Here is a 57,671-nt window from a genome sequence, read left to right on the forward strand (position 1 = left end):
CAACCGACTAGTTCAGTGTTGTGTTTTGTCCGGAACAATCACCTATCCTGAGTTAGTTGGATAATCAAATTATTTTATTTTGCATGAGCATGATATTTTGAATACAGCCCGATCATATCAGTTATCCCAATCCCTAATCCGACATTAACGACATAAAGATCAACCCGTGGGCCCTGTTGCACCAATAACTGGAGGCTCACTAATTGAATAGGATTAAAGCAATGATAATCAGGAGCAAAACGATGACTGCGTATCCAACTATTTTTATCCAGCGCGGTGTTGTATAAGGCTCAGTGCTGCTTTTGGTTTCCTGCTTGCGCCATCCATACCTTAACCTCGTATTTTCTTACGGATGAGTGATTATTCCAACGATCTTCCGCTGCTTCAATCAGCGCTATATCGATTATTTAAGAGCAAACTTCAATAAGATAGGAAATATTCACTGACGAAAATTTGAAGGTCTAACAGCTGAATTTTTTGAAAGACAAGGCTATTTCGTAGAAATTGGTCCTGGAAGAGCAGATGGCGGTGTCGATGTTAGAGTTTGGACACACGACACTAATCTTACAGGGCCACCAACAATTCTTATTCAGTGTAAAAGACAAAAAGATTTAGCCGGGATGGATAAAGAGGTTGCCAAAAGCACACTCATGACTCTATTTCTAACAACATTTTCTTATCAAAAAAAGTCACTACTCTGCTATGACTTTTTTTTGATACCTTAGAGAAAAGGAGGGAGGAATCCTGTGTCCGCCAAGTCCCAGAGCTCTTGTGATTGTGTCCGTAACAAGGTGGCAGCTGCCGTACCGTACAGGCATTGGTTTGATTATGTGATCATTGGCACTCGGACCTTATGGTTCCTGCTGGGGGTTCATTACCTCCTAAGCCGCTCTGGCGGCGAATTAAGCGGTAGCTCGGGGTTTGCAGCCACGGGTGATCGGTGGTTCATTTTGCTGTTTTACACCTTGGCTTATGTTACTCCGATGGTACTTTTTTTGCGCCGCGGCATTCCGCGGATGTTCCCGGTTCTGGCCGAATTATTGCTTAACGGAACCTTTTTCTGTTTGATGGCAGCAAGCCCGACGGTCGAATTCGCATTCTATAATTTCCCTTCCATCATGTTGGGGTATATGAGTGTCGGCCGAATCGCCGTCTTCTCGGCTGCAACATCCGTTATTGTCATTCCATTACTGGTCGGATGGTTTCGGGGGAGCGGGATAGAAACGACAATCAGCGTGGCCATCGAATTCGGGGTTCTGTACGGCAGCGGCTTCTGCTTTCAAAAGTTGATTGCCTCCTACGGATTGATCACCAAACAAAACCAGACTTTGGAGCTTTATGCCAAACAAATCGAAGCACTGACGCTGACGGAGGAACGGAACCGACTTTCACGTGAACTTCATGATACGGTCGGCCATACGTTTGCCACGACAATTACGGGGATGGATGCGGTGCATTACCTCATCGACGTGGACCCGCAAGAAGCGAAAAACAGTCTACAGGAGCTGCTTGAAGTGACGAGAAACGGACTTGACGAGGTTCGAAGGCATATCCATCAGATTGCTCCGGAACAGGAGGAGCGGACGCTTACGGAAGCTCTTTCGCAAATCGCCGATGAGTTTGCGCTCCATACGGGGACCGAAATTGCGGTGCATGTCGAAGGAACGGAGTATACGGTCTCGGAAAACGTTCGATTGACGATGATCCGCTGTCTGCAGGAATCCTTGACTAACGCCAACAAGCATGGAAAGGCTTCTTCGATCCGCATTGAGCTTGCCTACTCGGAGGAATGCGTCGAAATCAAAATTGCCGATGACGGGAAGGGCGCAAGTGAACTGGTCGAAGGCTTCGGGTTAAAGGCTATGTACGAACGGGCGGCAAATCTGAACGGCACCTTGGCTGTAACTTCACATTCTGACCATGGGACGGTAATTGCATGTACGATTCCGACGAAAAAAATACACCGGAAATGAAAGACATCCGAGTGCTGATCGCAGATGATCAAGAGATCATTCGTAAAAGTCTGAAGATTGTCCTTGGTTCGGCAGCGGATATTAAAGTCGTTGCAACGGCGGCCGACGGGAAGGAAGCCGTCGATCAAGTGAATCGGTTGCAGCCCGATTTGGTGTTGATGGATATCCATATGCCCATCATGGACGGAGTAGAGGCAACCGCTATTATCAAAGCAAGGTGGTCTGAGGTCAAGGTCCTTGTGTTGACTACATTTCAAGACGTATGCTACGTCGTCGGTGCTTTAAATGCAGGTGCTGAAGGGTACATCCTGAAGGCAATCCATCCCTTGGATCTCGCAGCAGCGATAAGGTTGGTGTACCGCGGGGAAACGATGATTACGCAGGAGGTGGCCAAATCGTTGTTTGCCCGCTCTCTGAGTACGGCTAATCCGAAGGAATCCCCGTACGGATTAACCGAGAGGGAGCTGCAAGTGCTTAAGTATATTTCGGACGGGATCGCAAACAGAGCCATTTCCGATCGCATGGGTTTATCGGAAGGTACGGTCAAAAATTATATTTCCAATATTTATTCCAAGCTAAATGTTCACAACCGGAAATCGGCGATGAAGAAAGCTTCTGATGAACGGCTGGTTTAAATACAAAATCAAACGACTTATACCCTTAAGGGAGGAACGAGTAAGATTCCATGACCATGAAGACTTTATTGCAACCCGAATCCCCGACATTTACCTTACGTACTCAAACGAAACGTGTTACTCATCCGATAGCAGCGGTGCTGCTCTCCTTCGCTTTCGTTCTTGTCAGTATCCTGCTCGCGGAAACGCTGTCCGGTTCCTTGAACATGGCTCTTTCAGGACTTGAGCAGTCTCTTGTTCATCAGCCTGCCGTCTTTTCTGCTATCGCGAAGATTCTCATCCTATGGCTTTTGAATGTGCCCATCTATCTGATGCTCTGGGGGTGGCTGAAATGGTTCGAGCGCCGCCCTTTCGGTACACTTGGTTTTTCACGCCAAGGGCTCGTTTCTGGATACCTCCGAGGCCTATGTATCGGCTTCCTGATGATAAGCTTTGCGACAGGTATCGCGGTTCTCTTGAACATCGGAAGCTTCATTCCCTTAAGCGGTCCGCTGGAAGGAGTGCCAGCGCTTGGAGGAATTATTCTCGTCTTCCTCGGGTGGGCAGTTCAAGCCTCGGCAGAGGAGGTGTTGTATCGCGGTTGGCTGCTTCAGACGATCAGCATCCGCACGAACCCTTGGATCGGGGTTTTGCTTTCTTCCCTTTGTTTTGCCTGTGTTCACGGTCTGAACAACGGCTTCTCTCCTTTGGTTCTCTGCAATCTATTTCTGTTCGGGTTATTTCTTGCGCTCTATCGCATCGCGAAAGGATCGCTTTGGGGAGTGTGTGCCTGGCACACGGTATGGAACTGGGCTTTAGGCAACATCTACGGGGCAGAAGTCGGTGGCAGCGCGGCAGAGGGTGGGCATCTGTTCCATCTCCAACTCACCGGATCGGATTGGCTGACGGGCGGGGCATTCGGCTTGGAAGGCAGCATCGTCACCACAACGGTATTTTTGATCGGAATTGGATATGTGTCCGTAATGCTCAGACGGAGGCAATGGAAGGAAAGAAGATCCGTTGAACAGGCAAACGGCTGACATTTTCTGATCGTGCTTATGAGATTGTACGTTAATCATATTGTTATATTCGTTTCCGCAATACAGCCTATACAGTTTTCACTTTAGGTTCAATACGATCCGAACGATTGAAGCAATGTAATTTATCGAGGCAACTCTGGAAGAGACGTTCCGGAGTTGCCTCACCCGCTTTTATTAGGTCAACAGCCGATACCGCACTTACGCGGCCTGCTCCCTCATGAAAAGCGCCTGCGTAGCCAGACTCTCTCCGTTTCCGCTAAGGATGCCGGTTTCGACAAACCGCTTCATGGCGGTTCGGGCATAATCGGCTACGCCATCCGCATCCGGAAAGTTTTTCAGGGTGCGCCATCTTGAACCCTTCGGCAGCTCGTTAAATGATTCCAACACCTGATAGAGGATCACCATCATGTCTTTGTAGCGAATATCGTTGCTCCGCCTTGGCGGTGTCCCAATGGTTGCTGCCCGGAATGACTCATAGGCACGACTTCTCGTCTAACCCAAACGATGTCTCAGATATGGAAAGATACCTAAAAAGAATGGCCTTGGTTAATTAGCTTAGTTACCCGGTGGCCCTTTAATAGTTAATTTATACTTCGTAGTGTACTCCAGTTAACTTTTCGGATAATAGCCAAAGCTTCTCCGCAAGCTGCGCGTTCAATGCCTTTTTGGGGAAATCCACAAACTTCGGTTTCTTAGCCCTTAGCGGATTCATTCCTAGCCCTACGTAGTTATCTCCGGTGACTGTCGCATCCGTCGCCGCAATAAGTGATGGCCAAGCTGACTGATCAGGAGAAGCCCCAATTGTATGTCTTCCTCCAGCAACACCCGCCTCCGTGATACGGTTCACCGCGCTGTCTGTAACGGCAAGTTTTAAGGGCCATCCTTCGTTGGGACGGCCCTTTCTTTGTTCTCGCTTTGTTCAAAAATTCGCTCTTGAAGGGAAACCAGTAAGCCGTTACCGTCCAACAACTGATCTAGCTCCGCTGCAAACCGTTAGCTTGCACAATACCGTTCAAGATCACTTCAATCCCCCAATAGAACCGTTCCTTCGAAACGGTGTCTCCGGAAAACAACTCCTCTTTCAGACTGTGAATGAGCGGGAAACGAACCGGATCTGAAGCTTGGTAAGAATGTTGGATGGCATCCATCTGTTCCTCTCCATGCCTGGACCTAGCGGCCTTCTCGAAAGCGACTGAGGAAACATACAGCAGTAATAGATCCATTCCCCAAGCAGCGGAAGTGGACGTAATACCACCCTTGTGCAGGACCGTAAGTAGGTATTCATTCAACCGGAATGCATGGGTCCCTACCGGAATTGCCTGAAGTGACAGCTCCGCAAGTCCAGGCTGCTCGATTAGCAACATCACATACGCATCCAAAGCCCGGAAAAGCTGTTCCTTCCAATTGCCTTCCGTTAGCTCTGGCAGCACGAGCTCCCCAAGTCCATAATCCAGCACATAGGAGCTCAACTCCTGCAAGTTCTTTACGTAAACATAGAGCGAGGAAGGTCCGGTGTCCAGTGCTTTGGCCACCTTCCGCATGCTCATGCCTGGGGTGCCTTCTTCTTTCAGCAACTCATAGGCGGTCTTTACAATCAACTCATGACTGAGCGGTTCTTTGGCCGGACGAGCCCGGCGACTTACAATTTTACGTTTAGGTTTCATCATACTTCTCTTATATCATGCCGGAAGCGAATAGTAAATCCGCTTTTCAGGCTCGATTTCGCTTCGTTATACTGCTCATGGTACGAATTCATAAGCTCGTTAAGCTTCCGGGCTGCATCATCCGAGAAGCACAGGACGAGATTATCGTTTGACTCACGAGCCATCTCCGAAGAATAGGCGTACATCTTCTCCTCATAATCCTCGATCGCTTTTGCTTGATCTTCATTCCGTACGATCGCAAGTGCAAGCTCCATTGCGTCCTGCATCGCCATATTAACGCCTTCGCCAGCGAACGGAGACATGACGTGGGCCGCATCACCGATCAGCGTAACACCGGAGTTCCTTTTCCACTTGAATCCAACCGGTAACATGTAAATCCGTCTTGGAAGAACAGCATCAGCCGCGTAGCGGATATAATTTTTGAGCGACTCATCCCAATCTTGGAAGATCTCCAGTAGTTTTGCTTTCGCTTCCTGAGGATTTTCAGACCTAATACCGCTTGTTTCGAGCCACTCCCGATCCACCCACAGGCTCGCATAGACCTTAATGCGCCCATCACCATTCAACTGCCCCAAAATGCCTTTGTGATCGTCCAATGCAAACACTTTGCCACGACGGTTGAATGCAGCCAAATCAGGATAGCGTTTAGCAGCGTCCTCAACATTAAGCTCTAACATGGTTAGTCCCGAATAACTGACATCCGTATCCGAAAGCAGCCGACGAATACGGGAGAAGGCACCGTCCGCTCCAACTACAAGATGCGCGGTATCGACGAACCCGTTCTCGAAATGAAGCTCTGTCATGCCATTGGATAGTGAAACGGCCTTGTCTAGCTTATACCCATAGCGGATGATCGCTGGGTCCAACTTGCTTAAGAGCAAATCGCAAAGTACGCCACGGTCGATCTCTGGCCGCCCTCCTGGAGCATTCTCATCAGCTACTTCATCCAAAAAACATTTTCCAGTCTTATCGAATAGGCGAAAGTCCTCCCCTTCATAACGAGCTACTTTTTGAAAAGCCTCATAAAGTCCGGCTTCCTTCAGCGCCTGTTGACCGGATTCCTCATGAATGTCAAGGGAACCTCCGCGTTCATGACTCTTGTCTTCCAGCTCCCGCTCATAAATGACGGACGGAATGCCATGATGTTGAAGAATGAGCGCAAGCGTTAGTCCGCCGGGGCCTCCTCCGATAATAGCGATACGTTTTTGATCTTTAGTAGTTGTTGTCATTGTAAACATCTCCTCAGCATATTTGTCGTTTATCAAAGTGAAATATCTTTATTGCGAACTCCGTTCTTTTCGTCCAAGGCCGCAGAATACAAATTCTCTCTGCTGATAAGCTAACGCTATTTCGATTGAGGTGAGGCAGACTTATTTTCTATACGTTTTGCAAAAAATAAACTGAGTACTAATGCCGCAATCGCAAACCCCAGAGTGATCCAGAACGTGGAACCGAAAGCATACCCCAACTGATTGAGAGTATGCTGGGAAGGTAGTTCTCTAATCTTTTCAGCTAGAAAAGCCATCGTAATCGTCACTCCGAAGGATGACATGATTTGCTGGGCTGAAGTTGTTATCGGTGTCACGCGACTGACTAATTCCTTCGGAGCCGATTTGAGCACATGAGTATTGATCTGCATCATCGTCAATCCTTGGCCTAGTCCTGCAAAGGCAAAGCTACACATAATGTACAACGGACTGGTATTAGCAGTAACTTGTGTCAATGCGAGCAATGAGCCAGATAGAGACAGAATGCCCATAATGGCAACCGGCCGAACTCCGTAACGGTCAAACAATTTGCCACCGAGGTTGATTCCCACCGTTGACAAGATTGCCTGTGGAATGACATACAGTCCAGCCTCAAGCGGCGAAAGGCCCTTAACCTGCTGCAAATAAAGAGGGAACAACAGAATGCTGCCGAACAACGCAATCTGATTTAGCCACGCGACGAGAATTCCATGTACGAATGCCGGAGAGCGGAACACCCTAAGCTCCAGCAGAGGATATTTCTGCTGCAATTCATGCCAGATAAAAATTGTAAGCATGACGATACCGAATATGAGTGAACCAAGCGTCCATGCATTCGACCAGCCCTTCTCACCAGCTTGGTGAACCGCGAAGACCAGTGAGGCGAAGGATATCGGAGCTAAGATTGCGCCGACTACATCGAGCTTGCTGTTGTGCTTCGGCTTCGCTGTAGGGAGGTATCTCCATGCCATTAGTAACGCGATAAACCCAACCGGCACATTGATGAAAAAGATCCAGTGCCAATTTATAAACTCAATAAGCCAACCAGACAGAACAGGACCGAGAATCGGTGCGAGTAGCATCGGAATCCCGAGAATCCCCATGACTGAACCACGTTTGTCGGGAGGCGAAACGGAGAACACCGTTGCAATCCCAATCGGGGCAACCATGCCCCCTCCGAGTCCTTGAAGGATACGAAAGATGATCAGTTGCTCAGGCGTTTGCGCCAGGGCACACAAGACAGAAGCAAGCACAAATAACACGATGCTCGTCATAAACATCCGTTTTGCCGAGAAACGGTCCGAGAACCAACCTGCGAGCGGAATAATAGCTGATAATGACAAAGTATAGGCCGTAATGACCCATTGAATGGTGCTGAGATTGGTATCAAAGGCGCTTACCAATTTCGGTACTGCCACGTTCATAATCGTACTGTCCAAGATTACGAGGAACATTCCCGAAGTCACTGCAAGCAGCACCGGTAATATTTTTTTCAATGAAAATTCTGACTGCATACTTGCTGTTTTATTTGCTGGCCCCATATCGATTATTCTCACTTCTTTCTGTATAAATTTCAGAGCATGCTTATTGAGCTCTAATAAGCACATTTCAGTTATACCATTACGAACACCGTTCGTCAAGAACAGTGTTCGTAATGGTATACATATATCATAACCATGACCCCTTTTTCGAGGGGTTATTTTCATTTTTAGGAGGGACAGATGAATGAGAATCATCAAGACACAGCAAGACCTTGTCGTCTTACGACTTGCTGTGACACTTCCAGTGGAACTTCTCCTTCAGGTTGAGGAGTATTTACTACAACTTAGAGATGAGCAGAAGGAAAAAGAGGCAACCGAGTTTCGTTTGGTCGGAAGGGGTAATCATAGTTCTTGAAGCAGGTGACAACATTCGAGATCTTGGGAACGTGGGGTTAGACCATGAAAACGAAGGACTGCTTGGAAGTCACCCCGAGTACGTAGAAATTCTCGATGTAGGTGATGGACTCCAAACGTACAAAGTCGCCATACTGTACGATAACGACTACCCTGATGACGTTCTTCACGCAGGTCGGAGCGCACGACGAGGAGGTGGAGAAATATATTCCACTTGCGCCTGGGCAAGTAAACCCACCTTTTCATCTACTGCCGATACACATTTTGACATTGTTCTTCATCCTCCTAGGTAGTTTTCTGCATACAAAAAAGCTCACTCCATTTTCAACAAGTGGAATAAGCCTTCTAAGTGTGGTCAAGTTTGTAAAGTGTGTGTTACGAGTTACAGTTTGCGACACTTCCCCAAAAAAGTAAACTCTCTATGCAATCACTATTACCTTAATCTGCTAAGCCGTTCTTGTCATGAGTGTTTGAGAAGCATAGGGGTCCATTTCAATATGTGCAATTGGTTCGAATCCTTGGCGAATGAAACCTTCCGATAGCCCCCCGGCCCCAGCAAATAAGTCAATAAACTTCATTTATATTGCTCCCGCTATCAAAGTCTTATTCAGATTATACCAGGTCTATTGTAAATATGAAATAGTCGATAAGGTACCATGGTGTGATAGAATATAAGAACAGAAGAAGTTTCCCGGTCAATTTTTTTATTTAGCAATGAAGACGTTCAAATCAACAACAACCTCTATAAAAAAGACCGAGCAAGCAAAGCTTGTCCGGTCACTAGGTTTTAGTAAGCAACAACTTTGTGTATCATTATATTTGTTCTCTAGATAATAAGTCGTGAAGAATTTCATTCATATCCTGGGGTATTATATTTAATTCCCTGATTTTATTAGCAACTAAAGGAATAAAATACTCATTACTTATTTCGATATTTAAAATCTTTTTAGCCTCTTTAATCAGATTTTTCCCATGGAAGAACCTTATAAATGTCCCATCAGATAATTGAGAATCAATCTGACGTTCTATTTCAGCCAAAGTTGAGGGAAGATCGGTCTTAGCTTTCTCAATCATTGTCTTAAGTCGATCTAGTTTATTTTCAGTAGTATATCCTTTTGAGTTCCGGAAATCCTTCATGACTATGGATGCACGTAACTTCTCATCAAGACGTAAATCTATTTCTTCAGCTTTAATGTTATTTGCAGCAGTTATAAAAGCCTCCCTAATAACACCTACATCGAGCGTAACTCCAATCACTTCCATAGCTTTGGACCATGCAACAGGTTCAAGCAAGAAATTCTCGATCATACATCTTGACCATACACGTAATGAAGAAATCTCCGTTTCCTTTCGTGAGACTTCATCATTACTTAATCTATCTCGATCTCGTATAGCATAAAAACGACCAAATGGTATTCCTGAGGAAATAATTTGACTTACTTTCTTACTTATTATTTCAACAACCTCACAACTATCACCTGGAATGAAAGTTACTTTCCCTCTAAGTTGGGGAAACAAAGTATCCAATATTAGCTTGTCTATTGATTTATTACTAGAAGTTCCCTCTAGAAAAACAAAAACATTTGAGGTTGTAAAAATGCCTAAATTGCCAACTACAGATCTTAACGTATCTATTCTATCCTGTTCAGAGGAAATAGAAACAAACTGGTTTTCCTCCTCACTTTTTGAAGAAGTAATTCTGAAAATATTCTCAGAAGGGGCTGTTGATAGTATTCCTGTGCTGTGCGAAACAACGAAAACTTGATTGTTATCACTAACGATGTTATTCATTATGTGAGGAATAATTCTACTTTCAACTGATTGGTTTAAATGTAGTTCCGGTTCATCAAGGATAATAATGGAATTCATTGCTTTAATACGATAGATCTCTAGGAACAAAGCAAGAACTGCCTTTTCTCCTGAACTTAAGTAATCCAATTCTACAAGCTTTCCGCCGGATACTTGAAATAAGAACTCAATTGGCGAACCAGAAGATACAGCCTCAAAACTAAGCTGTGGTAATAAAAAACTTACTATTTTCCTAACATCTGCAAATGAATCTGGTGCTTCAGCAAGAGCGATAGTCCCTTGGCCTTTTAGTTCATTTCTTTTGGCTATAAACCAATCAGCGTCTTTTTGATAAAGTGAATACAAAAAATCCTTAAGTGTATCCGACTTCATTTCTAGTTGTTTTGAAGGTTGTATTCTGCGTTGTTCCTCTGCTTGCATTGACATATTATTTACATCAAATGTAGTAAAATCTTTCGGAGGTAAATATCTATTGGGTCCATAGTAATCAAATATTGGAGCCTCCGGGAAATTACTCCTAATGGGATATCTAAATAAATGTTGAAGTAAATTATGGTTTTGAGATCTAGCCTCTACACTCCCATTTGCTCTGATAATTACGCTCGAATCATCTATAACTGGAGCATCTGGGATTCCGGGTATCCCTATTCTTTGCAAATAATCCAAGTCTTGTTTTTCTATCTCTGTCTTTATTTCTATTGTTGCAAAGTCTGCACCTTTAGTAACCAAATTTGTAAGATCAGTTGGGGAAAGCCATTGCCTAGTGCTATAACCATGGAGGAATTGTTTCCAAATTGTGATCGCTTCTAAGAAAGTTGATTTTCCTGCCCCATTGGGTCCTGCAACCACAACAAGATTTGGTAAGTTCTCTGCGGTACAATTAATTAGGTTCCTCAGATTTCTTATTTTTACCGATCTTATTTTCATTTATGAGCCTACTCCCCTTTGTTTATCTTAATGATATATTCCCTATAGTATATTAGAAACCTCACTTTGTTAATGAGGTTTCTAATACCTCCCGATTAATAATAATCTCAATCCTCCGCTTTACCACTATTTGTGATACGGTTCAGCTTAACGGGGCCATCGGCGAAAACAATGGCGGCCCTGTGGAAGCCAGACTTCGCTATGCCTACTCACTTTGGCAGACTCATTCAATTAATACCGGTGCTTGGCCAGCAATGTGTCGACGTTACGCAACAAGCGATTGTATTAAAATTACGCTTGCCTTAAAGTGTACTTTAAGTCTTCTTAAGCTTATTGCTTGATGGTTAAGCCATAATCTGGTTGGCCACGGTCAGGTCCATATTTAGCTGTAAAATCCCTCTGACCTCGTCGCTTCGGCCAAACTTGAAAGTGGCATTTTCTCGGACGAGTTAAGGTTTCACCGACGATTGACAAACAGCCAAATCAAATTTTTACTTTACACCGCAGTCATTAGGTGGTAATATCATTTCTATAATTCCATAAATATAGAAATGATGGCGGAAAGGAGAATTTAATGGCTGATGTCGATCACGATCTAGTGCAAGCTGTCAAAGTATACAAGGCTCTAGGTGAGCCTACACGACTAAAAATTGCCTTAATGCTAATAAAGCAAAAGAATCAATGCGTTACCGCGATCGGTGAACAGCTTGGACACGTGCCCGGTTCAACGTTATCCCATCATCTCAAGCAGCTGACGGAATCGGGTTTAATCCAGTCGCAAAAGAACGGTTCGTTTATTCACTACAGCGTTGATCAAGAAGTGGCAATGAAGTTTGCGCCATATTTACTGGCGTAAATTTTTTGAGCATGATTTCTATATCTTTAGAATTATAGAAAATCTAAGGAGGGAAACCATTTTGGAAAATCGCGTGCCATTGGAACTTGGAATCTCTACATTTCTTCACACGAACCCCAAAGGAGGGGGCGTTCTGCCAGGCGAACGACTGCGACAAGCGATGGAAGAAATTCAGCTGGCTGATCAGGCCGGTCTTGATGTCTATGCGATTGGTGAACATCATCGCATGGACTACACAAGCTCATCGCCGGCAATTATTTTGGCTTCGGCTGCAGCTACTACAAACCATATTCGGCTGTCCAGTGCCGTTACGGTATTGTCTTCGTCGGATCCAGTCCGTGTTTATCAGGATTTCGCCACCCTGGATAACTTAACAAATGGGCGGGCCGAGATCATGGCCGGACGCGGTTCTTTTGTCGAATCTTTTCCGCTCTTCGGATATGACCTGCAAAATTATGAGGAATTATTCGATGAGAAATTGGAGCTTTTACTCAAAATACGATCTTCAGAGAACGTAACATGGAGCGGCAAGCACCGTGCACCGCTGCACAATATGGGCGTATACCCGCGAGCGCAACAACTCCCGCTTCCTGTGTGGATTGCTACTGGCGGCAGTCCGGAGTCGGCTATTCGTGCCGGTCAACTTGGTCTTCCTGTTATTTTCTCCATTATAGGCGGCATGCCGGAGCGTTTCGCTCCCTTAGTGCAGTTATATCTTAAAGCAGCCCAACAAGCAGGGCACGATCCTAATCAATTGCAAATCGCCTGTCATTCGCATGGTTTTATCGCCAACTCGTTTGCAGCAGCCAAAGAAAAGTATTATCCCATTATGGCCGAACAAATGAATCAAATTGGAAGGGAACGCGGTTGGGCGACTTATACACGAAGTGTATATGAGGAAGCACTGAGCCCTCGCGGCGCTCTTTATGTTGGAGATTCAGAATATGTAGCAGAAAAGATCGTACGTGTAACCAAACAACTGGGCTTGACTCGTTTTCTTTTGTACGTTGACTTTAGTACGGTTCCGCATCGTGATTTGTTAAGAACGATCGAACGATTTGGAACGGATGTCGCCCCCCTTGTCCGCAAGGAGCTAGCTAGGCATTAAAGAAAGTAAGATGTTAAGAAATTTCAATCCTTCAGCGTTATCATTTCTATATATTTAGATATATAGAATTAGAAAGGGGAACAATCAATTGATTAAATCGTGGAAAGTTTATATTTTAGCGATTGTAAGTTTTTTAGTGGGAACTTCGGAATTTGTAATTGCCGGTATATTGGATCTGGTTTCCAAAGATGTAGGCGTAACCATTGCTGCTGCCGGCCAACTCATTTCGGTTTATTCCATATCTTACGCGGTGGGTACTCCAATTCTCATTGCGGCTACCTCTAAACTAAGCCGGAGAACACTTATGCTGGCTGCTTTGGCGCTCTTTTTTATAGGGAATTTAATAACAGTGGTCTTGACGGGCTATCCAATGCTTGTTGGTGCGAGAGTGATCTTAGCTCTTAGTACAGGTGTCTTTACCGTGGTTGCCTTAACTGTTTCTGCTCAAATTGCCGGACCTGGAAAACAAGGCACCGCCATAGCAACTATCATGATGGGATTTAATCTATCGCTTATTTTAGGCGTTCCTGTGGGAAGAGTCATTGCCAGCACCTACGACTGGAAAATGATTTTTTATGGAATCGGCCTTCTTAGTTTTATCGCGATGCTGGTCATTTTAATGGCGTTGCCAAAGTCGCAAGGAGAGGCAAATGTGCCTCTTAAAGAACAACTCGCCCTGTTGAAAAGGCCGCAGCTATTATTAACCTTGTCGATTAGCTTCTTTTGGATGGTCGGTTATACGATCATTTACACGTTTATTACACCATTTCTGATGAACATTACGGGTATGAGCAATGGGATGGTGAGCATCGCGCTATTTTCATTCGGTATAGCAAGTTTGCTGGGCGCCCAGGCTGGAGGTTATGGTGCGGATAAATTAGGTATTCCGCGTACGCTGAATGGAAGCTTAATGATCCACGCTGCTATTTTGATCCTTATGTCCCTCTTTGCCCATACATCAATAGCTGTCTTTCCGTTGCTGCTGTTATGGTCGTTTTTTGCTTGGTCTACGGGTCCCATTCAACAAGTTTATATGATTAGCTTGGCACCAAGCGCAGCGGGAATCCTTCTGAGCTTGAATACATCCTTCATCCAGTTGGGAATTGCTGTCGGAGCTGCCATTGGCGGTATTGTGGTGGAAAGCTTCTCCTTACAGTCAATCGGCGTCGCTGGCGCAATTGGTGTTGCAATCGCACTCCTTCCGGCTATATTATCGTTCTCGATGCGAAGTCAGTCTGCGAATGGCATACAATCCGTCACAAGCAAAGAATGAAACCATGCGTACAATTACACGAACAAGCAACGGTATGCTACTGCTTGTTCGTGTTTTCTATTTCCATTTCCACTTCCTCCATCCAATGGATGCTTTGTAGAGCAAACGACTTCCCGTCTGTTGCGAAAACCAAATTGCATAGCTTTATAGCGGTTCGCTTGAGCGTATTGAATTGAGAGCCGAATGTCACTTATAACCGCAACCAGGCAGACCGGTTATACAAGAGTACGAATAACATCGACTCTAGCCTTATGTTCTGCTCCGATCTCAAAATGCACCTGAACTTCGCCCTACTTATGGTACGGTTCACCTTACACACTCTAACGGCTAAATTTTAAGGGCACCCCTCACGCCCTCGGGTGCCCTTTGTTATACTTATTATATGGAATGACTTAGACCCCGTCGAACCCAAGAAGCTCACGACGTTAGGCCTGTTCTTTGATAAGCATAAGTTGCTTTCTTAAAACAATTACAAGATTATTTATAAAACCAACACTGCAATCAATCTGATCAAATTTTACAGAACAACTCAGCTTGATGGAGCCTTCGCCATTTCCCCACGGGTTATATGGTACCTGCGAAGAACTAAATTCCATACCGGAATGTGCGGACTTCTTAATTTCTTGGTAAGCGGAATTTTCATCAAGCTTATGATCAAGACTTGTTCCATAGTAGCGTTCCTTCGTAAGGTAGAAACTATAAGTGAACGAGCCCAATAAACCGTTAAGATTAATCTCCTCAATTATATTGTGATGCGCATCGTGCACTCTAAATGAGTATCCTAAATATAGATTTCCTCCTTCAATTTCTACCCATCCAAATGTTTTCTCCCTTATGTATTCCCTTACTACCGCTCTATAATCATCAACATTAGCTTGTTGTGCCGCCCGTTTCTTTTTTGTTTCCAATGTGCTATTAATTAATTCAATTATTAATTGAATATTTCGTTGAGCTAGTCGTACATAAAGTAATACTTGGGGTCCAAAAGGGACTAGAATTTGTTTTTCGTCAATGATTAGGTCCCAACCAAAAGTCGTCGTTTTCTGCCACGGAATATTAAGGTGCTTAGGAGATTCCTCGTCCCAAAACAAATCCACATCTATGTCTTGGGGCCATTTTTGAAACGTGTTAACAAAGGTTTTATAAATTGCTTCTTGAGCGGCATCTTTTAGACCCTCAAACGGATATTTACTGGCATCCAAATTGAAAATATGCCGAATCCTATCGCCTTTCAAGAATACAATCTGTTCTACATAATGGTTCGGAAAATTCTCGCGATAAAACAACTTATAATCAGCGTGTAACTTCCATTGAGGTTTTGGTAAATGTGCTGTCAAAGAAGAATATAACTTATCAATGCTGGTGTCCATACAAGCCTCCATGTGGTTTTTGTTGTTTATGGAAATTCCTTGGAATACTACTCAATCCTAGCACACAATAAATGTTGAGCCCTTATCAGAGTTCCTATTCTCTATCGATATTCTTACTTGCCAATCACATACTTCAGGTTAATTTTAACCTTCTCATCGAGAAACTTCCGCCAGCATGTGTTGTCCCTAGCAGGGTCGTTAGCCTGCTCCGTAAAATACACGCCCATTTTTGCGTTCTCAAACTGGAAGTAATCCCTTCCCCTCTGATTGCCGAACATCGCGACCATCGCGTAGTTGTAGCTCGAACTGATAAGAATACTTGCGGTCACCTTTAGCTGTTTTCTTAGCGTTACTGGATATGCAATGTTTCATCGAAAAATCTAACCTCGTCTATAACCGGGGTTAGATTTTTCTGGCAGGGAAATATGCTAAGCTCTAACATGGTCGATAAAATTGGATAAAAGAAGGTGGAAAGATATTGAAAGCGGGCCTCAAACAATACATTTCTTTCATCATGGCACTTGTTTTGTGTATGGGACTTATGCCGATGCGCTCATTCGCCGATACGCCGGGCGGGATGAGCGGCTCGGGAACGCAAAGCGACCCCTATATTATTATGACGTTGGCGCAGTTGAATGCGGTGCGTAATAACTTGAGCGCGAATTACAAGCTTGGTGCGGACATTAACGCAGCGGAGACAGCGGGGTGGAATGACGGGGCCGGCTGGCTGCCGATCCCGTCATTCACAGGTGTCTTCGACGGAGCGGGGCATGTCATTCGCGGGCTGACCATTCATCGGCCTGATTCGATGAATGTTGGCCTGTTTCAGGAAATCCGGGACGCCGGAGTCGTCAAAAATATCGGCCTCGAAGAAAGTACGATCGTCGGCGGCAGTTATACGGGTGGGCTGGCCGGTTTGAACTACGGCACAGTGGATCAGGCCTATGTTACCGGCACAGTCGATAGCCCCCAAGGTGTCATCGGAGGGCTCGTCGGATACAATGCCAGCGGATATAATGACGCCGTACAACCAATCGAAGGCAAAATCGTCGGTTCCTACTCAGCCGCAACTGTACATAGCAGTTCTAATGACTCCACCGGCGGTCTTGTTGGACAGAACGATGGGAAGATTACCGATTCCTATGCAACAGGGGATGTGAGCGGCTACAAGTACGTCGGCGGCCTGGTCGGGATCAACGTCGCCGGGCTCATCGAGCGCACCTACGCTTCAGGTGCCGTTAGCGGAGGGAGCTTGGTGGGCGGCCTCGTGGGCGAGAACCAGAATGGCGTCATCAACTTGTCCTACGCTACCGGGAGCGTAGGCGGGAAGGATAGCGTTGGCGGCCTGGTTGCGGTCACAGACTTTGGTGAAATCAATAGATCGTATGCGTCCGGTATGGTCACCGGCAGCGGTTATACCGGAGGGCTGATCGGCAGCAATAACGGAGGGACTGTCTCGTACAGCTTCTGGGATCGGGAATCGACGGGGCAGAACAACGCCTGCGTCAATAACGACCAATACCTAGCATCTTGCGACGCGACAAGTCTGTCCACCGCGCAGGCGATTGCGCAATCGAGCTATTCCGGTTCGTTGGACTTCCAGAACGACTGGTTTATGATCGACGGCTCGACCCGGCCCTTCCTGCGGATGGAGTGGTCGCAGACGATCCGCAATACACACCAGTTGCAGCTCATGGAGATGAATCGCGGGGCCAATTATTCGCTCGCGCAGGACATCATTTTCGGAACGACATTCACCGATGGTAGTCGCTCGGATATGTGGGCGACAAGCGCCACAGAGGGCAAAGGCTTCGTGCCAATCGCCGGCAGGGCGGTCAGCCCTCCCGCATTTACCGGCGTATTTGACGGGCAAGGGCATACAATCCACGGGCTGGTCATCCGTCTTTCTAACAGAAGTAATGTTGGGACCTCCTACGCGATCGGTTTGTTTGGCTACACGGTAAAAGCAAAAATCCGCAACGTCGGTATGCTTGACGGCAGTATCTCGGGCTTCCGCTGGGTCGGCCAACTGGTAGGGGTCAACCGTTCTTCCGAGATCAGCAACACGTATGCTTCAGGTTCCGTGCTCGGGTATGCAATCGTTGGCGGCCTAGTTGGATGGAATGACGGTTCCTCCATTCTCAATTCCTATGCTGCTGGGAAGGTGGATGCTTACAATGATTTTGTGGGTGGACTAACAGGGTTTAGCGAAAAGTCAGCCATCAGTACCTCCTTCGCCGTCAGCGATGTGAAGGGCCACGATTACGTAGGGGGGCTAACCGGAGTAAATGTGACGAACAGCAACATCAGCGAGTCCTTTGCTTCGGGCAGTGTGACCGGCAACGTCTATATCGGCGGGTTAGTCGGGACTCTCGAAGACAACGCCTCTGTCAGTTTCAGCTATGCTACGGGCGAGCTGACCGGCAGCTCCTATATCGGCGGTCTGACCGGGAAAATCACGGACACCAGCACCATACAGAACAGCTTCTGGGATTCAGAAGCGACTGGTCAGACCGGGGCTTGCGGTGAAATTACCGACATATGTACCGCAACCGGTCTTACATCGGCGCAAATGAAAACACAATCTTTTTTTGAGACGGCAGGTTGGAATCTCACCAGTGATTGGACGATGGACGAAGGCAAAACGTACCCTGTTTTGCAAAAAGTAACCCCGGATACACTTCGGGATGCGGCGCCACCTACAATCGCAAGAGCCAATGTTAGTGATGATCGGCCAAACACCGTCGTCGTAACATTTGATGAAAGTGTGCGTTTAGCAGATGTCAGCGGGTTCACGGTCAAAATCGATTCGAAAGATGCAGTAATTACAGGCTTTAGCGGAACGGGAACAAAGTCATTATCTTTTACCCTTCTTGACAGGATTAACCGCGGACAGGTCATCACTCTTTCCTACGATAAGTCATTGGGCACGGTTGTCGATCTAGAAGGTAATCCGTTGCACAGCTTCGTAGACCGGACTGTGGATAACGTAACGCCTCAATTTACAGTAACCTTTGATTCCGGCGGTGGCTCTGCGGTAGCGTCTGTTATCGTCCAGAGTTCTTCCACGATAGCCGAACCGATAGCCCCGACAAAGGACGGGTACGTCTTTGGCGGCTGGTATAAAGACAGCTCATGGCAAAGCCTATGGAATTTTGCTCAAGATACCGTTATGTCCAGTATGACGCTGTACGCCAAATGGACGGTTGTCCCGGCATATACGGTGATGTACAACGGCAATGGGAATATGCTGGGCACTACACCAATCGATACTGGCTCGTATGCGCAGGGCGTGACAGTGGCTGTGTATGGGAACTCAGGGGGCTTGGCTAAGGTAGGCTACTCGTTCGCCGGGTGGAACACGGCAGCGGATGGCACCGGCACGAACTATGCCCCCGGCAGCAAGTTCACTATGGGAGCGGCGAGCGTGACGTTGTACGCCAAATGGACGGCTGTCCCAACATATACAGTGACGTACAACGGCAATGGAAACACGTTAGGTACTACGCCGATCGATACTGGCTCGTATGCGCAAGGCGTGACAGTGGCTGTGTATGGGAACTCAGGGGGCTTGGCTAAGGTAGGCTACTCGTTCGCCGGGTGGAACACAGCAGCGGATGGCACCGGCACGAACTATGCCCCCGGCAGCAAATTCACCATGGGAGCGGCAAACGTGACGCTGTATGCCAATTGGACGACGAACCCGGAGCCGAGCGGCAATGCGAATTTGACCGCTTTGACGCTTTCGAGCGGTACGTTGACCCCGGTGTTTAGCTCTGACGCCCTAACCTACTCGGCAAACGTAACAAGTACCGTGAGCAGCATCACGGTGACGGCGACAGTCTATGATAGCGACTCTACCGTAACGGCTAGCGTGTACAACAGCGCTGGAACGTTAGTTCTTGGACCACTTAGTTTGACAAGCGAAACGCCATCCCCTTTACTTCCGGTAAACATAGGGAACAACCTCATTAAGTTGATCGTAACCGCGCCGAACGGCACGATGCGTACCTACACAGTGACGGTAATGCGTGACGCCGGGCCATCGTCATCGTCGGATTCATCGAATGACGGATCAAATAGCGGCGGTACAATCGATTTAGTCAAGCCTTCCGTAGTCCCGGCAGGCGGCTTCAGTATCGTCATGAACGGTAAAGAACTGGAACGGGCTGCTACATCAGAAGAAAGTGAGAAGAGCAAATTCACCATCACCTTGGATTCCGCCAAATTGATGACGCAGCTTGAAAGCGCTGGGGAAAAGCCTGTGCTCGCGATCCTTGTCACAACAAACGCAGACCAAGTGTCCGCGGCGCTGACCGGCGATTTGCTCAAGGCGCTGGCAAACAAACAAGGCGTGCTGGAATTTAAAACGCCGATCGGGAGCTACAAGCTGCCCGTAGCGGAATTAGCGATAGACGACCTCCTCAAGCAGCTTGGAGAAGGCGCATCACCTGCAACTGCCGTGATCCATGTGAACATTGCCAAGGCCGACAGCACTCAGCTTGAACTTGCAAAACATGCCGCGGACCAAGACCGGTTCACTATCTTCGCTCCGCTCGTCGATTTCACAATAACCGCTTCGTTCGGCGGGAAGACGGCGAGCGCGGACACATTCGACGCTTACGTGGAGCGTGAAATTCCGCTGCCGGATGGCGTGGATCCAAGCAAGGTCACAACCGCTGTTGTGCTGAACGAGGACGGAACCGTCCGTCATGTGCCGACGTCCATCATCACCCGCGGCGGAAGTTATTATGCCGTCGTCCATAGCCTGACCAATAGCGTATATACGCTTATCGGGCATGCGGTGAAATTTATGGACGTCGAGGGGCACTGGTCCAAAGACATTGTGGGCGACCTGGCATCCCGCATGATCGTAAACGGCGTTAGCAGCAACAATTTCAACCCGAATGCCCCGATTACCCGCGCCGAGTTTGCGGCGATTGTAGTTCGGGCCCTGGGCCTTGCCGACAACGGTAAAACCACATCATTTAGCGATGTACCCTCCGGTTCCTGGTACATCGGGGCGGTGGCAAAGGCGCAGGAATTCGGCATCGTGAGTGGGTACGGGGATGGCACTTTCCGCGGGGCCAAAACCATTACGCGCGAGGAAGCAATGGTTATGATCTCCCGAGCAATGAATCTTGCTGGACTGGATACGAGCATCAGCGATCCAGACGCCGATGCCGCGCTTGTAAGGTTTACGGATGGCGCTTCGGTCCATAACTGGGCCAAAGCTTCCGTTGCCGTAGCCGTCCGGAGCCAGCTAGTAAACGGTTCCGATGCAGGACTTCTACCGGCAAGCGACATTACTAGAGCAGAAACGGCTGCCATCATTCAGCGGATGCTGGTGAAAGCAGGACTAATCGGCAACACCATTTCAGGGTAATACAGTCTCGCCAATCTTGGCCGTCCCAAGGTATAGCTGCCATAGGGACGGCTTTTTGCTATAAGGCAGCACCCGGCGGCTTTTTCCTACATGAAATCAGCCCGCAACCCATCAAATTACATTGTTGGTAGAGGGTATCCTTGTTTATAATGAAACCAACTCATACCAAAGATGAAATAGGTGATTGACGTTGGAACCGGTCTTATTGCATACAAAACTTCACATGCCTCCCCTCTCGCAGGCGACTGTACTGCGTACTCGCTTAATGAAACGGCTGCAAGCGGGATTGGAGCGAAGAGTAACCTTCATTCAGGCCCCAGCGGGCTATGGAAAGTCCACACTTGTCAGTTCGTGGGCCAGTCAGCTGGAGAGGCCTGCCGGGTGGTTATCGCTGGATGCGGGGGATAATGATATTTTCCGATTCTGGCGCTATGTCATTTCGTCTATTGATCTCGTCTGCGAGGGGTTCGCACAAAAGGCAAGGCCCACATTGGAATCCTTGACGCCGGGAGATTATGAAACCTTTCTTGTACAGCTCTTGAACGAATTACATGGGCTGCAGCATCCGCTGGTGTGCATTTTTGACGATTTTCATGTCCTTCATGATTCGAATCTGCTCGCATCCATGACGTTTTTCATTGAATATTTGCCTGCTCATGTTCACCTGTATTTCACAAGCCGCGAGAAATCGGACTTCTTGAAGTCGCGGTACTTCAGCCGCGGGTGGGCCGCGCCGTTACATACGGAGGATTTGCGGTTTGATGCGCAGGAAGCGACTGCGTTGTTTGATTTATGGGAGGATGGCAATTATACGGAGGAACAAATCGGACTGTTGGTTCAGCGAACGGAGGGCTGGGTGACGGGTCTGAAGTTGGCCGCGCTTTCCTTGCACAATATGGAGCAAGCCTCGGCCTTTATACAAGACTTCTCAGGATATAGCGGAGAGGTCGAGCAATATTTGCTGGAGGAAGTGTTCTTGTCCTTGGAGCCTTCGCTGCAGGAGTTCTTGATGAGGTGTTCTATCCTGCAGCGATTAAGCGGACCGCTTTGTCAAACCGTTTCCGGGGATCCCGGTAGCGGGGCTAAGCTGGAGCAGCTAATCAAATGGGGCCTGTTCCTGATCCCGCTTGACCCGCGGAACGAGTGGTTCCGGTTTCATCATTTGTTTGCGGATTTCTTGAACAAACAGTTGGTCCGGCACTACCCCGGCGATGTGCGGAAACTGCAAAAAGCGGCCGCAGATTGGTGCGCGGCGCATGGATTTAGCGAGGAGGCCGTGGAGTATTATCTGGACGGGCAGTTTTTCACCGAGGCGATCCGCTTGCTGGAACCCATGAAATCCGTCTCGGTCCGACGGGAATATTCGACCCTGCGCAATTGGTTGTCCGTCATCCCGGAAGCGATCCTTTGGGAGCACCGGTACTTGTATTTTTCCTATATTTTTTCGCTGCTTTGGAATAATGAGCCGGAGCTCGCAGAGTTTTATTTGCAATCCGCGGAGCAGCGGTTCCCTGAAGATGCCGTCGCTTGGACCGAAGAGGAGCGAAATCGCTTTCTGGGCAACCTCTACTACTTGAGAAATGCCAAGGCATCCCAATACGATATGGACGTTGTCAAAGCGCTCGATTATATCCAATTGTCTCTTAAACACAGTCCCACCGGTACGGATTTGATTTTTGCCCCACCGCATATGCCGCTGTCTCCTTCGATTTTTCGATCGTATAACGGCAAGCGGGGCAAGCATCTGCCCCGGGAGATGGTGGATACATTTTTCCGCAGAATGATCGAGTTTCTTACTCCGATGCAGGTGCACGACTCCACAATTGTATGCTACGGAGAACTGCTCTACGAGCGCAACGATTTGGAGGAAGCCGAGGAACAATTCAAGCTGGGACTGCAGGAAAACACGCATAATCCGTATCAACCCGAAAAGGTGTACGTGCCCGCCTATCTGTATTTATCGCGCATTGCCAGAGCAAGGGGCGACCTGAATGGCGCGGAATATTGGCTGGAGGAAGCGAAGAAGAAGGCAGTCCGCAGCCAAGCAACGACCGCTCTGTTTTTCATCAATGCGGAGCTGGCCGGGCTTCGAATGGATTGGGGTGACGCTTCCGCGGCGGCAGCCTGGAGGAAAAAGTACGCCGTAACCGGAAGCGACCCCGTATCTATATCTCAATTGTACACGTATACGTTTCTTGTTAGGGTGTTCATCACGGAGGAACGTTATGAGGAAGCGTTGCTGCTTGCGGACAGGCTGTTCGCCCTTGCTGTCAAAGGCCACCGTCCGATGGATGCGCTGGAAATACAAGTGCTGCAGGCTCTGGTGTGGCAAAAAACCGGAAAGACGGAACAAGCCATCTTAACGCTGGAGCAAGCCTTGAAATATGCCGAACCGGACGGGTATATCCGGGTGTTTGTTGACCGGGGAAGCCCCATCTTGCAGCTGGTATCCACCTACATCCAGATGCGCCGCAAAGGCCATATGCGGGAAAGCGAGGCACCTTCGCTTTCCTTCGTCCGGCGAGTGCTTTCCTGCTTCGACCAAGCGGCGGAAACCAGCGAGTTTGCGGACAAGTCCGGGCAGTTAGACCACTTGCTGACGAAACGGGAGCTGGCGATTTTCCGATATATGCTGGAAGGAATGGACAACCAGGCTATGGCAAATGCACTGGGCATTGGCATAGGGACGCTAAAGACGCACATCAACCATATTTACGGTAAGCTGAATGTCAAAAACCGCGTTGAGGCAATTTCAAGGGGAAAAGAAATGCTGGAATAAATCACAAAGGCATGTAAAAGTTTGAGCTTAATAAACCTCGCAACCACGGCTGTTGTAATAACATTGCACAGAAGGCCCGTATTAGTCCTAAAACAAGCTAATCGGGCCTTCATCTTATTTATACTGCCCCCTCCTGCCCCTGCCTCGTTTCACGCCTCTACGCCCTTTCGCCAAAAAAATTTAGCCGTCATTTGTGGTACGGTTCACCTTAACGGGGCTATCGGCGAAAAAATGCGTTGCTATGCGTAGTTCCCAAATGCTTTACCAATTCAGAAACTACAACCATAGGAAGCCATCTTGGTTGTCAGCATTGCATTTAGGGCACAGAAAAGGCCATATATACCCAATCGGTTGAATTGGTTACATATGGCCTTTTGTTTGGATCTCCTTAAACGGGAAACGATTCTCCATACTGCTTATTGTACGATTTTTTTAATTCCTCTAAAAAGGACTCCCTTTTCTTACGGATATCCTGTACATTAATTAGCAGTTCCTCTTCTTCAAGAATCTGCTTTTCGTAATATTCTTTAGCGCCGAACTTGGCCATCCTTTCACGGTAACCAATAATTCTATCATTTGTTGTACGCTCTGCCACTAACCATTCCCTAATAGAACCCTCTAAATCCAATATGATTTCAAGCATATCACTTTTGCTTCCTGTGATCATAGTGTTTACCTCCCCTCTCTCTCTCGTAATTATAAACGACTATGGTAACAACTTCAATTTTATTCCAACAAAACTCAAGCTTGTTTACTCTATTTTTCACACCTAAGTGTGCCGCGTGGTGGCTTTGTTGCCTTCTACAGTAACTTGTATTTTGCTATCCTAAAGCTCCGCAACGCGTAGCTTACCGAACTACTGCCAAAAACAAAAAGAAACGAAGTAAACGGTCAACCCCTTCATATCCGCTCCCGAAACATACATCGAGGTCGAATTTGTAATAATGCCGCCCTCTCCCTTATGCTTTAATCGAATCCGAACCTAAACAATATGGAGGGTTGGGCAAATGTTATCATGGGAGGAAATACGGAGCCAATTCGATAGGCTTCATAGCAGTCAGGTTCTTGTTGATGATGTTTTAACCGATCAAGTGATTGCCTCTTATCAAGCAGAGCTGCTTAACCTGTATGATCGCTGGAGTGGAGTAACTACGGATAATCTCTCTGCAGAGTGATTCCGTGTGATCAGCGGGTGCCCCGAAGGGGCCTTGGCCCCTCTTGGCCCTGCTATCACCTACGATATTCTGTTCGCATCTTTGAAATACCTCCTCACTGGTTCTCTGAGAAGGACGCTTAAAAAAGAGTGGGCTTTTTACGGGGATATCCTCTTTATAATCTGTCTTGAACCCCTCGCCCAGACGTATTATGCTTGATGTAGAAAATCTCAAATCAGTAGTAGAACAATTTCCCATAGGTGCTACAGGGGTGAATCAATCAATAATTTGGTATAATTAAATTTTGATGAACAATGTGATAGGAGAACAATTATGCGAGAGATCGGCAACAAACTGTGTGAAATCATACTTGGTGATTCAAGGAAAGTTCTTCAAGATGTCCCTGACCAGACTTTTCAATGCTGTATTACTTCTCCTCCATACTGGGGTTTGAGAGACTACGGAGTAGAAGGTCAAATTGGTGCAGAAATGGTTGTAGATGACTATATAAATCACTTAGTTGAGGTTTTCCGTGAGGTAAGAAGAACACTTCGGGATGACGGCACACTCTGGTTGAATATCGGCGATAGTTATACCAGCGGCGGGAGAAAATGGAGACAAGAAGACAAGAAAAATAAAGCTAGGGGTATGAGTTATCGTGCACCCACTCCAGAGGGCCTAAAACCAAAAGACCTCATTGGAGTACCATGGAGACTTGCTTTTGCTTTACAAGCAGATGGATGGTATCTACGGTCTGATATTATTTGGTACAAACCAAATTGCCAACCAGAATCAGTTAAAGATAGACCGACTCAATCCCATGAATATCTGTTTCTTTTAAGTAAATCTGAACGTTATTATTACGACCACGAAGCAATTAAGGAACCTTCAAATGATGGGGGAGTAAGAAACAAAAGAACGGTTTGGCATGTGAATACCGAACCGTTTAAAGGTGCACATTTTGCAGTGTTTCCTAAAGGACTTATCCGTCCATGTATATTGGCTGGAAGTCAACCAGATTCACTTGTATTAGACCCTTTTTTCGGTTCAGGGACTGTAGGTGAAGTGTGTCTTGAAACCGGAAGAAGATGTGTTGGAATCGAACTCAAAGAAGATTACGCAAATATTGCTAAAGAACGTATTCGTGCAGTCCAAGGGGCTTTTCTATAAAGGTGTAACAACAAACTGCCAAGTCCCATGAACAACACAAAATTCCTTCCTTATGTGTTGTATTTGTAGTTTCCTTTCACTACCACCGTCAAAGTACAGCTGGTATTTCTGTATCCCATTTTCATCGTACACATGACAGCTTCCTGGCTTCGGGTTTTGGGTGCTGTCATGCCTCATTTTCAATTCTCCGTTTTCTGCTTCTAAAAGCAAAGGTTTTGGGATTTCAACCAGTTCGTATCTCAATTGGCCATCCAATGGTTTAAGCGCACGTAAAGTCAAAATGCGATCATATTTTTCCATGTGCTCGAAGAAGCGATCACGAAGACCGATTAAGTCGCTCTCGTTTTCCCACTTTCCCTTCCCAAGCTCCATAAACTTAGAAATGTGAATCCTATCATCTTTTATAGTAGCGTCAGCTTGAGACTTTAACGAAAATCGTTCTCCGCGTATGGTAATGTCATGCCCGGCGTTTCCTCGTGGGGCTAACTGGGCAGAAATACCCGCCCTTTTGAAAGCACGTTCCATAACATACTCGAATTTATCCTTTGAAAAAGCTCCTTTTGAAAGACAATGATGAAGCCTAATCATATCTCCGAAGTCATATAGAATTGTTTCACTCATCAAATCTGAAGTGCTGTGACGCTCATATTTGTAGGGCATAGAAAATTGATGAACAATATCTTCGACCCATTTAATTTGGGTATTTGTTAATGATGAAATCTTAGTAGTTAGTTCTGTCAAATTTGCTATCATCTCACTACCTCATCTTTGTAGTATTAGTTAGGCCTATTTTACCACAAATATCCTAAGAGGTGTGAGGGCTACACGAAATATAGAACTGTTCCCACTGATGATTGGTTGAATATTTTGTTAATACTACTGGCTAAATGCTTGAACCAGCTCTTTATTAATACGCTTTATGATCTCGACCTTATCACTATCCAGATTGCTTATCAAGACAATAAACTCGTCAGTTGCTTGCCGCCGCGCTGCTTCATCTTTGTTTTTAACAGCGTCATTACGAAATAATTCGGCAGCATCGACCTGGAGAGCTGTATGTATTTTCTCCAAAGTATCTATGGTGAAGTTCCGTTCTCCCCGCTCCACTGCACCGATATACGCATCATCTAAGCTGGAAAGCTCAGCAAGTTGAATCTGGGTAAGCCCTTTGGACTTTCTGATCGTTCTTATTCGTTCTCCGACCAAAACACGCAAATCCGACATATTTACCACCTCTTATTATCAGATTAAGAGGTTAGGCATACAATAGGCAGGGTTCTATAGGCGGTATTGTTGGTTGATTATACTCTATATACGTAGTATATTTGTTTTGATTGACTTGCTATAAGTAGCTAAAATGATACTCCAAACAGGTCTAGGAGGAAATATGTGGATGTTTGTCGAAATATCGTAGAAAACAACTGGGGGTAGTTATGAAAAGGATAGTCATTGTCATGTGTCTGATTCTCCTTTGTGCTTGCGATAAGAATGAAAGTAACCAGAATGAACAAGTTCAACAAAAGGTAAGTTCAACAACTTCACAGCCCATCACTGAAATTATAGAAACACCGTCGATTAATTCATCAACCGCCGAACAGAGCACTACATCGCTTGCTGTAAAAGAAGAAAATGCTAATGTAAATCAGGATGAAACACCATCTGTTGGGCAAATCGATCATTCCGAATTTGACTATTCTAAAATCGATTCCATTGGTGATTGGAAATTAGGAACCCCTTTTTCCCTCGCAAAATCGAAATTAGATGGAATGCAACATGCTTTTAGCAAATCATATGATTATGTGTCATTTTCAAGTGGCTCCTATTTCTTAACGTTTTATAACGGGGTATTATTCGAAATTACTGTACTGGATGAAGGAAAGGGAATTGCCGACTTAGTTGTTGTAGGCGATAATGTTGCATCTGTCATCAATAAACTCGGTGCTCCTTTAGCAAAAATGGACTTTGGGAATTCAATTGATTATGACTATGGTTCTTACGCAGAGCCACCATTATCCGTAAGAATCCAAGATGACAAGGTTATCGCAATCCGAATGAATAAGCACACAGAAGGCGATCAAAAAGAACGTGACCTTTTATCTGATTACTTAAAGGAGTCCGCGGCACATTCAACCCCAGAAAAGGCTCCAGTACAACAAGAGGAACCCAAAGCTATCACCATTGATGAATATGTGAAAATCAGCGAAGACTTATTGAACGCACTTATGCAATACACTCAAATTATGTCCAAGGACATCGCGGATGATGAGAAACTAAAGAAGATTGAAGATATCGATTCCAAATACAACGTATACGATCTATCCGTGGTATTTGAGAATGCTGTTCCGGCTGATGATAAGGATAGCAAGCTACATATTCGATGCAAGAAATTTATTGAGAAAGTTGATTCCCTGTTTGGTACCGGGATGTTCTATTTGAACGTAAAGATGAAAGAGGACGATGAAAAAACTGTAGCTGATTGGCAAAAACAAGCTTCGAAGGAATTGCAAGAAGTTTGGGCTTGGGTTAATCAGCGGTAATATCGAAAAGGAGCTTAATAAACATGGGGTTTGTCATTTTCTTTGGAATAGTGGGTATAGTTACTACCGGGATACTTGTGGTTGAAATAATTGATTTGATTTTCAGCGACTCAAAATCTACAAGACTGCTGAAAGTCATCATGGTACCAGTCGGGTGCTTTTTCTACATCAGAACCTGCGCAAGTGCATTTGGATATACTACCCATGAATTTAGTGCCGAGTCAGTGAGAAATGGCTTTATCGTCCTTATTGCTCCAACAGCCATCTTTATCATCATACTAATCGCTAGGTATGTTTTTGGAAAAAGGTAAGTTACTCCCATTTCCAATATGTTGATGAGCAATTTATTCCAACCTAGAACTTTGCAATATGTAAGAATAGATATTCCTACCTTCATCCCCAAAGCGCCCCTATCGCTCAATCTGGACGTATATTATCCAGAAATCGGCGATAGGGGCGTTTTCTCTAATAAACCTTCATTCCCTCCAGGCAGTAACACTAGAGATGGTTGCATATAATCCTTTATGAATGTAATTTTGTGGTAGTGGTAAAGTTTCGTAAAGGAGATTAGTATCATGAACTTAAATGAACTTTTTAGTGACAAGCCGTGGAAGTTATTTAATCACTACCAACTTGGACAGTATTCGAAAGATCAGGCTACGAATTTCTTCGCTTCTCATGGCTTCCATATTCATTCTACAAGTATTGATCTGGGATATGTTGATTTCGTCGTGAGCTATGGGGAGAATGGGATGAAATGTCCTATAAAAGTAAGATCAATCCGCATGGCGAACACCAAATATTGTTATATTCTGAAAGATCAAATCGATGTTGCCCTTGATAATTATTATCTGTTCTTTATAGTTTACGATACTAAACCAGAGTGCTTCTTGATCCCAGTAAGGGATTTAGAAATTGAGACAGATGTAATTCGCCAATTCAACTTTACAAAACCGGAATATGGGATATATGTTGCAAGAAAAAACCTTCCTCTTCTTGAACCGTATAGAGCCGAGAGTGTGCTTAAATTCTTGAAATAATTAATAGAACTTTTCGATCAATTTCGCCCGGTTGATAATATACAGCATGGGCCGTTTTTCTGGTTCTGAAATACAAGGGATGGTAATCGAACAGCCCGCTACCGCTGTCAGGTGTGGTGATATAAATAAAAACAATAAATCAGATGGTAGTCATAATAAATTTCTATAATTCCAATTTAAAAGCACATGTGGATCAGATGAACATTATTTAATAGGTCTTTCAGATGTTTAAATTCTTCTCCGAGGGCGAAGCCCTCTCACCATATGGAAACATCCCATACATCTCCCATAAGCATCCACATACCACCCACCCCCTATGGGGGTGGGTGTGCTGCTTCGCAGCACAAAAAGAATAGAAATCACCGATTCTGGCACATCTCATGTACTATGTATAATAAATCCCGCTCCATCAGAATCGATCTTCATTCCCACTGGTCGTATGTCTGATTTCAATAAATCACACCGACTTCTCTCGGCTACTGAACGCCATTATCCGCTTCCACGTTCAATTCGAACGTTTAAGATACGCGGTTCTCTCTTCTGTCTCATTATCCGTATGGGCTACGCTGTTAAAATTCAACTCAGCAGCTCGTTACCGATTCTCCCCAAGCATTTACCTATCGATGGATCAGAATGGCAGTATGCCACACCTGCCCGCCCTGTCACCATATCTCTCCCCTGCCCCACTTGCGATCGATGGACGATTAGCGTCCCGGTTATCGCCGGTGGGGCTTTTTGCTTTCGATGGATGCTCAACCTTGCCGCAATCTTCCTGTTTCCTCCATGTGAAGCTCATGGCATGAACTTTCTCCTCCCCGGTTTATTTAGACCAAAGCCCCACAGGGGCCACATAAACCAAGGAGGCTGAAGAAGATGAGCATGGGCGGCTATAACTCCCGGATGACCATTATTAGGAACTGCGCGAAGATAAGGCACTATGGAAGAACAATTTACTCCGCTGGAATGAATCCCCACACGACGAAAGCGCAGCGGCTGGCTGAGATTAACGCGATCAATGCAAGCGAAACAATTTCCAATGTGGAGAAACAAGTTCTCACCACCATACGGGAGCCTGTGAGCGTGGATGAGCGCAGGGCTGCTAGAACCCCGAAGCCGAGACGCTTAACACTTTCTGAACGTGAGGGATTTAAAGACTTGATGGACATGAATTTCACTACAGGCCACCAGTACATCACCCTGACGTACGTGAAAGAAGACGTAACGCTGGACGAAGCGGGGCGCGATTTCGAGAACTGGATTAAGCGAATGCGGGAACGGTATGGGGATTTCAAGTATTTAGGCGTTCGCTCATTCCAGCGCCGCAGCACGCCCCACTTTCACCTGCTGGCTGATCTGCCACGTATTCCAGTTCGTGAATTGAAAGATGGGACGTTCCAGCGTATTTGGGGGCATGGCATTGTCCATGTGAAACGAATCTACAACGCGCCGATGGGCACCGGACGTAACAAGCTCCAGCAGTATCTGCTGAAAAACTTGGCCGAATTCAAAGCCGACAAGCGTTCATATGGGAAACGGCTGTACCTCCGAAGCCGAAACCTAATTGAGCCGGAAGTCGTGAAGGGCGATTATGAAACGCTGAAAGCAGACCTCGTCGCATCAGGGCACACGTTGAAGTTGCTGGTGTCTCGTCGGTTCGATGTGGAGTACCTGAACTATATTGAGCTTGAAACTTATCGAGTTTGAAATAAATTTCGAGTTGGCTGAGGCTAACGAGGAAGTGCTGTGAGATGAGATATCCACAGTCGTTACAGTGATTACCTAATGAAATGAGATGTTTAGAGACGAGACAATTAGAACATAACATATCACGTCCAGCAAAATTGAGAAGAAAGGAGTGCACTCCTAATAATCTTGCGGGGAACTGACCACCAAAATAAGTTTTTACATTTATTTCAAACACAGCATATAAAGTTCACAAAATAGACAGGAGTATAAAAAAATTTTTCGACTTGTGAAAACTGGTGCACTAGTTTTCATTGGCCACACATGCTAAAAATATATTCGAGCCGACAAATGAAGCTTAGGAGGGAGAGCAATGAAGTAACACTCAACTGTGCTGAAACGAAACCATCTTTAACCGGTGTATGCAAAAATGTTGACTAGAAAGCCCAACTTTCAGAGTACTACTCGTTAATGCCTGCATTTATCAAACAAAGTCGAATGTAGCCAAAACCAAACCAACAAAAAGAACGGAGGAAAACTGTTGCAATACAAAAATTTTGATCCGAATGCCAGCCAGCAGTTTTTTCAAGGAGCAGTCCACATCGGGGAGATCAAAGATATTCCCAATGACATGATTGTTATTATGGGGAAATATCCTGGTCAAATAGCACATTATGCGATTACTAAAAGCACACCCAACAAGATTACGATTTCTATTTTCTGTAAATCAAATGAATTTATAAAAACTAACATTGTAGTGAGTGCAGCTTTTGGAGTTGCAAATTATGAGGGCTTCGCGTTACTTGACGCAAATCAAGGAGTGGCCGGCATTGGCAAGGTAAGTTATAACTTTGCCTACAGATGTTATGAAAAAAAGCTTTACTTCTTACGAAGTAATGGAATTCAGTATCCAAGACCCTTCTTACCTCATGAGTACGACCCCGAAACTATAAGGGGGGTCAAAGAACATTTGAAAAAAAGAAACTTGACGATTCCACGAGTAGGGAAACCGGAAGACCATTGGGATGATCCAAGAAATAGTGTACAAGATTAAAAAAGAGCTATCTCGCTCACGATTATATTGCTGCTTTTTGCTTTCGTTAAAAGAAAAGATGATGAGAATGCAATTTGAAAACTGTTTACCTGGCATCCTAAAACCGAAAGCTCTCCAATCGCTCGACCACATGCACCAAGAGTAAGCAGTCATGAAGGGTGTTGCAAAATGGAGACCAACTCAACTGAAAATCAAGAACTTGAACGAATCCTCGACCTACTCGTAGACTTGTTGCTCCCCTATATTTAAACCACTGACAAACCAACTAAATCCATGAATTACCCAAAAGGAGAAGAATGCCACCTACTCCCAAGAGAGCGGGTGGTATTCCGAGAAATCTAAAGCTAAGTCTGTCAAAGCTCATAAGAATGCGGGTTGAAGCTTGCTTGAACTGCACTTATGATTGATCGTATTATCCATTATTTCCCTTTTTATGGAGGTGGTTGATACGAACCTAATTGCGCTTTACGTCCGTGTATCATCGGAAGATCAAGTGGACGGATACAGCATCCCCGGACAACTTGAAGAACTGCGTGCCTATGCTACTGAGCACAATCTTTCTATCTACCGCGAATACGTGGACGATGGATATTCCGGTAAATCGATTGATGGAAGACCCGCTATGCTGGAGCTGCTGGCGGACGCGAAGCAAGGTCGCTTCCAAGCCGTCATCACGTGGAAGCTGAATCGGCTCGCACGAAACCTGGCCGATCAGCTCAAGATGCTGGAGATTTTCAATCAGCACCATATCGGCTATACGAGCCTGACCGAGCCATTCGATTCGAGCACGCGACAAGGTAACTTCGCCTTGCAGATGCTCGGGGTTATCGCACAAATGGAGCGGGAGCAGATCGCGCAGAACACTCGCCTTGGAATGCAGAAAAGAAGCGCGGCGGGTAACTGGAATGGCGGCAATAACGTGCTCGGGTACGAGTGGGTGACCGGAGCCGATACAGAACCACACGTTAGAATGGTTCCGCATGAGGCTAAATTGGTGCAGATGATATTCGATCAGTATCGGTTGGGGAAAGGGTTTAAAACCATTACGAGCCAATTAAACGACGCTGGATACACGACGAAACGGAATAAACCGTTCAGTATCGCCGCCGTTCGCGGTATCCTGAACAACGTCAACTATATTGGCCAGATTCAACACACCGTCCACGAGAGGTTTACCGGAGCTTCCAGCGACCGCTCGAAGCGGATAGTTCAAGGTACACATGAACCAATCATCAGCATGAAGCTGTGGAACGAGGTTCAAGCGCTTCTGAAGCAACGCTCCCAACCGCCAACCAAGCGGATTAACCGGCATTATCCGCTGGCTGGCTTGTTGAAATGCCCGGTGTGTGGAGGTAGCATGGTTCCAGCGCATACGAAAGCTATTCGGAAGAACGGGAGCATCCACATGAACCACTATTACGTATGTGGTAACTACACAAATAAAGGCTTAACAGCGTGTAAGGCAAATGCGATTCCCGCTTCGCCTGTCGAAAACGAAACGCTGTCCCGCTTCCAGCACATGATTACAAACAAACGCCTGTTAAACGAGATCGTTGGTCGAATTAATCGAAGGAGCCGGGAAGCGCAAACACCATTACGGGAGCAGTTAGCACAGATTGCAATGAATCTCAAACAACTGGAAAAGCAACAACGGCGCTGTTACGAGCAATTTGAGAGCGAAGACATTGGTCATGTGGAACTTATGGAGCAACTCGAATCTTTGAAACAAGCTACAGCAACGCTGAACGAATATCAGCGCCAGCTTGAAGCGAAGCTCGCTGAACTCGACAACAGCGCGGTATCACTGAAAGAAGTTCGCCGCGCATTAAAGTCGCTGTTCAAATCGTTCCATACAATCGAAGCGGGGAAGCGTAACGCTTTGCTCCGTGGCTTTATCCAGAGCATTCACATACCACCAGATCGCAATTCTACCGAAATGCATATCCAAGGCACCGCCGCACTTAATCATCTAACCATTTGAAGGGAGATTTTCACAATGACTACTAATAAAACGAAGGTCGCTATTTATGCACGTGTGAATCAAGAACAAGAAGGGCTGGACAACCAGCTTCAAGCGTTACGCGCTTACTGCGAAGCGAATGGAAAGGAAATCTGCGCAGAGTATGTGGACGAAGGCGTGAGCGGGATGAGCATGAAAGGCCGCCATTCACTTCAACGCTTGCTGGAAGATGCGGAGAAGCAGGAGTTCCGTGAAGTGATCGTTTGGAGGGTGAATCGGCTAGCGCGAAATGTACTCGATGTGATGAGTATCATTCGTAAACTGGAAGAACGCAACATTACCTTCCGATCCATTACGGAAAACTTCGATAATAGTACACCATCCGGCAAGTTTGTTCTCCAAACAATTGCTTTAATTACTGAACTAGGGCTGAAAGAGAGTATGGCCGGAGACAGCATTAATGGGTAGGACGATCGCCATGACCAACAAGACCGTTAAAGCGGCTATTTATGCACGTGTGAGCACTGAGGAACAAGCTGAACATGGCTATAGCATTGAAGCCCAACTCGATACGTTACGTGAGTATTGCCAAAAGAATGGCCTGGAAGTATACGAGGAGTATGTGGATGCCGGGATTAGCGGAAAGAGTACGACAAACCGTCATGCCCTTCATCGTCTTTTGCAGGATGCCGAGCAAAATCGATTTGATCAGGTGTTGGTTTGGAAAAGCAGTCGTTTAACCCGAAATATCCTTGATTTACTCCTCATTATTGAAAAATTAGATAAACGCAATATCACTTTCCGATCTACTTCTGAAAACTTGGAAACATCGACTATACCGGGACAAAACATGCTCAAATTGATGGGCGTGATCGGAGAAATGGAACGGACCACCATTGTGGAGAACGTAAAGATGGGTTTAAAACACCGTGCACGATCTGGCCGTCATAACGGCAAGTTGCCGCTGGGGTATCAGGCTGTCGCTGACCCCAGCGACCCTTCGGGGCGCTCCAACGTCATCGTCGTGGAAGCAGAAGCCATCATCATCCGAAAAATATTCGAGTTATACGCCGCTGGCCGTGGATTAAAGAGCATTGCGAATGAGCTAAATCACTGCGGCTACAAAACGAAGACAGGCAACACCTTCTCCACGACAGCCATAAAGGAAATCCTGCATAACCCGTTCTACAACGGAAAAATCCGATATAACCGCTACGAGAACTGGAGCAACAAGCGTAGGCGAGGCAAGAGCGCTGAACCTATCATTTCCGATGGGAAACACGAAGCCATTATTCATGATGCGTTATGGGAGAAAGTCCAATTCCTGCTCCAGAAGAAGTCGTTCACGCCATCCCGCATCTTTGATGGTGAGTTCCTGTTGTCCGGGCTGATTCGCTGTCCGAATTGTGGCTCGGCGATGGTCGCCAGCCGTACCCGGAGCAAGGCGAAGACTGGAGAAATCGTGAATCGCTTGTATTACTCGTGTGGAGCCTTTCGGAGTAAGGGAAGCAGCGTGTGCTCGGCCAATAGCATTCGGAAGCAGGAAGCCGAAGAAGAAGTAATGAATCGGTTAGCGAAGGTACTGTCCAAAGACCGCGTTCTAAAGACCATCGTGGACAAAATAAACCACCGACTTGCGACCCGAACATTACCACTCCAAGCGGAGCTAGAACACATTAAAAGCCAATTAGAACATGCTGAGTCCAATAAGCGGAAATATCTCGATTTATTTGAACAAAGAAGCGATGTAGATAAATCGTTCTTCTCCGGAAGAATGCAGGAGATACAGGCCAAATTAAATGAGCTCCAAGCAATGAAGTCCCGGTTAGAGCTTGAACTAGCGGAAGGCAATAGCTCTCCTGTCGTTTTCGAGCAGGTGCGCGAGTTGATACATGGATTCCATCAAGTGCTCATCGCCGCCCCACTCGAACAGCGGAAAACGTTGCTGCACCTGTTCATCAAGCGAATTACAATGAACGAAAGCAAGATGATCGAGACGATTGAACTTAGCTTCAATGAAAACACGGATTCCTACTTCTCCGATTCCCCTGTAGCAGTAGCGGCGGGGGATTTCCTCCAGCGAAAACAAGCGCGGAAGCGGGAGAAAATCGAAATCACCATCTGAATTTATGAAAATACTTTCATTTCTGCTCGCCTTAGCGATTATGGGGTGAGCAGTTGTTTTTATGGGAACGCGCGTAGAAAGCAACTCATCATTCACACTGCCAGTATGGCGCGCTGGCTATTAAAGTACAAAAACCTTTTATCTGCAACCGAATCGTTATATTACATTTATACAGCTTAACGATGCGGGGTGAGCATGATGAGAAGAAATCAAGATCGACTCAAAGATGGAACGAACAAATTCATGCCCGGCAAGATAGCGGCACTGGTGAAATGGAATAACAGACCATTCTTGGACAAGATGATTGATGATAGTACACCTGTGAAGGAATTGGTGGCTTGGTGTAATAATAATAGCTTCCCGATCAGTATTCCCACCATGTACTCTTACATCAAGCAGCGCCGGGAAGCGATTGTAAACGGACTCACGATGGAACTTCTACACGCGAAGGAAGACCCTCTCAAGAAGTCGTTGGAAGATTCCGCGAGGGATAAGGCAAGGGAAAAGGGAAATACACAGTATAAGGAGAACCGTGCCGAAGAACGCGCTAGGGCCAAAGCCACGCTGGAAAAGGAGCTGGCCGACCAAGACAGCCCGAAACGAATCCGACACGATCTGGAACTGCTGGACGAAGTAATTCAGAAGGGCTTCGACACGTTGAGCAAAATGGAAGTGATTAGCCCCGCCACTGCCATTAAGGCGATGGAGATGAAACACAAGCTAACCAATGGCAGTACAGGTGGCTATACGCACTATGGGCTGGAGGAAATCAAGCTACGTGAGGCTGCGCGTGAACAGGCGATCATTGCGTGTCTCATGGAGTTCATCCCGCAAGAGAAACATGAGGAAGCTGTGAGGCTTATGGACGATGTGACGCGTGAGTATTATCAATCGATTGGCCTTGGCGAGGCGTATGCGCAGATGGAAGCTCGTGAGGCAATGAATGATTAATACAAGCAAAGGAGAACGCTATGGTGGTCGTTCTCCTGGTGATCATTTATGTAACTTCATTGTTTACTAGCTTCTTGAGAATTTTCCACCCTTATTCTCTCCAAATAAGTAACGACCAAATGAGATATTGCCAGCATAAGTTCAACTTCATAATGGTCAAGTGGAATGGTGCTCTTAGTTCCATCTTCTCCATATCTTGATTCTCTATGGTGTCCAACTTTATTCAAGTAAGTAGCAACTCCAGAGAATAATTCCGCAAGTCCGTCCTTTTTCTGTGGTATAAAGTCCTTGAGAAATCCATCCCAAGATTTTTTATCATATGGTCCGCCCCTTTCCTTGGCATCCGAATAAGCCTCCATAACAGAAAGGCACTGCTGCAAGGCATCATGAGTAATACCTCTCTGCATATGCTCTCTTGCAGTCTTTAGATTATCGAAAGCATGCAGCCAACTCTTGTCGTTTAGTAGTGAAGTCGATAACGATAAGCCATACTTAGTTGAATACCCGTAATGTCGTATGAAAGAAAGCCAATCCTTTTCCGGAAAGTGAACTTGATCTTTACCATAGAAAGGGACAATCTCGTTCTCATTTGTATGTATGATTAGTTTGACCTCAATGTCAAACCGCACATCACCATTCCGAATCTCTTCAATATTAGAGATATCATTGGAATCGAATATCCAATCCCACTCTGTGGAATTCATTTGTTCGTTAAAGGTTAGGATAGAACTTTGTATCTGGCCAACCGTTTTCTTAAGCTTGTTAAAATGTGATTTTGCGCTTATTTGAACATCAATGATATTGTGAATACGATTTTTCTGATCAGAAAGTGTTATTCTTCTGAAAATAATCTTGTCATCATAAAAATCCAAATCATACTCCAATCTTAGAGGACATTGGTTCCAAGGGTGATTGGAATGTATCGAACGTTCATACAGGTTAATTGTATACATTTAGATCTAAACCTCCAATAAATGACCTCGAATCTTTGTATTATATGAAGCCACTTCTTCTTAATAAAACTTTAAATTTCATTCATCGACTACTTGGGTGTTTAAAATTTGTTTCATTAGTATGAAAGAGAATTTGACCCCCTCGTTCTCGGTTAGAATATCTTTTAATAATATCCTTGTATCCTCTGTATATTGATTTGGAAATCTTATACTCAAATATGTCATTTTCTTTTTATCCGCTTCCCAAAATCTATATTTCACTTCAGCCCTACCAGAATATTTAGTAAGAAAGCGATCAATTGATTGTCCTTCTTTAAACCAATTACAAATCGATTTACTTATCCAAACCTCGTCCCAACTTTTAAAGAACGGAAAATGAGCAAACAAATTCCTTACAAACTTAAACAACTCACTACCAATTTCACCTTCCATTGGAGGCCTTCGCTTTTTGATCTCTTCAATCACCCATTTAATTGGTTCATAATTTAATAATTCAGCATAGATTGTGAATCCATCTTTGACTTTTGAGAAACGATAATATGGATCTTTACTCCAAAATGAATCCTCAAGAACTTCTTCAAATATGTCATAAAAGCTGTTATAAGCCAGTTTTAAAAATTCTAACTCAGCCTTATTTGGTTTCAAATTATTCATTTTTATATCCTTTTATAAATTAATGTTCCCTTATCTAGGAACTAGCAGCATAAAAGCGTTAGAATCGTTTTGTAGTTTCAGCCAAGACTCACAAAATGACAACCTAGTTCCTTCATCTCTCCCATCTTCTTAGAAACCTGGGCCAATGGTCCGACGTGTGAATCGGTTTTATAGCCCTGCCTCCATTAAGATACTAACCATCCCAAGGTTCTCCATTGACTTTCCAACATGGTGCTAATAAAGATAAATCCCCCACAAAAAAGTTGATTGATCCATCATTTTCGATATATAGATTTACAGAATCAACTCTTTCTTCATGCCTTTCAAAGAAAGCCCTTGTACCATTAGAAAAATGCACCGCAAATCCATACAACCCCTGCTCGTTTGTAAGTAATTCAAACACTTCATATTGTGGTAACTTTATGTATGTAGGATGCTTCTTAAAATGATAAATCCATGATTTCCAGGTTTGAATTAATGCTTCATAAAAAGCGAAACATCTTGTTATTTTTTCACTCACTTCATCAAGCCTCTTGGAATTTGCCGGCCCGCCTTCTGTCCATCTATACTCATCTTCAGTAATACAATAATCAGAATGAACAAAGGAATTTCTGATTTGATCATCAAAAAATGAGTCAATAACTATCTCAAATTCGAAGTCTCCACAACCCTCCGCCAAATTTTTCAACCTCTTAATTTTTGAATTTGCACTTGGAGGAATGTATGAAAATGGGGTCCGTTTATTTGGCCTTTGCATATCATGGAATGGTTTGATAATAAATGGCTTTGAATTACGACATCTCAACAGATTTGCAAGCAATTCATGAACTGCCGTCATTTCTATAGCTTGGCAGTACATAAGTAATGCAACTCTCAAAGAACTTATCCCCTCTTGCTTATTCGCAAAATGAAGGATTTGATTATAATCTTTAAACGCTCGATCCAATTCTACGTACGGGTCCCAGTGTCCATGATGAAGCCCGGTAACTCGAAGGATAGAATAAATAAAATCGAGGGGGGAGCTTTTCCAAGCCTCGGAAAATAAAGAAAGCAGATAATTCTTGTATTCTTCTCTATATTGATCCTGCATTTAACTAATGCTCCCTTCAAGTGTTCAGTTGTTGCGAATCTTAACAGCATCTAGTTACATAAAGAGACCGCACGTGGTTAGGTGGTACATACATATTATGTCCCCGGCGGATTCCGCTTCTCGCTACTACCAACTGAACCCTTGAATCTTTACAGTTGTTTCTCAGTCGTCTGGTTCATTATTGGTCTTTATAAGTAAATTATCCTTGAATATGTTGATAGGGAACAGGGTGAAAGTATGGCGATTACGAGTTTTACTCCTCACCCGAAATTTTTTGCGCCGTCACTTATGGCAATGTTCCCCCGATTAATCTAATCGCCCGGTACACCTTCTCCAAGACAAAGCACATGCATCAGTAGTGCGGATAGGTCATCCGGCGAGCGCAGCTTCTTGAGGTCGCTAACCAAAAATAAATATGGCATTCACCATTTCCACAGCGCGAGACTTCAACGACAGGAAGGCATTTTTTAGCATAGCCCCTTCCACGCAAATAGCCCAGCGGATGGGGCTTTTCCTTTTGACGGAAAGCTCCGCAACGCACGATGCATGAATTGGCCACGAAATGAAGAAAATAACTTAAAGTCTTTTGTGAGGTGATAAAGAACATGGCCAATATTATCAACTGGGGCAAAGCTCTCCGTGTAATTAAAGAGCTGAACACTCTAAATGCAACAGGGTATTTCGATTTACAGAAATTTTGCGAAGTAAAGGGTTTGGATTACGTAAAAATCTCAAATTTTTTGGAAGTTGCAAACTCGATCATCAATGGTGAGTCTAAACTTTATGACATGATTAAAGAACACAAGAAAATTGCGAAACAACTAGCACAGATTCCGGATGCAGATTTACAGTTGACTTTTTAATCAGTAGCAAAATCGTCTGCTTGTTCATCTGGTAACCAAACCACGCCATATTCCGCAGGGGCGCGTAATCGCGCCCCTTAAGCCACGCGAGTTAATGCCAAAATTTTCGCCGTCACTTATGTCACCGTTCCCCGATTAATCTACCCACCCGATACACCGGCTCCAGCAGAGCACATGACCGAAGGAGAGCTTCTTGTCAGCGCGAAATATAAAGGTACTTGTAATCAGAGATAAAATGAGAAGTGGCTTGCTTAGGAATTAATCGAATCGGATCCAGAGCGGGTTCTATTAATGGCCAAATCACAAAATTAAATTACACCATCGAAATCTTCTCGAGTTAATAAAAGAATTGAAAGCACGCCTTGGAGTTACTCAATTTTTAAATTCTATTTCATTATGATGTTTTAAATATGGCAAATGACTCTTGTTTAACTTTACGCACATATCCGGGTTTAACCCAAATATTCGAATGTCGTCATCATTAAGCAAACTCGAGATAATAATATTTCCTTGATCAGAGAAGGTGATGTAGCCATCATTGAACAATACATCGAGGTTTGGTGTAAGCAAGAATCCGTTAAAATGATCCAGCCGTTCTTTATTATCGCTTTTTCTCCAGGGCTTTATATGGGATGCTCTCAGAAATTGGATAGACTTGCTTCCTGTGACTGAGCAGCCCCGCCAGTAGTTAATTAAGTCTAACCTAAATCGGTTCTGACCTACTCGGATTAACGTACTTGACTCTTTTTCTGTACTAATGGGAACTGTATGTTCATTACCATCCAGATCTTCAAATACATATTCGTCATTGCGACTTATTTCAAAAACCCAGAACTTCCTTTCCTTTGAATCTCTTTTTTGTGGTTTAACGCCTCTTCCCAAACAGAACTCGACATACAATCTGTCCCATTCTTTATCCGGTCTTTCATTACCAATCAACCTTCTTATTGCTTTATTTGTTTCACCGCCGTTTTTCTTTATATTTTTGTTATGGAGTTCCTTAGAGTTGTTGATGTATCCAATAAATCTACTCGGAGCAAAACTTGTTTTTATATACTTATCAATAAAAACAACAAAACAGTTACCTGATCCTAATCGTTCGGAGTAATACTCAAATTCACTAAAGAAATACTCATTGAAAGTAAAGATGTTATCCACTAATTGATCATGTGATTTTATAAGCATTTTTTCCCCACCTCTTCGTTACCCTCAATTCTTCAAGAACAAATACTTCTTTAGATAAATTACATAGTATCAATAACCAGTGCCAGAGGTATACCACTAGGGAACGCAGGTTATTGGGCAATCGCATTCCACAAACTCACCAACATTCCTTACCATAGCCACTCCAATATTTTTCGCCGTCACTTGTGGTAAGGTTCACCGCGCATAATCTTAAACGCGCGGTAAATCTGCTCCACCAGCACCAGCCGCATCAGCTGGTGCGGCAGAGTCATGCGCCCGAACGACAGCTTCAGTTCGGCGCGCTGCAGCACCGCGGGGGCTAGCCCTAGCGAGCCCCCGATGACGAAGGCCACGTGGCTGCGCCCGTAAGTGGCCAGGCCCTCCACATGCCGCGCGAGCTCCTCGCTCGAGAGCGGCTTGCCGTCCAGAGCGAGCGCCACGACGTAGGCGTCGCTCTTGATCTGCGCGAGGATGCGTTCGCCCTCGCGTTGGCGCACGAGCGCCTCCTCAGCGGCGCTCATGTTCTCCGGTGCCTTCTCGTCAGGCACCTCGCTGATCTGCACCTTGGCATAGGGCCCCAAGCGCTTGACATACTCCGCTATGCCCTGGACCAGATAAGACTCCTTCAGCTTGCCTACGGCAACAATCTGTATTTGCATACGCTTTGCAACATCCTTTTCTCTGCTTTTTTATGAGAGTCGAAATAAAAAAAGGCCCCGTCTTCCCGGACGCAGGGCCTCCACACACTTGCTTGCCGTTCTTCCGCTACACAACCAAGAACTTCGGACGCTCCAAGCACCGTTCACAATGAGCGGGCGGCTCCCACGCGGGAAAGCGGGTTTCATCCAAATCTACAATATCCGGAGCATCCTCATATTCGTCGACGAATTGGTCTATAGCGATCTCCAAATGATCCTTGCACACTACATACATAATAAGACCCCATTCTGTTCTGTATAATTCCCTGCTACCGGTCCGTCAGCTCCGCCAGCGTCACCGTGGCCGTCGCTTTCTTGCCGGCGCGATAGTACGTGATGCTTAGCTTATCGCCGATTGCTTTCTGGCTATAAATGTACTTGCGCAGCGCAAGCGTGCTGTCTACCGGCTTACCGTCCAGCTCAACGATGACATCGTTGGTTTTCAAACCGGCATCCTTCGCCGGTCCGGTCGCTTCAATAACAATAATACCAGTTTTCACACTTGCAGGCAGCTTTAATACTTCCGTCCCTTTAAAAGATTGCAAATTTTGCGTCACGACGCCGATATATGGCCTTTTAATCTTGTGATCCTTGATTAAGGTGTCCAGAATCGGCTTCACCGAATTGATAGGAATGGCGAATCCCAGTCCTTCCACTCCCATATCCGCTACCTTCAGCGTATTGATGCCTACGACCTTGCCTTCCAGATTCACCAAGGCGCCGCCGCTATTCCCCTGATTAATGGCTGCATCCGTCTGGATGACATCCATTTCCCAATCGTACTCGCCCTGCTGTCCCAGAGACACCGGGATGGTCCGTTTGGGCCAGCTGATAATGCCCTTCGTCACGGTAGGATCGTAGCCAAGACCTAGCGGATTCCCTACCGCTATAGCCGTCTCGCCGGCCTTCAGCGCGTCCGAATCGCCGAACTCGGCCACCTGCTTAATCCCGTCCCCATCCATCTCCAGAACCGCCAAATCGCTCATCTGATCGCGGCCTACCAGCGTCGCCTTTCTCCGGTCCCCGGTCGAGGTCACAGCCTCCAATTGATTGAAGCCTTCCACGACGTGATTATTCGTCACAATCCGAACCTTATCTCCCGCCTTCTGAAAAAGGATACCGGAACCGAGCCCCATAGCCCCTGGCATCCCACTTTTGTCGCCTTCCTTGTTGTAGGCCACAATGCTAATGACGGTAGGGCTTACCTTTGCCGCCGCGCGAACCACGGAATCACTGGATTGCTGCTGTTCATCAACAGCACCTGTGGAGCTGGGAGCCTTGCCACCTTCCGCAGCAGAAGAGACTGGCAGCGCATGTTCGGCTGATTCACCGCCTCCGCTGAACAGAAGTACAAGAACCAGCATCACGGCCGCTCCGCCAAGCCCCGGCAGCAGCCATGGGGGCTTCGTCCCTTTCAGCCAGCTGCCGCTTGGTTTCCCCGGAGGCGTCCATCCATTCCATCGCGAAACCTTGGTAGAATAAAAATCGTCATCGAACAAACTCATCGCTACCCGCTCCCTTCTCTGCCTGCAAGCAGAGCTGCCATTCTAGTAATCTTTCAAACTTTTACGAAAAAAAAGGAATGTTTTACCCATCGTAAGACTAGAATAAGAGTATGAACCCGGTAGCATTCCAAGAGAAGCACACCCGACAGTAAACTCTGTTGCTTCAAGGGGAGCGCCCAATAACTCGTTGTACGGAAAGGATGCTTAAACCCTATGAATCGTATTTTCAACCATTTGGAGCAAGTAGACTTGATTGCCAAGGTAGCCGACTTGAAGCAAGCCCATTACCAGAATGCATTGCTGGTCAGCGCTCTTATCGAACTGCTCGTAGAAAAAGGAATCATTACCGCTCAAGATATTGCCGTCATGTCCTCCCAGCTAGACGCCGCTTACACTCCCGAATTGGAGCTTAGTCCTCATCCAGGTGATCCCACTCCGTAGCCCGGTCATAATATGTATCCATAAGCCGGGCGCGGTGATCATCGGGAGCGAGACGCTCTTCTACTACATTATTCACCGTAAGCCTGGCCAAATCCATCATGTTATGATCCCGGCTCAAGTGAGCCAGATAGACCCGCTTCGTTCGGGAGGTCATGATATCTACGAGTCCGGTTCCCGCGGCTTCATTGGACAGATGGCCCAGATCGCTCAGAATGCGCCGTTTGATGTTCCATGGATATCTTCCCATTCGCAGCATCTCGATATCATGATTCGATTCCAGAATCAGCACGTCGCTGTCCTGTATCTTCTCCTTCACCTTGGAGCTCATATACCCCAAATCGGTTGCCAGACTCAGCTTCTTGTCTTCATGATAGAAGCAGTACCCTACCGGCTCCGCCGCATCATGCGAGATGCCGTATGATTCTACCTGAAGGGAGCCGAAATTGCGCACCTCGCCAGTCTCCATCACGCATCGCTTATCCTCGGCTATTTCACCGATATGCTTGTTCAGCTCTTCCCAGGTCTTCTCGTTTGCATAGACGGGCAAATCATATTTTCGCGCTACCGCACCAAGCCCCTTAATATGGTCCGCATGCTCATGCGTCACCAGTATCGCATCCAGCTCGGAGGCGGACATATCCTTCTCCTTCAGCAGCTGATCGATCTTTTTGGCGCTAAGCCCCGCATCGATTAATACTTTGCCCTCATCCGTTGCAACAACCATCGCGTTCCCTGTAGAACCGCTCGATAACACTGTAAAACGCATTCCCATGACTCTTTCTCCCATCCTGACAACTTGCTTATGCTACTTTTTGTTTTTTTGCGGCGGATCAACCGCCCCGTTTAAGGCATGAACATAATAGATATCCCCGTTGCCGACCACCCGCCAGTAAGGTACTAGGAACATCGTTTGGGAATTAAACGTCTGCCCGTTGTGGTACCCAAGCATAATGCTGCTGACGACCGTCCCGCTCGGGAAATAATTCTCAATCAGACTGCTAAGCACCGTGTAGGGGGAAATCACCTTTTGCTCCTTCTGTTCCCCTTCCTGCTTCACATTCGCATACTCTTGGCGGTACGCCACGACCATCCCGTTTTGCTCAGTAAGCTCCAGCTTGACCTCGAACATCGGGTACGCGCCATACAGCTCATGGAATACATACGTGCCGTTGGTGCTGAGCACCGGATCGTACAAATATTTATCCATGTTCGGAATAGCCGCCCGTGCCGCAGCATCCCTGGAGCTTCCTTTGCTTAACAGGGGACTGTATTTAAACGGTGTCTCCAAGGGAACCGGATTTTCCATCGTCAGCTTCTCATCATACTGAACGACAATCTCCTTCATTCGAGGCACTTCTTTTGGCATCTCCGCGGTAATTTGAATGTTTTTGCTCTTCATCAGCCGCTGGATCTCCTCCGTAGCGCTTGCCGTACTCGGGTCGAATTCCAGCAGGTCAGAACGGGTCGTCCACAGCTGGTAGCCGAGCACCAAATTCAGCAAAAAGAACGATAGGATCAATATGGTTTTCGCTCGACTCCAGTCCATGGGTTCCCTCCTGACATCACTTTGCTCCATCGTTCCGAACTATCCTTACTCCAAAAATTCATACGTGCCATCCCGCAATTCAACAGTCCACGCAGGTACCAATTCCATCTTCTGATCCCCTATGATAGGCCGATACCCCGGGAATATGGAAATCACCGCATTTTTCTTCGAATACTGGTTCAGCTTCGCATCGAGCTCCTCACCGTATTTGAGCGCAACCTCCCGGCTTGTAACGCCCTGCGAATCCGGAATGATTGTCGACCGCTCGTAGGTGGAGACGATCCCTTTTTGCAGCACCATCTTGATAAAGCCGATATTGTCGCTATGCTGGTTGATCACCGGAAGCGACCCGTAATACTGCCTGAATAAGAAAGCCTGATTCACGGGAAGAAGGCGCTGCGGGACCTTTTGCACCCCGTACAAGCCATTCCAGCCCCCATGTTGGTTGACGAATTGCACGGCGGATATTAGGTTATCCTGCACATCGATTTTGCTGTCAGCCGGTGCTACGGGGTCTGAGTAAATAAGCCAATGCTGATCGTTCTTCAGCTGCAGTCCCCGCTTCGCGTCCGTATAAATCTCCGTTCCGTCCCATTCCGACAAGTTCCTTGTAATCGCCGGATCGACGAAAAAGGTCCGTTTCAATTGATCCCCTGTGAATTGGGTATAGGCCAATCTATAGCTTGGGAACGATAACGGCTTGGTCGGCAAATAAAATTCACCGTCATACTTGTACGGTACCGGATTTTCCACTGCCATCAAACGCTCAATGTCCTTGGCGGAAATATCCGCCTTCTGCACCTCATACACCGTGCTGGCCGTGTCCGTGAACAAGATCGTGCGGACCTCATCCTTCGCTTCCCTGGCAATAATCCATATCCGTGTAATGATATCGTTATCCGACGGCAGATCGCCTTTCAGCTGCATAATGCGCTGTAAGATAGTAATCGGGACTCCATCGCGGAATGACAGCTCGATCCCCTGCTGCTTGCCCCGGACCTCATCCATATTCATATTCAGCGCAGAAACCGTCGTCTTGCGAAAGCCGGAAAGTGTCCGCTGCTTTACGCTGTCCAGCACCTGATTGTATGCAGCTGTATTCGGGTAGAGCACCGTATGTGCCTGATTGCCCATATGAAGGACAATTTGGTCGGCGAACAGGAGATCCTCCAGCTTCGCCTGCGTACCTATAGGATCGGTCTTTACATAGTCTTGCTGAACAAGAGGATCGAACTTCGGAGAGCTGTAGGATAAGTAATAGGTCTGAACCAGGCTAAGCCCGACCAGCAGCACCAACAGCCATGTTTTCAGCTTATCGATCATATCGCAGCCTCCTCCATCGTGTATGGTATCGTGAAGGTGACCTTCGTTCCCTGCTCCAAATCAGACTCAAGCAAAATCGTTCCGCCATGCGCCCTTACTATTTCCCGGGCAATCGATAGGCCCAGTCCTGTGCCTCCCATACTGCGCGATCTTGCTTTATCGACCCTGTAAAACCGTTCGAAAATTCGGTTCAAATCCTTCTTGGGAATGCCAATTCCGTTATCCTGCACATTGATTTCCAGCAGCTTCGGATCGGGACGATGGGCCCGAATCGATATATGTCCTCCATCGGGCGTATATTTTATCGCGTTGGAAACAAGGTTATCGAGCACCTGGTCAATACGGTCCCTGTCCAGCATAATTTCGCCGACGGAAGGCTCGACATCCATTTCGATCTCAATGCCCCGGTGCTCGAGCTGGAAGGAGAAGCGGTCGACCACTTCCTCCAGCATCTCGGCCACGTCCGTGATTTCCCTGCTTATAATCGCCTGCTTCGAATCGAGCCGGGACAGCTGCAGCAGATCAGTAACGAGTCGAATCATCCGCTCCGTTTCATTGCGCGTGACGCTGACGAATTTCCCTGCCAGCTTAGGCTCTTCGAGCGCTCCATCCTCCAGAGCTTCCAAATAGCTCTTGATCGTTGTGAGAGGGGTTCTAAGCTCATGTGATACGTTGGCAACGAACTCTCTCCTCGATTCTTCCAGCTTCTCCTGATCGGTCACGTCCTGAAGCATGGCAATGGTGCTTGCCGAGCCTTTTTCCTTGCTGTATACCGTCGTGAAGCTTACTCTGACGGATAAGTGCTCTTCTTCGACTTCGTGGTAGAACTGCAGCATCATCGTTGAATCTTCCGCTTTCTGATGCTCCTTCATGGTCTCTATCGTGATGCCGAGCACCTCGGGAAGAGGCCGTCCAATGGCCGCATCCTCACTAAGCTGCAGAATTTGCTTGGCCCTTCGGTTGATGACCATGACCCTCCCGTCATCATCGGTTGCGATCAGCCCGTCGTTCATATTCGTCAAGATCGAGGCCAGCTTTTCCTTTTCCTCCTCGTTCAACGACAAGGCATCCTTCAAGCGCTCCATCATGTAGTTGAACGTTTGGCCGAGCTGACCAATCTCGTCCTTACCCAGTACAGGGACCTTATCGTTAAACCGGCCCTCCGCCACTGCCGTCGCCTGCCGGGTAATCGCTTTGATCGGGCTGGTAATTGTAGCGGATAGCATAATACCCAGCACTGCCGTCAACCCCAGGGCAATGATCGTACCTGTGATAAGAAATTGATTAATCCTGTTGATCGTATTGTACAGCTCTTCCATGGAAGCGATAATGTATACCGCTCCGTTCACTTTCACTCCTGACGCAACCGGCTTTGTAATAATCATCTTGCGGACCCCGTCAAAATCGGTGAACATCCGCTGATTATCCTTGATCCCCTGAAGCGCCCGGCTTACCTCCGGCTGCGTGTTCTTCTGCCCGATAATGCCCTGATGAGTTACCATAGATGTCGTCAAGACGAACCCGTTCTGGTCGATAATCTGAATTTCCGAACCGCTGTTCGCAAACAGCTTGTTCACCACATCATTCATTTCGGCATTCTTCTTCGGGTCTCCCTGCCGGGTCTCGTCATTCAAGTACTTTTCCACCCATTGGGTTAGCAGAGCCGCTTGAATATTATGCGATTCGATGAAATCGTTCTTAAAATAGCTTTCCAGCGTCCGAACGAAGTAAACCCCGATCAGCTGCATCGCAATCAGGATCAGAAGCACGTAGATGATGATGATCTTCGCTTGAATCGATTGAAAGAAGCGAATCCCCTTCATGGCTTAGAAGCCTCCGCTTTTCGGATTGCGCATCATATATCCCAGCCCTCTGCGGGTCAGAATATATTCGGGGTGGCTCGGATCATCCTCGATTTTTTCCCTCAGCCGGCGGATCGTCACATCCACGGTTCTGACATCGCCGTAATATTCAAATCCCCAGACCGCCTGCAGCAAATGCTCACGGGTCATCACCTTGCCGCTGTTTTTGGCCAAATACTGCACCAGCTCGAATTCCCGATGGGTCAGGTCCAACGGGACTTCATCCTTATATACGACATACATATCCGTGTCGATAAACAGGCTCTGAATTCGCAAGCCCTGGCGCACCTCCGCATCCGATTGCGAGGGGCTCTGCGCCTTCGCTTGACGGCGCAAATGCGCTTTCACCCGCGCCAGCAGCTCCCGGGTTCCGAAGGGCTTGGTCACATAATCGTCTGCCCCAAGCTCCAGCCCGAGCACCTTATCGATTTCGTTATCCTTAGCCGTCAGCATAATGATGGGCGTATTGAGCCGTACGCGTACCTCCCGGCACACATCCATCCCGTCTTTCACCGGAAGCATGAGGTCGAGCAGTATCAAATCCGGCTCTTCCTTGAAGGCAAGCTCGACGGCCATTCCTCCGTCATAAGCACAAATCACCTCGTGCCCTTCCTTCTCCAAATTAAATTTCAATATATCCGCAATCGGTTGTTCATCATCGACAACGAGTATTTTCGCCATCTGTTCGATCACCGCCTATGAGCAAACTTAACCTATTTGACCTGCTTTACCCAAATAAACCGTATTCCTATCTTACCACACCTTGATGCAAAAAGAGACATGGTCAAGCAGGTTTCCCTGCTTTTTCCATGCCCCTTTTTCTGTAAACGATTCTCTCTATAAAAGATAAATGAGTGCTTAACGGCTCAAGTATTTCAATGGATTTTGCGGCGAATCGCTTTGCTGTACCTCGAAGTGCAAATGTACCCCGGTGGAGTCGCCCGTACTGCCCATATAACCGATTTTTTCGCCCTTCTCGACGATTTTGCCGGTGCTCGTATAGATCTGGCTTAAATGCCCGTACAGCGTCTTATAACCGTTCATATGGTCAATGATGACGCAATTGCCGTAACCGCTCTTGACCCCGGCAAAGATAACCTTCCCGTTATCGGAAGCCAGGATGTTTTTGTTAGGAGACGTCAAGTCGACGCCTTTGTGGAACACTCCCCAGCGGGTACCGAAGGTACTCGTGATGGTGGAGGATACGACCGGCCAAGCGAATTTGCCTGTGCCCTCTCCTTTAATAACCTTCGTTCCTTTACGAACGACAGCCTTGACCGGCTCCTGAACGACTTCCTCGCTCAGCACCGTTTCGTCCGTCATCAATCCGTTCACTTTGGTCACCTGGATCATGACTTTCTTCATTCCGTTCTTACCCTGCTTGATCACCTCGGAAGTACCGGCACGCATGCTGTCATCCGTCTGGTATTCCGTATCATATTGAATCTCTTGGGATTCTACTATTTTCTCTACCGTACGAACGGCAAGCTTCGGCTGCAGCACAGTCAAATCCAGCTGCTGCCCTACTTTGATCATATCGTCGCTGATGGTAGGATTGTTCTGATAGATAACCTGCTTTGGGATATCCAGCTTCTTGGCTATGCAGGATACGCAGTCGCCCTTCTCTACCGTGTATTTGGTCGGTTGAACATCACCGGTCTCCAGCTTCTTCTTAAGCTCATCGGGACTCATGACATCCTGCGGCTGAATCTGGATTTCCTTCAGCTCTACCTTTTGAACGAACTCTACCTTCTGCAATTCTACTTCGGCGGCAGGTGTAGAAGGCGATGCCGATAACACCCTGACCTTGCCGGATTCCTTCTTCTTCTCCAGCGCCGAGTTCTTGATATCCTCCAGCATCTGATCCGCTGTCTGTTCATCCTTCAGGACGCCCATCGGGTTCCCGTCGACAACAATCTCGGTTCCTACCGGATAGGCGGTAATAGCTTCAGAGACTTTCTCTAACACTTCCTGATCGTTCGTGCTCGGCATGAAAGCCTTTTCAACCTGGAATGTGACCTCTGGCTCTTTTACCTTCATCCGAACAAACGAATTATTTGTCAATTCCTTGGCTTTGGTTTGCTTAACTTCCTCTACCTCGGTCGTATTTTCAACGACTCCGACGTCTTGGCCGTCAATCGATACGTGATAAACATTCTTCAACCCTGCTTGTACATAAGCATTCCCGCCCCAAACCATTGCAGAAACTACACCCAATACCGAGATGGTTTTTACCAGCGTCCATTTATGTAAAAAAGGATTTTGATTCACTGTATGATTATCAGATAGCTCTATTTGTTGTTCTGTTGTTGGCTCGACCCTCGTTGTAGCAGTCAAGTTGCGTAATTGGATGGAAGAGAGCTTCTGCCTGGACTTGTCCAGCTTCTCCTTGATCCAACTCATTCCCCTGAAAACTGTCATGTTCTACTCCTTTTAAGCGATTTTCTACGAAATATACATAAAAACACCTAAAATAGGGACAATAACCATGTAAGATGATTTCTTTTATCAATTTACCACAATTCGTCTTCTTTTTTCAACATTATTCACGGGGCTGCAGAGCCGTTAACGCAGTTTCGTGGCAGGGGTGTGAAGTCAAACTATGGAAAACCTAACGGCATTTTTCAAAAATAACTCGGAGATGAACCAAGCGGCTGCGGCACTTCGAGAGCAAGGTGTCATTGATATTCAACAGTATTCCATGGATCATGCGCCCACTTCGTTGGGCATAACGCCGCTCCTCCAGTCCAGTCTAGCCGAGGAAGCGCATGACGATGAGTTTCGTTACGTCCTGCAGGTTGTCGTCGAATCCTCCCGCTTCCGTCAAGCGGAAGATACGTTAGCCCGTTATGGAGCCCGGATTTAGCACAGCTTCACGCAAACAAGCCCCGCACACAGCCGTGCAGGGCTTTTGCTTCTTGCTATGTATTACGGATCGACTTTAATCATCGCAAGCAGCTGCGCATATTCGTCAGGCTTCAAATATTGCTGCAATATGGTTTCTATTTGCTTCAATTCTGCTGCTGTTATTCCATCCTCCATTAAAGAAGAGATGGTTTGAATCTCTTTTTGAGGCACGCGTGTTACGAGCATATTGAAAATTTTATTTTTCTCGTCATTGGACAATTGTTCTTTCTTCTTCGTAAACTCCTCGCCGGATACGACGATCTTCTTGCTGTCCTCTCCGCTAATGATCCCGCTTCCCGCTTTATCCGACTGGGCCTGCCCGCTTTGATGGCCGAAGACGGCAATCGCATCCTCAGGCGGCTTCTTGGTGGTCGAGCCTCCGTCCTTCGGCGTTGAAGATGAAGGGTCGGAGGAACTGCCGTTCCCGTCCGTCGTTCCGGAACCGTTTGGTGCAGACGGATTGGTGGTCGAGGTGCCTGAATCTATCGTTCCCGTTGTAGGGATATCGGCTGCTGAATCGCTTTTGGGCGTGTTAGACGCCACTTTGCGTTGTGAAGGAGAGGACGATGTCCCCGGACCGAACCATCCCGCTACCTGCTTACCCATTTGAGAGGTGAATTGAGACCAATTAGGTGTCGCGCTCACCGCAGACTTCAAATTATATTGCTCTAACAGCATATCCGCATAAGTGCTGACCGCCCAAAAAGTAGAGGCTATACAAACCGCAGACGTTATTACAGCGCTAAGAACCAGCTTCACCAACCATTGTAACCCTTTCATATCCCACTACTCCCGTCAGTCTGTTATGCATCTCCCTTCATCAGTATTGACGACATTAGCCAAAAACAACCATATATTTGCGGAAACTTTGCTGGTCCATATCTCATCGTTTCTGGCAATCTGGCGGGTCGAGCCACCCAATTTACAAAACTCTGGAAAGTCAAAAAAAGAACCCCCCAATAGACTTGGGAGGTTCCTGATATCTAACACCGATTAATAAATAGGCCTTACTAAATTCGTCTGCTCACGGTTACGGCCTACCGAGAAAATCGCAATCGGAATACCTGTAAGCTCGGATACACGCTCTACATAGCGTCTTGCATTTGCAGGCAGATCCTCCAGCTTGCGAACGCCGGAAATATCCTCGGACCAGCCCGGAAGCTCTTCATACACCGCTTCACATTCAGCCAGCATATTCAAGCTTGCAGGATAATGCTCAATCACTTCTCCGCGATATTTATAAGCCGTACAAATTTTCACGGTTTCCAGACCTGCCAGAACGTCCAGGGAGTTCAGGGACAAGCCGGTAATTCCGCTTACGCGGCGGGCATGGCGCACAACAACGCTGTCGAACCAGCCGACACGGCGCGGTCTGCCTGTTACCGTACCGTACTCATGGCCTTTCTCACGAATCCAGTTGCCTATTTCGTTATGCAGCTCTGTAGGGAAAGGACCGTCGCCTACGCGGGTCGTGTACGATTTGGCTACGCCGATGATTTGCTTGATCTTCGTCGGACCTACGCCGGAACCGATGCACACGCCGCCGGCCGAAGGGTTGGACGATGTAACGTAAGGGTAAGTCCCTTGGTCAATGTCCAGCATGACGCCTTGAGCGCCTTCGAACAATACCTTCTTGCCTTCGTCGATCAGATCGTTCAATACGACCGAAGTATCGGTAACATAAGGACGAATGCGTTCAGCGTACCCAAGGTACTCGGCAATAATAGCCTCAGCATCCAGGCCTTCGCCATTGTATACTTGCTTGATCAGAACATTCTTCTCGGCGACCAAAAGACGAACCTTGCGTTCGAATTCCTTGGCGTCCATCAGGTCGGCAATACGGATCCCGTTCCTTGCCGCTTTATCCATGTAGCAAGGGCCGATCCCTTTACGGGTCGTGCCGATTTTGTTATCGCCCTTGCGCTCCTCTTCCAATCCGTCCAAGAGAAGATGATATGGCATAATCACATGAGCGCGATCACTGATTTTCAAGTTATCCGTCGAGAAGCCATTCTCATGGATATATGCGATTTCTTCCAGCAAAGCGCCTGGATTAATAACCATGCCGTTGCCGATGACGCATACTTTATCGTTGTAGAAAATGCCCGATGGAATCATCGTTAATTTATATTTCTTTTCATTGATTAAAATCGTATGGCCAGCGTTGTTACCGCCCTGATAACGTGCTACCACTTCTGCAGATTCAGCGAGGAAATCGGTAATTTTCCCTTTTCCTTCGTCGCCCCATTGGGTTCCTACTACCACTACCGTAGACATGCGCATAACCCCCATCAGGTGAGTTTCACCTTCACCTTTAATTGGCCAAAAGGCCTTAAGCACCAACAATATTTTATCAGTCTACCGCGGCAAAGTCAATAAAAAACGAACAATGCCACAAGGGGCTGTAGCATTGTTCGGAAATCATTCTTATATGCCTTCACATATGTTCCCCGTGCAACAATGTGCGCTTTAGCTGGCCGGCTCTTGATGAGTCCGATCCAGTCCGACGAACTTATTGAAGTTTTTCAGGAATGCCAATTCGACGGTGCCAACCGGGCCATTCCGCTGCTTGGCGATAATAATCTCGATAATGTTTTTCTTCTCGGACTCTTTGTCATAGTAGTCGTCGCGGTACAAGAAAGCAACGATATCGGCGTCCTGCTCGATCGAACCGGACTCCCGCAAGTCGGACATCATCGGCCGTTTGTCCTGACGCTGCTCCACGCCCCGGCTGAGCTGCGACAGGGCGATGACAGGAACATCCAGCTCACGGGCGATCTGCTTGAGCGTACGGGAAATCTCGGATACCTCCTGCTGCCGGTTATCTCCTTTTCCGCGTCCATGGATCAGCTGGAGATAATCGATCAGGATCATTCCGAGTCCTTTCTCCTGCTTCAGCCTGCGGCATTTGGCGCGAATATCCGCCACGGTTACCGACGGGGAATCGTCGATATAGATATTGGCCTCGGACAAGGCGCCGATCGCCATCGTCAGCTTCTCCCAGTCATCCGATTCGAGGAAGCCTGTCCGCATACGGCCCGCGTCCACGTTAGCCTCCGCACAGATCATACGCTGTACGAGTTGGGCCGCGCCCATCTCCAGACTGAAGATGGCGACGGTCTCCTTCTCGCGCACCCCTACGTTCTGCGCGATGTTCAACGCGAACGCCGTCTTCCCTACGGAAGGACGGGCCGCAACAATAATCAAGTCCGACCGTTGAAAGCCGGACGTCATCTTGTCCAAATCCTGAAAGCCCGATTTGACTCCAGTCGCTCCCCCTTTATTGTTATAAAGGAATTCGACCTTATCAAATACCTCCATCAGCACATCGCGTATGGCGATGAAGCCTGTACCCGAGCGGCGCTGCGAAATCTCGAGAATCCGCTTCTCCGCGTCGCTCAGCAGGTCCCCTACGTCATCCGCGGCTGCGTAGCCTTCGGTTACAATGTTCGTTGCGGCGCGAATCAACCGCCGCAGCATCGACTTCTCTTCGACGATCTGCGCATAGTAGTCGATGTTCGCCGCAGTCGGCACCGCATTCGCGAGCTCCGACAAATACTTGATTCCGCCGATTTCCTCCAGCTGCTGCTTGTTCTGCAGCCGCGCCGTCAGCGTAATCAAGTCGATCGGCTCATTCTCCTCCGCCAGCTCGATCATCGATTCGAAGATGCGTTGATGCGAGGTGCGATAGAAGTCATCGCTCGTAATACGCTCCATCGCGGTGACAAGCGAATCGCTGTCAAGCAAAATAGCACCGAGCACTGCCTGCTCGGCTTCCAAATTTTGCGGAGGGATGCGATCCATAAACATGCCTTCGTTCAAGCTCGTCTCCTCCTCAAGTGTTCTTGGGGACAACTTACCGTCGAAGCGCCGAACCTAGAATGGAACGGCGCTTCAATGAAATGGCATGATACCGATATTATTCTTCCGTAGCATGAACCTTCAGCTTCGAGGTCACTTCAGGGTGAAGCTTCACGGCCACTTCCGTTACGCCCAGCGTACGAATCGGCTCATCCATGATAATTTTGCGCTTGTCCAGCTTGATCTTGTGCTGCTTCTCCATCTCTTCGGCTACCTGCTTGCTCGTAATGGCACCGAACAATCGGCCGTCTTTACCGGATTTTGCTTTCAGCTCAACCGTAAGCGACTCCAGCTTTTTGCCAAGCTCAACAGCCTCGGCTTTCTCCTGATCCTTCTTGCGCTGCTCCGCTTTTTTCTGCGTCTCCAACACTTTCATAGAAGATTCGTTCGCAGGTGCAGCCAGCTGCTGCGGAAACAAAAAGTTGTTTGCATAGCCTTCGGATACGTTTTTAACTTCCCCTTTTTTTCCTTGGCCTTTAACATCCTTCAGCAAAATCACTTTCATTCGAAAAGCCCCTCCTCTGCTTCTATCTCACTTAAAATTTGCTTTAATCTTTGTACTGCTTCCTCAATCGTGCCTTCCAGCTGGGTCGCCGCATTGGTCAAATGGCCGCCTCCGCCCATCCGCTCCATAACGACCTGAACGTTCATTTGGCCGAGAGATCTCGCGCTGATGCCGATCAAGCCGTCCGGGCGTTCGCTGATAACAAAAGACGCCATGACACCCGTCATAGTTAACAATGTATCAGCTGCCTGCGCAATGAGCAACTGAGAATATTTGCGATTCGGTTCCGTGACCGCCAAAGCGATGTGGTCATACAGGATGGTCGCATTCTTAATGACCTCCGAGCGCTGAATATAGGCGTCCAGATCCTCCTTGAGAAGGCGCTGGATGAGCGAGGAATCCGCCCCGTTCCGTCTTAAGAAGGACGCGGCCTCGAACGTCCTGGCTCCCGTACGCAGGCTGAAGCTTTTGGTATCCACGACGATGCCTGCAAGCAGTGCCGTCGCCTCCAGCACGCCCATCGTCAGCCGGTCGTTGAAATATTGCAGCAGCTCCGTCACCAGCTCGCAGGTAGATGACGCATATGGCTCCATATAGACCAGCGTCGCATCTTGAATGAATTCCTCGCCGCGGCGGTGATGGTCGACAACGAACTTGCGCTGC

At 46.8% G+C, this 57,671-nt stretch carries 52 protein-coding genes and 1 pseudogene (1 of these 53 running past the window's edge); 24 read left to right on the top strand and 29 right to left on the bottom strand.

What is annotated here, in order from left to right; genetic code table 11:
* Positions 1-461: 461 nt before the first annotated feature.
* The 4 genes and pseudogenes from ABEA66_RS36420 to ABEA66_RS26620 form a co-directional block, all read left to right on the top strand.
* A pseudogene (locus ABEA66_RS36420) lies at positions 462-725 on the top strand (restriction endonuclease); the annotation flags it as partial.
* Positions 726-746: 21 nt separating this feature from the next.
* A complete protein-coding gene (locus ABEA66_RS26610; protein ID WP_345592343.1) occupies positions 747-1,973 on the top strand; it encodes a sensor histidine kinase in 1,227 nt (408 codons plus the stop codon).
* Positions 1,937-2,608, top strand: a complete 672-nt coding sequence (locus ABEA66_RS26615; RefSeq protein ID WP_345592344.1) for a response regulator transcription factor — start codon at positions 1,937-1,939, stop codon at positions 2,606-2,608. Before ABEA66_RS26610 ends, ABEA66_RS26615 begins: the two co-directional genes overlap by 37 nt.
* A 56-nt stretch (positions 2,609-2,664) precedes the next feature.
* Positions 2,665-3,627 carry a CPBP family intramembrane glutamic endopeptidase gene (locus ABEA66_RS26620; RefSeq protein WP_345592345.1) on the top strand — a complete coding sequence of 321 codons (963 nt, stop codon included), beginning with the start codon at positions 2,665-2,667 and terminating at the stop codon, positions 3,625-3,627.
* A gap of 198 nt (positions 3,628-3,825) precedes the next feature.
* Here the strand turns inward: ABEA66_RS26620 and ABEA66_RS26625 are convergent, their stop codons facing one another.
* The 4 genes from ABEA66_RS26625 to ABEA66_RS26640 all read right to left on the bottom strand — a co-directional run bounded on the left by ABEA66_RS26625 (position 3,826) and on the right by ABEA66_RS26640 (position 8,178).
* Entirely contained in the window at positions 3,826-4,014 is a 189-nt protein-coding gene (locus ABEA66_RS26625) for a hypothetical protein (protein WP_345592346.1), read from the bottom strand.
* A gap of 587 nt (positions 4,015-4,601) precedes the next feature.
* A complete protein-coding gene (locus ABEA66_RS26630; protein WP_079911352.1) occupies positions 4,602-5,294 on the bottom strand; it encodes a TetR/AcrR family transcriptional regulator in 693 nt (230 codons plus the stop codon).
* Positions 5,291-6,520, bottom strand: a complete 1,230-nt coding sequence (locus ABEA66_RS26635; RefSeq protein WP_345592348.1) for an FAD-dependent oxidoreductase — start codon at positions 6,518-6,520, stop codon at positions 5,291-5,293. Before ABEA66_RS26635 ends, ABEA66_RS26630 begins: the two co-directional genes overlap by 4 nt.
* Before the next feature lie 116 nt (positions 6,521-6,636).
* Entirely contained in the window at positions 6,637-8,178 is a 1,542-nt protein-coding gene (locus tag ABEA66_RS26640) for an MDR family MFS transporter (RefSeq protein ID WP_345592350.1), read from the bottom strand.
* Positions 8,179-8,263: 85 nt separating this feature from the next.
* Between ABEA66_RS26640 and ABEA66_RS26645 the strand changes: the two genes are divergently transcribed.
* On the top strand, positions 8,264-8,434 hold the full coding sequence (locus tag ABEA66_RS26645; RefSeq protein WP_345592352.1) for a hypothetical protein: 171 nt from the start codon (positions 8,264-8,266) through the stop codon (positions 8,432-8,434).
* A gap of 445 nt (positions 8,435-8,879) precedes the next feature.
* Here ABEA66_RS26645 and ABEA66_RS26650 read toward each other — a convergent pair whose 3' ends face one another.
* The gene (locus ABEA66_RS26650; RefSeq protein WP_345592354.1) at positions 8,880-9,011 is read right to left on the bottom strand and encodes a DNA cytosine methyltransferase; all 132 of its coding nucleotides are present in this window, start codon (positions 9,009-9,011) and stop codon (positions 8,880-8,882) included.
* 235 nt (positions 9,012-9,246) lie between these two features.
* Positions 9,247-11,169 carry an AAA family ATPase gene (locus tag ABEA66_RS26655; RefSeq protein WP_345592356.1) on the bottom strand — a complete coding sequence of 641 codons (1,923 nt, stop codon included), beginning with the start codon at positions 11,167-11,169 and terminating at the stop codon, positions 9,247-9,249.
* Between the two features lie 574 nt (positions 11,170-11,743).
* Here ABEA66_RS26655 and ABEA66_RS26660 point away from each other — a divergent pair.
* The 3 genes from ABEA66_RS26660 (at position 11,744) to ABEA66_RS26670 (ending at position 14,406) form a co-directional block, all read left to right on the top strand.
* The gene (locus tag ABEA66_RS26660) at positions 11,744-12,025 is read left to right on the top strand and encodes an ArsR/SmtB family transcription factor (protein ID WP_079911355.1); all 282 of its coding nucleotides are present in this window, start codon (positions 11,744-11,746) and stop codon (positions 12,023-12,025) included.
* Between the two features lie 58 nt (positions 12,026-12,083).
* On the top strand, positions 12,084-13,133 hold the full coding sequence (locus tag ABEA66_RS26665; protein ID WP_377741137.1) for an LLM class flavin-dependent oxidoreductase: 1,050 nt from the start codon (positions 12,084-12,086) through the stop codon (positions 13,131-13,133).
* An 88-nt stretch (positions 13,134-13,221) separates the two neighbouring features.
* Positions 13,222-14,406 (top strand): MFS transporter, encoded by a 1,185-nt coding sequence (locus ABEA66_RS26670; protein ID WP_345592360.1) that lies wholly within the window; start codon positions 13,222-13,224, stop codon positions 14,404-14,406.
* Positions 14,407-14,831: 425 nt separating this feature from the next.
* Here the strand turns inward: ABEA66_RS26670 and ABEA66_RS26675 are convergent, their stop codons facing one another.
* Together ABEA66_RS26675 and ABEA66_RS26680 are read right to left on the bottom strand one after the other, a co-directional pair.
* Positions 14,832-15,776, bottom strand: coding sequence for a hypothetical protein (locus tag ABEA66_RS26675; RefSeq protein ID WP_345592363.1), 945 nt, complete (start codon positions 15,774-15,776; stop codon positions 14,832-14,834).
* Positions 15,777-15,889: 113 nt separating this feature from the next.
* The gene (locus tag ABEA66_RS26680) at positions 15,890-16,105 is read right to left on the bottom strand and encodes a hypothetical protein (protein WP_079911358.1); all 216 of its coding nucleotides are present in this window, start codon (positions 16,103-16,105) and stop codon (positions 15,890-15,892) included.
* A 149-nt stretch (positions 16,106-16,254) separates the two neighbouring features.
* On the opposite strand from ABEA66_RS26680, the gene ABEA66_RS26685 reads away from it, so the two are divergent.
* Together ABEA66_RS26685 and ABEA66_RS26690 are read left to right on the top strand one after the other, a co-directional pair.
* Positions 16,255-21,162 carry an InlB B-repeat-containing protein gene (locus ABEA66_RS26685; RefSeq protein ID WP_345592366.1) on the top strand — a complete coding sequence of 1,636 codons (4,908 nt, stop codon included), beginning with the start codon at positions 16,255-16,257 and terminating at the stop codon, positions 21,160-21,162.
* 190 nt (positions 21,163-21,352) lie between these two features.
* Positions 21,353-23,941: a winged helix-turn-helix domain-containing protein gene (locus ABEA66_RS26690; protein WP_345592368.1), complete on the top strand. Its 2,589-nt coding sequence runs from the start codon at positions 21,353-21,355 to the stop codon at positions 23,939-23,941.
* Between the two features lie 388 nt (positions 23,942-24,329).
* Here the strand turns inward: ABEA66_RS26690 and ABEA66_RS26695 are convergent, their stop codons facing one another.
* Positions 24,330-24,608 carry a hypothetical protein gene (locus tag ABEA66_RS26695; RefSeq protein WP_345592370.1) on the bottom strand — a complete coding sequence of 93 codons (279 nt, stop codon included), beginning with the start codon at positions 24,606-24,608 and terminating at the stop codon, positions 24,330-24,332.
* A 340-nt stretch (positions 24,609-24,948) separates the two neighbouring features.
* Here ABEA66_RS26695 and ABEA66_RS26700 point away from each other — a divergent pair, with 340 nt between their 5' ends.
* Both ABEA66_RS26700 and ABEA66_RS26705 read left to right on the top strand, forming a co-directional pair.
* Positions 24,949-25,116: a hypothetical protein gene (locus ABEA66_RS26700; protein ID WP_345592372.1), complete on the top strand. Its 168-nt coding sequence runs from the start codon at positions 24,949-24,951 to the stop codon at positions 25,114-25,116.
* Between the two features lie 312 nt (positions 25,117-25,428).
* A complete protein-coding gene (locus ABEA66_RS26705) occupies positions 25,429-26,265 on the top strand; it encodes a DNA-methyltransferase (RefSeq protein ID WP_345592374.1) in 837 nt (278 codons plus the stop codon).
* Here the strand turns inward: ABEA66_RS26705 and ABEA66_RS26710 are convergent.
* Together ABEA66_RS26710 and ABEA66_RS26715 are read right to left on the bottom strand one after the other, a co-directional pair.
* Positions 26,260-27,018 (bottom strand): hypothetical protein, encoded by a 759-nt coding sequence (locus ABEA66_RS26710; protein ID WP_345592376.1) that lies wholly within the window; start codon positions 27,016-27,018, stop codon positions 26,260-26,262. The genes ABEA66_RS26705 and ABEA66_RS26710 overlap by 6 nt on opposite strands.
* A 123-nt stretch (positions 27,019-27,141) precedes the next feature.
* Complete coding sequence (locus tag ABEA66_RS26715) at positions 27,142-27,489, bottom strand: helix-turn-helix domain-containing protein (RefSeq protein ID WP_345592378.1); 348 nt, start codon at positions 27,487-27,489, stop codon at positions 27,142-27,144.
* A gap of 209 nt (positions 27,490-27,698) precedes the next feature.
* On the opposite strand from ABEA66_RS26715, the gene ABEA66_RS26720 reads away from it, so the two are divergent.
* The 9 genes from ABEA66_RS26720 (at position 27,699) to ABEA66_RS26760 (ending at position 37,615) form a co-directional block, all read left to right on the top strand.
* Positions 27,699-28,802 (top strand): hypothetical protein, encoded by a 1,104-nt coding sequence (locus ABEA66_RS26720; RefSeq protein WP_345592380.1) that lies wholly within the window; start codon positions 27,699-27,701, stop codon positions 28,800-28,802.
* A gap of 23 nt (positions 28,803-28,825) precedes the next feature.
* A complete protein-coding gene (locus ABEA66_RS26725) occupies positions 28,826-29,113 on the top strand; it encodes a hypothetical protein (protein ID WP_345592382.1) in 288 nt (95 codons plus the stop codon).
* 264 nt (positions 29,114-29,377) lie between these two features.
* Positions 29,378-29,842, top strand: coding sequence for a hypothetical protein (locus ABEA66_RS26730; protein ID WP_345592384.1), 465 nt, complete (start codon positions 29,378-29,380; stop codon positions 29,840-29,842).
* An 873-nt stretch (positions 29,843-30,715) separates the two neighbouring features.
* Positions 30,716-31,546 carry a rolling circle replication-associated protein gene (locus ABEA66_RS26735; protein ID WP_345592386.1) on the top strand — a complete coding sequence of 277 codons (831 nt, stop codon included), beginning with the start codon at positions 30,716-30,718 and terminating at the stop codon, positions 31,544-31,546.
* Positions 31,547-32,066: 520 nt separating this feature from the next.
* Positions 32,067-32,579: a hypothetical protein gene (locus ABEA66_RS26740; protein ID WP_345592388.1), complete on the top strand. Its 513-nt coding sequence runs from the start codon at positions 32,067-32,069 to the stop codon at positions 32,577-32,579.
* Between the two features lie 433 nt (positions 32,580-33,012).
* Positions 33,013-34,560 (top strand): recombinase family protein, encoded by a 1,548-nt coding sequence (locus ABEA66_RS26745; protein ID WP_345592465.1) that lies wholly within the window; start codon positions 33,013-33,015, stop codon positions 34,558-34,560.
* Positions 34,561-34,575: 15 nt separating this feature from the next.
* Positions 34,576-35,007: a recombinase family protein gene (locus ABEA66_RS26750; RefSeq protein WP_345592390.1), complete on the top strand. Its 432-nt coding sequence runs from the start codon at positions 34,576-34,578 to the stop codon at positions 35,005-35,007.
* Positions 35,000-36,664, top strand: a complete 1,665-nt coding sequence (locus ABEA66_RS26755) for a recombinase family protein (protein ID WP_345592391.1) — start codon at positions 35,000-35,002, stop codon at positions 36,662-36,664. The genes ABEA66_RS26750 and ABEA66_RS26755 overlap by 8 nt, the downstream gene beginning before the upstream one ends.
* A 195-nt stretch (positions 36,665-36,859) precedes the next feature.
* The gene (locus ABEA66_RS26760; protein WP_345592393.1) at positions 36,860-37,615 is read left to right on the top strand and encodes a hypothetical protein; all 756 of its coding nucleotides are present in this window, start codon (positions 36,860-36,862) and stop codon (positions 37,613-37,615) included.
* Positions 37,616-37,671: 56 nt separating this feature from the next.
* Here the strand turns inward: ABEA66_RS26760 and ABEA66_RS26765 are convergent, their stop codons facing one another.
* The 3 genes from ABEA66_RS26765 to ABEA66_RS26775 all read right to left on the bottom strand — a co-directional run bounded on the left by ABEA66_RS26765 (position 37,672) and on the right by ABEA66_RS26775 (position 40,312).
* A complete protein-coding gene (locus ABEA66_RS26765; protein ID WP_345592395.1) occupies positions 37,672-38,568 on the bottom strand; it encodes a hypothetical protein in 897 nt (298 codons plus the stop codon).
* A 78-nt stretch (positions 38,569-38,646) separates the two neighbouring features.
* Complete coding sequence (locus ABEA66_RS26770; protein WP_345592397.1) at positions 38,647-39,222, bottom strand: hypothetical protein; 576 nt, start codon at positions 39,220-39,222, stop codon at positions 38,647-38,649.
* A 193-nt stretch (positions 39,223-39,415) separates the two neighbouring features.
* Positions 39,416-40,312 (bottom strand): hypothetical protein, encoded by an 897-nt coding sequence (locus ABEA66_RS26775; RefSeq protein WP_345592399.1) that lies wholly within the window; start codon positions 40,310-40,312, stop codon positions 39,416-39,418.
* 605 nt (positions 40,313-40,917) lie between these two features.
* Between ABEA66_RS26775 and ABEA66_RS26780 the strand changes: the two genes are divergently transcribed.
* Entirely contained in the window at positions 40,918-41,175 is a 258-nt protein-coding gene (locus tag ABEA66_RS26780) for a hypothetical protein (RefSeq protein ID WP_345592401.1), read from the top strand.
* Between the two features lie 372 nt (positions 41,176-41,547).
* On the opposite strand, the gene ABEA66_RS26785 is transcribed toward ABEA66_RS26780, so the two are convergent.
* The 4 genes from ABEA66_RS26785 to ABEA66_RS26800 form a co-directional block, all read right to left on the bottom strand.
* A complete protein-coding gene (locus ABEA66_RS26785) occupies positions 41,548-42,360 on the bottom strand; it encodes an HNH endonuclease (protein WP_345592403.1) in 813 nt (270 codons plus the stop codon).
* A 179-nt stretch (positions 42,361-42,539) separates the two neighbouring features.
* Positions 42,540-43,019 (bottom strand): 23S rRNA (pseudouridine(1915)-N(3))-methyltransferase RlmH, encoded by a 480-nt coding sequence (rlmH, locus tag ABEA66_RS26790; RefSeq protein WP_079911361.1) that lies wholly within the window; start codon positions 43,017-43,019, stop codon positions 42,540-42,542.
* Between the two features lie 106 nt (positions 43,020-43,125).
* A complete protein-coding gene (locus ABEA66_RS26795) occupies positions 43,126-43,293 on the bottom strand; it encodes a CxxH/CxxC protein (protein WP_079911362.1) in 168 nt (55 codons plus the stop codon).
* A gap of 34 nt (positions 43,294-43,327) precedes the next feature.
* On the bottom strand, positions 43,328-44,563 hold the full coding sequence (locus ABEA66_RS26800; protein WP_345592407.1) for a S1C family serine protease: 1,236 nt from the start codon (positions 44,561-44,563) through the stop codon (positions 43,328-43,330).
* A gap of 213 nt (positions 44,564-44,776) precedes the next feature.
* Here ABEA66_RS26800 and ABEA66_RS26805 point away from each other — a divergent pair, with 213 nt between their 5' ends.
* Positions 44,777-45,004 carry a hypothetical protein gene (locus tag ABEA66_RS26805; RefSeq protein ID WP_345592408.1) on the top strand — a complete coding sequence of 76 codons (228 nt, stop codon included), beginning with the start codon at positions 44,777-44,779 and terminating at the stop codon, positions 45,002-45,004.
* On the opposite strand, the gene ABEA66_RS26810 is transcribed toward ABEA66_RS26805, so the two are convergent.
* The 6 genes from ABEA66_RS26810 to ABEA66_RS26835 form a co-directional block, all read right to left on the bottom strand.
* The gene (locus ABEA66_RS26810) at positions 44,973-45,776 is read right to left on the bottom strand and encodes an MBL fold metallo-hydrolase (protein ID WP_079911365.1); all 804 of its coding nucleotides are present in this window, start codon (positions 45,774-45,776) and stop codon (positions 44,973-44,975) included. The two genes, ABEA66_RS26805 and ABEA66_RS26810, sit on opposite strands and share 32 nt — an antisense overlap.
* A 33-nt stretch (positions 45,777-45,809) precedes the next feature.
* Positions 45,810-46,550 carry a two-component system regulatory protein YycI gene (yycI, locus tag ABEA66_RS26815; RefSeq protein WP_079911366.1) on the bottom strand — a complete coding sequence of 247 codons (741 nt, stop codon included), beginning with the start codon at positions 46,548-46,550 and terminating at the stop codon, positions 45,810-45,812.
* 45 nt (positions 46,551-46,595) lie between these two features.
* Positions 46,596-47,873, bottom strand: a complete 1,278-nt coding sequence (locus ABEA66_RS26820; protein ID WP_192703165.1) for a YycH family regulatory protein — start codon at positions 47,871-47,873, stop codon at positions 46,596-46,598.
* Entirely contained in the window at positions 47,870-49,696 is a 1,827-nt protein-coding gene (walK, locus tag ABEA66_RS26825; protein ID WP_079911368.1) for a cell wall metabolism sensor histidine kinase WalK, read from the bottom strand. Before walK ends, ABEA66_RS26820 begins: the two co-directional genes overlap by 4 nt.
* A gap of 3 nt (positions 49,697-49,699) precedes the next feature.
* On the bottom strand, positions 49,700-50,416 hold the full coding sequence (gene yycF / locus ABEA66_RS26830; protein ID WP_079911369.1) for a response regulator YycF: 717 nt from the start codon (positions 50,414-50,416) through the stop codon (positions 49,700-49,702).
* 177 nt (positions 50,417-50,593) lie between these two features.
* On the bottom strand, positions 50,594-52,156 hold the full coding sequence (locus tag ABEA66_RS26835; RefSeq protein ID WP_079911370.1) for a peptidoglycan DD-metalloendopeptidase family protein: 1,563 nt from the start codon (positions 52,154-52,156) through the stop codon (positions 50,594-50,596).
* A 181-nt stretch (positions 52,157-52,337) separates the two neighbouring features.
* Here ABEA66_RS26835 and ABEA66_RS26840 point away from each other — a divergent pair, with 181 nt between their 5' ends.
* Positions 52,338-52,601, top strand: a complete 264-nt coding sequence (locus ABEA66_RS26840; RefSeq protein ID WP_079911371.1) for a hypothetical protein — start codon at positions 52,338-52,340, stop codon at positions 52,599-52,601.
* 62 nt (positions 52,602-52,663) lie between these two features.
* Here the strand turns inward: ABEA66_RS26840 and ABEA66_RS26845 are convergent, their stop codons facing one another.
* From ABEA66_RS26845 to ABEA66_RS26865, 5 genes are all read right to left on the bottom strand, one after another.
* Positions 52,664-53,422 (bottom strand): hypothetical protein, encoded by a 759-nt coding sequence (locus tag ABEA66_RS26845; RefSeq protein WP_345592420.1) that lies wholly within the window; start codon positions 53,420-53,422, stop codon positions 52,664-52,666.
* A 213-nt stretch (positions 53,423-53,635) separates the two neighbouring features.
* The gene (locus ABEA66_RS26850; protein WP_345592422.1) at positions 53,636-54,919 is read right to left on the bottom strand and encodes an adenylosuccinate synthase; all 1,284 of its coding nucleotides are present in this window, start codon (positions 54,917-54,919) and stop codon (positions 53,636-53,638) included.
* A 192-nt stretch (positions 54,920-55,111) separates the two neighbouring features.
* A complete protein-coding gene (gene dnaB / locus ABEA66_RS26855) occupies positions 55,112-56,452 on the bottom strand; it encodes a replicative DNA helicase (RefSeq protein WP_179136058.1) in 1,341 nt (446 codons plus the stop codon).
* 109 nt (positions 56,453-56,561) lie between these two features.
* Entirely contained in the window at positions 56,562-57,008 is a 447-nt protein-coding gene (rplI, locus tag ABEA66_RS26860) for a 50S ribosomal protein L9 (RefSeq protein WP_079911375.1), read from the bottom strand.
* Positions 57,005-57,671, bottom strand: the 3' portion of a protein-coding gene (locus tag ABEA66_RS26865) for a DHH family phosphoesterase (RefSeq protein ID WP_079911376.1). Its footprint extends 1,295 nt past the window's final position; only the last 667 of its 1,962 coding nucleotides appear in the window; its start codon lies off the right edge, out of view; the stop codon is at positions 57,005-57,007. Before ABEA66_RS26865 ends, rplI begins: the two co-directional genes overlap by 4 nt.

This window comes from Paenibacillus vulneris, from assembly GCF_039543185.1.
Classification (GTDB): domain Bacteria; phylum Bacillota; class Bacilli; order Paenibacillales; family NBRC-103111; genus Paenibacillus_S; species Paenibacillus_S vulneris.

Bases quoted from the DNA above. Each gene is read 5' to 3' on its own strand.
- ABEA66_RS26615 (WP_345592344.1), top strand. From the start codon at position 1,937: ATGTACGATTCCGACGAAAAAAATACACCGGAAATGAAAGACATCCGA.
- ABEA66_RS26620 (WP_345592345.1), top strand. From the start codon at position 2,665: ATGAAGACTTTATTGCAACCCGAATCCCCGACATTTACCTTACGTACT.
- ABEA66_RS26630 (WP_079911352.1), bottom strand. From the start codon at position 5,294: ATGATGAAACCTAAACGTAAAATTGTAAGTCGCCGGGCTCGTCCGGCC.
- ABEA66_RS26635 (WP_345592348.1), bottom strand. From the start codon at position 6,520: ATGACAACAACTACTAAAGATCAAAAACGTATCGCTATTATCGGAGGA.
- ABEA66_RS26645 (WP_345592352.1), top strand. From the start codon at position 8,264: ATGAGAATCATCAAGACACAGCAAGACCTTGTCGTCTTACGACTTGCT.
- ABEA66_RS26650 (WP_345592354.1), bottom strand. From the start codon at position 9,011: ATGAAGTTTATTGACTTATTTGCTGGGGCCGGGGGGCTATCGGAAGGT.
- ABEA66_RS26655 (WP_345592356.1), bottom strand. From the start codon at position 11,169: ATGAAAATAAGATCGGTAAAAATAAGAAATCTGAGGAACCTAATTAAT.
- ABEA66_RS26660 (WP_079911355.1), top strand. From the start codon at position 11,744: ATGGCTGATGTCGATCACGATCTAGTGCAAGCTGTCAAAGTATACAAG.
- ABEA66_RS26675 (WP_345592363.1), bottom strand. From the start codon at position 15,776: ATGGACACCAGCATTGATAAGTTATATTCTTCTTTGACAGCACATTTA.
- ABEA66_RS26695 (WP_345592370.1), bottom strand. From the start codon at position 24,608: ATGATCACAGGAAGCAAAAGTGATATGCTTGAAATCATATTGGATTTA.
- ABEA66_RS26700 (WP_345592372.1), top strand. From the start codon at position 24,949: ATGTTATCATGGGAGGAAATACGGAGCCAATTCGATAGGCTTCATAGC.
- ABEA66_RS26705 (WP_345592374.1), top strand. From the start codon at position 25,429: ATGCGAGAGATCGGCAACAAACTGTGTGAAATCATACTTGGTGATTCA.
- ABEA66_RS26710 (WP_345592376.1), bottom strand. From the start codon at position 27,018: ATGATAGCAAATTTGACAGAACTAACTACTAAGATTTCATCATTAACA.
- ABEA66_RS26715 (WP_345592378.1), bottom strand. From the start codon at position 27,489: ATGTCGGATTTGCGTGTTTTGGTCGGAGAACGAATAAGAACGATCAGA.
- ABEA66_RS26720 (WP_345592380.1), top strand. From the start codon at position 27,699: ATGAAAAGGATAGTCATTGTCATGTGTCTGATTCTCCTTTGTGCTTGC.
- ABEA66_RS26725 (WP_345592382.1), top strand. From the start codon at position 28,826: ATGGGGTTTGTCATTTTCTTTGGAATAGTGGGTATAGTTACTACCGGG.
- ABEA66_RS26730 (WP_345592384.1), top strand. From the start codon at position 29,378: ATGAACTTAAATGAACTTTTTAGTGACAAGCCGTGGAAGTTATTTAAT.
- ABEA66_RS26735 (WP_345592386.1), top strand. From the start codon at position 30,716: ATGAGCATGGGCGGCTATAACTCCCGGATGACCATTATTAGGAACTGC.
- ABEA66_RS26745 (WP_345592465.1), top strand. From the start codon at position 33,013: ATGGAGGTGGTTGATACGAACCTAATTGCGCTTTACGTCCGTGTATCA.
- ABEA66_RS26750 (WP_345592390.1), top strand. From the start codon at position 34,576: ATGACTACTAATAAAACGAAGGTCGCTATTTATGCACGTGTGAATCAA.
- ABEA66_RS26755 (WP_345592391.1), top strand. From the start codon at position 35,000: ATGGGTAGGACGATCGCCATGACCAACAAGACCGTTAAAGCGGCTATT.
- ABEA66_RS26760 (WP_345592393.1), top strand. From the start codon at position 36,860: ATGATGAGAAGAAATCAAGATCGACTCAAAGATGGAACGAACAAATTC.
- ABEA66_RS26765 (WP_345592395.1), bottom strand. From the start codon at position 38,568: ATGTATACAATTAACCTGTATGAACGTTCGATACATTCCAATCACCCT.
- ABEA66_RS26770 (WP_345592397.1), bottom strand. From the start codon at position 39,222: ATGAATAATTTGAAACCAAATAAGGCTGAGTTAGAATTTTTAAAACTG.
- ABEA66_RS26775 (WP_345592399.1), bottom strand. From the start codon at position 40,312: ATGCAGGATCAATATAGAGAAGAATACAAGAATTATCTGCTTTCTTTA.
- ABEA66_RS26780 (WP_345592401.1), top strand. From the start codon at position 40,918: ATGGCCAATATTATCAACTGGGGCAAAGCTCTCCGTGTAATTAAAGAG.
- ABEA66_RS26785 (WP_345592403.1), bottom strand. From the start codon at position 42,360: ATGCTTATAAAATCACATGATCAATTAGTGGATAACATCTTTACTTTC.
- rlmH (WP_079911361.1), bottom strand. From the start codon at position 43,019: ATGCAAATACAGATTGTTGCCGTAGGCAAGCTGAAGGAGTCTTATCTG.
- ABEA66_RS26795 (WP_079911362.1), bottom strand. From the start codon at position 43,293: ATGTATGTAGTGTGCAAGGATCATTTGGAGATCGCTATAGACCAATTC.
- ABEA66_RS26800 (WP_345592407.1), bottom strand. From the start codon at position 44,563: ATGAGTTTGTTCGATGACGATTTTTATTCTACCAAGGTTTCGCGATGG.
- ABEA66_RS26805 (WP_345592408.1), top strand. From the start codon at position 44,777: ATGAATCGTATTTTCAACCATTTGGAGCAAGTAGACTTGATTGCCAAG.
- ABEA66_RS26810 (WP_079911365.1), bottom strand. From the start codon at position 45,776: ATGGGAATGCGTTTTACAGTGTTATCGAGCGGTTCTACAGGGAACGCG.
- yycI (WP_079911366.1), bottom strand. From the start codon at position 46,550: ATGGACTGGAGTCGAGCGAAAACCATATTGATCCTATCGTTCTTTTTG.
- ABEA66_RS26820 (WP_192703165.1), bottom strand. From the start codon at position 47,873: ATGATCGATAAGCTGAAAACATGGCTGTTGGTGCTGCTGGTCGGGCTT.
- walK (WP_079911368.1), bottom strand. From the start codon at position 49,696: ATGAAGGGGATTCGCTTCTTTCAATCGATTCAAGCGAAGATCATCATC.
- yycF (WP_079911369.1), bottom strand. From the start codon at position 50,416: ATGGCGAAAATACTCGTTGTCGATGATGAACAACCGATTGCGGATATA.
- ABEA66_RS26835 (WP_079911370.1), bottom strand. From the start codon at position 52,156: ATGACAGTTTTCAGGGGAATGAGTTGGATCAAGGAGAAGCTGGACAAG.
- ABEA66_RS26840 (WP_079911371.1), top strand. From the start codon at position 52,338: ATGGAAAACCTAACGGCATTTTTCAAAAATAACTCGGAGATGAACCAA.
- ABEA66_RS26845 (WP_345592420.1), bottom strand. From the start codon at position 53,422: ATGAAAGGGTTACAATGGTTGGTGAAGCTGGTTCTTAGCGCTGTAATA.
- ABEA66_RS26850 (WP_345592422.1), bottom strand. From the start codon at position 54,919: ATGTCTACGGTAGTGGTAGTAGGAACCCAATGGGGCGACGAAGGAAAA.
- dnaB (WP_179136058.1), bottom strand. From the start codon at position 56,452: ATGTTTATGGATCGCATCCCTCCGCAAAATTTGGAAGCCGAGCAGGCA.
- rplI (WP_079911375.1), bottom strand. From the start codon at position 57,008: ATGAAAGTGATTTTGCTGAAGGATGTTAAAGGCCAAGGAAAAAAAGGG.